This window comes from Bradyrhizobium lablabi, assembly GCF_001440475.1.
GTDB classification, from domain to species: Bacteria; Pseudomonadota; Alphaproteobacteria; order Rhizobiales; family Xanthobacteraceae; genus Bradyrhizobium; species Bradyrhizobium lablabi.
This window is the reverse complement of record NZ_LLYB01000042.1, coordinates 1-53,954: the sequence shown is the minus strand read 5'-3', so window position 1 is coordinate 53,954 and position 53,954 is coordinate 1. Positions and strand designations below refer to the sequence as shown.

58 protein-coding genes (1 of these 58 running past the window's edge) are annotated in these 53,954 nt (G+C 63.3%); 25 read left to right on the top strand and 33 right to left on the bottom strand.

Annotated elements, in window-relative coordinates; translation table 11 throughout:
* Positions 1-22 carry the 3' end of a winged helix-turn-helix transcriptional regulator gene (locus tag CQ14_RS04800; protein WP_057856794.1) on the top strand. Its footprint begins 476 nt before the window's first position, so the window shows 22 of its 498 coding nt (coding positions 477-498); the start codon falls outside the window, past its left edge; it ends in the stop codon at positions 20-22.
* 118 nt (positions 23-140) lie between these two features.
* Here the strand turns inward: CQ14_RS04800 and CQ14_RS04795 are convergent, their stop codons facing one another.
* Positions 141-389 carry a hypothetical protein gene (locus tag CQ14_RS04795; RefSeq protein WP_057856780.1) on the bottom strand — a complete coding sequence of 83 codons (249 nt, stop codon included), beginning with the start codon at positions 387-389 and terminating at the stop codon, positions 141-143.
* Between the two features lie 231 nt (positions 390-620).
* Between CQ14_RS04795 and topA the strand changes: the two genes are divergently transcribed.
* Genes topA through CQ14_RS04775 form a run of 4 tightly spaced genes read left to right on the top strand, consistent with a single transcriptional unit; the run spans position 621 to position 6,935 of the window.
* Positions 621-3,389, top strand: coding sequence for a type I DNA topoisomerase (topA, locus tag CQ14_RS04790; protein ID WP_057856779.1), 2,769 nt, complete (start codon positions 621-623; stop codon positions 3,387-3,389).
* The gene (gene rnr, locus CQ14_RS04785; RefSeq protein ID WP_057856778.1) at positions 3,390-5,732 is read left to right on the top strand and encodes a ribonuclease R; all 2,343 of its coding nucleotides are present in this window, start codon (positions 3,390-3,392) and stop codon (positions 5,730-5,732) included. It begins immediately after the preceding gene.
* Entirely contained in the window at positions 5,720-6,154 is a 435-nt protein-coding gene (locus CQ14_RS04780; protein ID WP_057856777.1) for a DUF983 domain-containing protein, read from the top strand. The genes rnr and CQ14_RS04780 overlap by 13 nt, the downstream gene beginning before the upstream one ends.
* A gap of 43 nt (positions 6,155-6,197) precedes the next feature.
* The gene (locus CQ14_RS04775) at positions 6,198-6,935 is read left to right on the top strand and encodes an NUDIX hydrolase (protein WP_057856776.1); all 738 of its coding nucleotides are present in this window, start codon (positions 6,198-6,200) and stop codon (positions 6,933-6,935) included.
* A 9-nt stretch (positions 6,936-6,944) separates the two neighbouring features.
* On the opposite strand, the gene CQ14_RS04770 is transcribed toward CQ14_RS04775, so the two are convergent.
* A complete protein-coding gene (locus tag CQ14_RS04770; RefSeq protein ID WP_057856775.1) occupies positions 6,945-7,460 on the bottom strand; it encodes an SGNH/GDSL hydrolase family protein in 516 nt (171 codons plus the stop codon).
* 215 nt (positions 7,461-7,675) lie between these two features.
* Here CQ14_RS04770 and CQ14_RS04765 point away from each other — a divergent pair, with 215 nt between their 5' ends.
* Positions 7,676-9,001, top strand: coding sequence for an LLM class flavin-dependent oxidoreductase (locus CQ14_RS04765; RefSeq protein ID WP_057856774.1), 1,326 nt, complete (start codon positions 7,676-7,678; stop codon positions 8,999-9,001).
* Between the two features lie 30 nt (positions 9,002-9,031).
* Here CQ14_RS04765 and CQ14_RS04760 read toward each other — a convergent pair whose 3' ends face one another.
* A complete protein-coding gene (locus CQ14_RS04760; protein ID WP_057856793.1) occupies positions 9,032-9,568 on the bottom strand; it encodes a hypothetical protein in 537 nt (178 codons plus the stop codon).
* A 218-nt stretch (positions 9,569-9,786) separates the two neighbouring features.
* Between CQ14_RS04760 and rpmG the strand changes: the two genes are divergently transcribed.
* Both rpmG and CQ14_RS04750 read left to right on the top strand, forming a co-directional pair.
* Positions 9,787-9,954 (top strand): 50S ribosomal protein L33, encoded by a 168-nt coding sequence (rpmG, locus tag CQ14_RS04755; protein WP_027537094.1) that lies wholly within the window; start codon positions 9,787-9,789, stop codon positions 9,952-9,954.
* Positions 9,955-10,155: 201 nt separating this feature from the next.
* Positions 10,156-10,686 carry a hypothetical protein gene (locus CQ14_RS04750; RefSeq protein WP_057856773.1) on the top strand — a complete coding sequence of 177 codons (531 nt, stop codon included), beginning with the start codon at positions 10,156-10,158 and terminating at the stop codon, positions 10,684-10,686.
* Between the two features lie 95 nt (positions 10,687-10,781).
* Here CQ14_RS04750 and CQ14_RS47510 read toward each other — a convergent pair whose 3' ends face one another.
* The 4 genes from CQ14_RS47510 to CQ14_RS04735 form a co-directional block, all read right to left on the bottom strand.
* Positions 10,782-10,910 (bottom strand): hypothetical protein, encoded by a 129-nt coding sequence (locus CQ14_RS47510; protein WP_283807190.1) that lies wholly within the window; start codon positions 10,908-10,910, stop codon positions 10,782-10,784.
* Between the two features lie 180 nt (positions 10,911-11,090).
* Positions 11,091-12,482 (bottom strand): ammonium transporter, encoded by a 1,392-nt coding sequence (locus CQ14_RS04745; RefSeq protein ID WP_057856772.1) that lies wholly within the window; start codon positions 12,480-12,482, stop codon positions 11,091-11,093.
* A gap of 37 nt (positions 12,483-12,519) precedes the next feature.
* Positions 12,520-12,765, bottom strand: a complete 246-nt coding sequence (locus CQ14_RS04740; RefSeq protein ID WP_057856771.1) for a hypothetical protein — start codon at positions 12,763-12,765, stop codon at positions 12,520-12,522.
* A 251-nt stretch (positions 12,766-13,016) separates the two neighbouring features.
* The gene (locus tag CQ14_RS04735; protein ID WP_057856770.1) at positions 13,017-14,252 is read right to left on the bottom strand and encodes an MFS transporter; all 1,236 of its coding nucleotides are present in this window, start codon (positions 14,250-14,252) and stop codon (positions 13,017-13,019) included.
* Positions 14,253-14,386: 134 nt separating this feature from the next.
* On the opposite strand from CQ14_RS04735, the gene CQ14_RS04730 reads away from it, so the two are divergent.
* The gene (locus CQ14_RS04730; protein WP_057856769.1) at positions 14,387-14,995 is read left to right on the top strand and encodes a TetR/AcrR family transcriptional regulator; all 609 of its coding nucleotides are present in this window, start codon (positions 14,387-14,389) and stop codon (positions 14,993-14,995) included.
* Between the two features lie 136 nt (positions 14,996-15,131).
* Complete coding sequence (locus tag CQ14_RS04725; RefSeq protein WP_245320191.1) at positions 15,132-16,358, top strand: serine hydrolase domain-containing protein; 1,227 nt, start codon at positions 15,132-15,134, stop codon at positions 16,356-16,358.
* Positions 16,359-16,526: 168 nt separating this feature from the next.
* On the opposite strand, the gene CQ14_RS04720 is transcribed toward CQ14_RS04725, so the two are convergent.
* On the bottom strand, positions 16,527-17,900 hold the full coding sequence (locus tag CQ14_RS04720; RefSeq protein WP_057856768.1) for a PleD family two-component system response regulator: 1,374 nt from the start codon (positions 17,898-17,900) through the stop codon (positions 16,527-16,529).
* A 13-nt stretch (positions 17,901-17,913) separates the two neighbouring features.
* The gene (locus CQ14_RS04715; protein ID WP_027538546.1) at positions 17,914-18,279 is read right to left on the bottom strand and encodes a response regulator; all 366 of its coding nucleotides are present in this window, start codon (positions 18,277-18,279) and stop codon (positions 17,914-17,916) included.
* Between the two features lie 230 nt (positions 18,280-18,509).
* Between CQ14_RS04715 and CQ14_RS04710 the strand changes: the two genes are divergently transcribed.
* The gene (locus CQ14_RS04710; protein WP_057856767.1) at positions 18,510-18,809 is read left to right on the top strand and encodes a DUF3572 domain-containing protein; all 300 of its coding nucleotides are present in this window, start codon (positions 18,510-18,512) and stop codon (positions 18,807-18,809) included.
* On the top strand, positions 18,806-20,110 hold the full coding sequence (locus CQ14_RS04705) for a DNA polymerase IV (protein ID WP_057856766.1): 1,305 nt from the start codon (positions 18,806-18,808) through the stop codon (positions 20,108-20,110). The genes CQ14_RS04710 and CQ14_RS04705 overlap by 4 nt, the downstream gene beginning before the upstream one ends.
* Positions 20,111-20,254: 144 nt before the next feature.
* On the opposite strand, the gene CQ14_RS04700 is transcribed toward CQ14_RS04705, so the two are convergent.
* The gene (locus CQ14_RS04700; RefSeq protein ID WP_057856765.1) at positions 20,255-20,656 is read right to left on the bottom strand and encodes a RidA family protein; all 402 of its coding nucleotides are present in this window, start codon (positions 20,654-20,656) and stop codon (positions 20,255-20,257) included.
* Between the two features lie 197 nt (positions 20,657-20,853).
* Between CQ14_RS04700 and CQ14_RS04695 the strand changes: the two genes are divergently transcribed.
* Complete coding sequence (locus tag CQ14_RS04695) at positions 20,854-21,204, top strand: hypothetical protein (protein ID WP_156434681.1); 351 nt, start codon at positions 20,854-20,856, stop codon at positions 21,202-21,204.
* Positions 21,205-21,214: 10 nt separating this feature from the next.
* Here CQ14_RS04695 and CQ14_RS04690 read toward each other — a convergent pair whose 3' ends face one another.
* The 6 genes from CQ14_RS04690 to pdhA all read right to left on the bottom strand — a co-directional run bounded on the left by CQ14_RS04690 (position 21,215) and on the right by pdhA (position 27,068).
* Positions 21,215-21,508: a GYD domain-containing protein gene (locus tag CQ14_RS04690; RefSeq protein ID WP_057856763.1), complete on the bottom strand. Its 294-nt coding sequence runs from the start codon at positions 21,506-21,508 to the stop codon at positions 21,215-21,217.
* 128 nt (positions 21,509-21,636) lie between these two features.
* Positions 21,637-22,401 carry a slipin family protein gene (locus tag CQ14_RS04685; RefSeq protein ID WP_057856762.1) on the bottom strand — a complete coding sequence of 255 codons (765 nt, stop codon included), beginning with the start codon at positions 22,399-22,401 and terminating at the stop codon, positions 21,637-21,639.
* Entirely contained in the window at positions 22,401-23,804 is a 1,404-nt protein-coding gene (locus CQ14_RS04680) for an NfeD family protein (protein ID WP_057856761.1), read from the bottom strand. Before CQ14_RS04680 ends, CQ14_RS04685 begins: the two co-directional genes overlap by 1 nt.
* Before the next feature lie 85 nt (positions 23,805-23,889).
* Entirely contained in the window at positions 23,890-24,990 is a 1,101-nt protein-coding gene (locus tag CQ14_RS04675; protein WP_057856760.1) for a dihydrolipoamide acetyltransferase family protein, read from the bottom strand.
* Between the two features lie 19 nt (positions 24,991-25,009).
* A complete protein-coding gene (locus CQ14_RS04670) occupies positions 25,010-25,990 on the bottom strand; it encodes an alpha-ketoacid dehydrogenase subunit beta (RefSeq protein ID WP_057856791.1) in 981 nt (326 codons plus the stop codon).
* Entirely contained in the window at positions 25,983-27,068 is a 1,086-nt protein-coding gene (pdhA, locus tag CQ14_RS04665; protein ID WP_057856790.1) for a pyruvate dehydrogenase (acetyl-transferring) E1 component subunit alpha, read from the bottom strand. Before pdhA ends, CQ14_RS04670 begins: the two co-directional genes overlap by 8 nt.
* Positions 27,069-27,150: 82 nt before the next feature.
* Here pdhA and CQ14_RS04660 point away from each other — a divergent pair, with 82 nt between their 5' ends.
* Positions 27,151-27,471 carry a hypothetical protein gene (locus CQ14_RS04660; protein WP_245320189.1) on the top strand — a complete coding sequence of 107 codons (321 nt, stop codon included), beginning with the start codon at positions 27,151-27,153 and terminating at the stop codon, positions 27,469-27,471.
* Between the two features lie 75 nt (positions 27,472-27,546).
* On the opposite strand, the gene CQ14_RS04655 is transcribed toward CQ14_RS04660, so the two are convergent.
* Positions 27,547-28,413 carry a cell envelope integrity EipB family protein gene (locus CQ14_RS04655; RefSeq protein WP_057856759.1) on the bottom strand — a complete coding sequence of 289 codons (867 nt, stop codon included), beginning with the start codon at positions 28,411-28,413 and terminating at the stop codon, positions 27,547-27,549.
* A gap of 254 nt (positions 28,414-28,667) precedes the next feature.
* Between CQ14_RS04655 and CQ14_RS04650 the strand changes: the two genes are divergently transcribed.
* The 4 genes from CQ14_RS04650 to CQ14_RS04635 all read left to right on the top strand — a co-directional run bounded on the left by CQ14_RS04650 (position 28,668) and on the right by CQ14_RS04635 (position 31,805).
* Complete coding sequence (locus tag CQ14_RS04650) at positions 28,668-29,135, top strand: RidA family protein (protein WP_057856758.1); 468 nt, start codon at positions 28,668-28,670, stop codon at positions 29,133-29,135.
* 15 nt (positions 29,136-29,150) lie between these two features.
* Positions 29,151-29,903 (top strand): glycerophosphodiester phosphodiesterase family protein, encoded by a 753-nt coding sequence (locus tag CQ14_RS04645; RefSeq protein WP_057856757.1) that lies wholly within the window; start codon positions 29,151-29,153, stop codon positions 29,901-29,903.
* 103 nt (positions 29,904-30,006) lie between these two features.
* Positions 30,007-31,245: a GNAT family N-acetyltransferase gene (locus CQ14_RS04640; protein ID WP_057856756.1), complete on the top strand. Its 1,239-nt coding sequence runs from the start codon at positions 30,007-30,009 to the stop codon at positions 31,243-31,245.
* Between the two features lie 137 nt (positions 31,246-31,382).
* Entirely contained in the window at positions 31,383-31,805 is a 423-nt protein-coding gene (locus CQ14_RS04635) for an HIT domain-containing protein (RefSeq protein ID WP_057856755.1), read from the top strand.
* Between the two features lie 120 nt (positions 31,806-31,925).
* Here the strand turns inward: CQ14_RS04635 and CQ14_RS04630 are convergent, their stop codons facing one another.
* The 7 genes from CQ14_RS04630 to CQ14_RS04600 form a co-directional block, all read right to left on the bottom strand.
* The gene (locus CQ14_RS04630) at positions 31,926-32,399 is read right to left on the bottom strand and encodes a hypothetical protein (protein ID WP_057856754.1); all 474 of its coding nucleotides are present in this window, start codon (positions 32,397-32,399) and stop codon (positions 31,926-31,928) included.
* A 30-nt stretch (positions 32,400-32,429) separates the two neighbouring features.
* Positions 32,430-32,921, bottom strand: a complete 492-nt coding sequence (tsaA, locus tag CQ14_RS04625) for a tRNA (N6-threonylcarbamoyladenosine(37)-N6)-methyltransferase TrmO (protein ID WP_057856753.1) — start codon at positions 32,919-32,921, stop codon at positions 32,430-32,432.
* A 3-nt stretch (positions 32,922-32,924) separates the two neighbouring features.
* On the bottom strand, positions 32,925-33,896 hold the full coding sequence (locus CQ14_RS04620) for a Bug family tripartite tricarboxylate transporter substrate binding protein (protein WP_063800298.1): 972 nt from the start codon (positions 33,894-33,896) through the stop codon (positions 32,925-32,927).
* 59 nt (positions 33,897-33,955) lie between these two features.
* The gene (locus tag CQ14_RS04615; protein ID WP_057856787.1) at positions 33,956-34,300 is read right to left on the bottom strand and encodes an AzlD domain-containing protein; all 345 of its coding nucleotides are present in this window, start codon (positions 34,298-34,300) and stop codon (positions 33,956-33,958) included.
* Positions 34,297-35,040 carry an AzlC family ABC transporter permease gene (locus tag CQ14_RS04610; RefSeq protein WP_057856752.1) on the bottom strand — a complete coding sequence of 248 codons (744 nt, stop codon included), beginning with the start codon at positions 35,038-35,040 and terminating at the stop codon, positions 34,297-34,299. Before CQ14_RS04610 ends, CQ14_RS04615 begins: the two co-directional genes overlap by 4 nt.
* Positions 35,041-35,121: 81 nt before the next feature.
* The gene (locus CQ14_RS04605; protein WP_057856751.1) at positions 35,122-35,625 is read right to left on the bottom strand and encodes a protein-tyrosine phosphatase family protein; all 504 of its coding nucleotides are present in this window, start codon (positions 35,623-35,625) and stop codon (positions 35,122-35,124) included.
* Between the two features lie 148 nt (positions 35,626-35,773).
* Positions 35,774-36,739, bottom strand: a complete 966-nt coding sequence (locus CQ14_RS04600; protein ID WP_057856750.1) for a lytic transglycosylase domain-containing protein — start codon at positions 36,737-36,739, stop codon at positions 35,774-35,776.
* A gap of 235 nt (positions 36,740-36,974) precedes the next feature.
* Here CQ14_RS04600 and CQ14_RS04595 point away from each other — a divergent pair, with 235 nt between their 5' ends.
* Positions 36,975-37,331 (top strand): PilZ domain-containing protein, encoded by a 357-nt coding sequence (locus tag CQ14_RS04595; RefSeq protein ID WP_057840941.1) that lies wholly within the window; start codon positions 36,975-36,977, stop codon positions 37,329-37,331.
* Positions 37,332-37,408: 77 nt separating this feature from the next.
* Positions 37,409-37,594 (top strand): DUF1737 domain-containing protein, encoded by a 186-nt coding sequence (locus tag CQ14_RS04590; protein WP_057856749.1) that lies wholly within the window; start codon positions 37,409-37,411, stop codon positions 37,592-37,594.
* A gap of 59 nt (positions 37,595-37,653) precedes the next feature.
* Here the strand turns inward: CQ14_RS04590 and clpA are convergent, their stop codons facing one another.
* Positions 37,654-40,059 (bottom strand): ATP-dependent Clp protease ATP-binding subunit ClpA, encoded by a 2,406-nt coding sequence (gene clpA, locus CQ14_RS04585; RefSeq protein ID WP_057856748.1) that lies wholly within the window; start codon positions 40,057-40,059, stop codon positions 37,654-37,656.
* A gap of 269 nt (positions 40,060-40,328) precedes the next feature.
* Positions 40,329-40,661 carry an ATP-dependent Clp protease adapter ClpS gene (gene clpS, locus CQ14_RS04580; protein WP_057856747.1) on the bottom strand — a complete coding sequence of 111 codons (333 nt, stop codon included), beginning with the start codon at positions 40,659-40,661 and terminating at the stop codon, positions 40,329-40,331.
* 507 nt (positions 40,662-41,168) lie between these two features.
* Here clpS and CQ14_RS04575 point away from each other — a divergent pair.
* Entirely contained in the window at positions 41,169-42,530 is a 1,362-nt protein-coding gene (locus tag CQ14_RS04575) for a TadE/TadG family type IV pilus assembly protein (protein WP_057856746.1), read from the top strand.
* A gap of 95 nt (positions 42,531-42,625) precedes the next feature.
* Here the strand turns inward: CQ14_RS04575 and CQ14_RS04570 are convergent, their stop codons facing one another.
* Positions 42,626-42,964, bottom strand: coding sequence for a phasin family protein (locus tag CQ14_RS04570; RefSeq protein ID WP_057856786.1), 339 nt, complete (start codon positions 42,962-42,964; stop codon positions 42,626-42,628).
* A gap of 399 nt (positions 42,965-43,363) precedes the next feature.
* On the opposite strand from CQ14_RS04570, the gene CQ14_RS04565 reads away from it, so the two are divergent.
* Positions 43,364-45,208, top strand: coding sequence for a D-alanyl-D-alanine carboxypeptidase (locus tag CQ14_RS04565; protein WP_057856745.1), 1,845 nt, complete (start codon positions 43,364-43,366; stop codon positions 45,206-45,208).
* 259 nt (positions 45,209-45,467) lie between these two features.
* Here the strand turns inward: CQ14_RS04565 and CQ14_RS04560 are convergent, their stop codons facing one another.
* The 4 genes from CQ14_RS04560 to CQ14_RS04545 form a co-directional block, all read right to left on the bottom strand.
* Positions 45,468-46,193 carry a DnaJ domain-containing protein gene (locus tag CQ14_RS04560; RefSeq protein WP_057856744.1) on the bottom strand — a complete coding sequence of 242 codons (726 nt, stop codon included), beginning with the start codon at positions 46,191-46,193 and terminating at the stop codon, positions 45,468-45,470.
* Between the two features lie 66 nt (positions 46,194-46,259).
* Positions 46,260-47,021: a hypothetical protein gene (locus CQ14_RS04555; protein WP_057856743.1), complete on the bottom strand. Its 762-nt coding sequence runs from the start codon at positions 47,019-47,021 to the stop codon at positions 46,260-46,262.
* Positions 47,022-47,125: 104 nt separating this feature from the next.
* Positions 47,126-48,025, bottom strand: coding sequence for an alpha/beta fold hydrolase (locus CQ14_RS04550; RefSeq protein WP_057856742.1), 900 nt, complete (start codon positions 48,023-48,025; stop codon positions 47,126-47,128).
* Between the two features lie 316 nt (positions 48,026-48,341).
* The gene (locus CQ14_RS04545; protein WP_057856741.1) at positions 48,342-49,127 is read right to left on the bottom strand and encodes a helix-turn-helix transcriptional regulator; all 786 of its coding nucleotides are present in this window, start codon (positions 49,125-49,127) and stop codon (positions 48,342-48,344) included.
* Positions 49,128-49,229: 102 nt separating this feature from the next.
* Here CQ14_RS04545 and CQ14_RS04540 point away from each other — a divergent pair, with 102 nt between their 5' ends.
* Positions 49,230-50,303: a zinc-binding dehydrogenase gene (locus tag CQ14_RS04540; protein WP_057856740.1), complete on the top strand. Its 1,074-nt coding sequence runs from the start codon at positions 49,230-49,232 to the stop codon at positions 50,301-50,303.
* 23 nt (positions 50,304-50,326) lie between these two features.
* Here CQ14_RS04540 and CQ14_RS04535 read toward each other — a convergent pair whose 3' ends face one another.
* Positions 50,327-51,262 carry a division plane positioning ATPase MipZ gene (locus CQ14_RS04535; protein ID WP_057856739.1) on the bottom strand — a complete coding sequence of 312 codons (936 nt, stop codon included), beginning with the start codon at positions 51,260-51,262 and terminating at the stop codon, positions 50,327-50,329.
* 321 nt (positions 51,263-51,583) lie between these two features.
* Between CQ14_RS04535 and panC the strand changes: the two genes are divergently transcribed.
* Positions 51,584-52,435 (top strand): pantoate--beta-alanine ligase, encoded by an 852-nt coding sequence (gene panC / locus CQ14_RS04530; RefSeq protein ID WP_057856738.1) that lies wholly within the window; start codon positions 51,584-51,586, stop codon positions 52,433-52,435.
* A gap of 83 nt (positions 52,436-52,518) precedes the next feature.
* A complete protein-coding gene (locus CQ14_RS04525) occupies positions 52,519-53,277 on the top strand; it encodes a hypothetical protein (protein ID WP_199805438.1) in 759 nt (252 codons plus the stop codon).
* 39 nt (positions 53,278-53,316) lie between these two features.
* Here the strand turns inward: CQ14_RS04525 and CQ14_RS04520 are convergent, their stop codons facing one another.
* Positions 53,317-53,757 carry a DUF1489 family protein gene (locus CQ14_RS04520; RefSeq protein ID WP_057856784.1) on the bottom strand — a complete coding sequence of 147 codons (441 nt, stop codon included), beginning with the start codon at positions 53,755-53,757 and terminating at the stop codon, positions 53,317-53,319.
* Positions 53,758-53,954 lie beyond the last annotated feature (197 nt).

The window sequence follows — 53,954 nt, the reverse complement described above, 5'->3', positions numbered from 1 at the left end:
CCGTCATCCTGAGAGCTTGTGAAGCTATATCCACCTGTCATTGCGAGCGCAGCGAAGCAATCCATCCCCGCGCCGAAACGTGAATTGCTTCGCTTCGCTTGCAATGACGGGAGGAGCCGTCTTTCGCTCTGCCTTCAACCTCACGACAGCTTGTGTTTGCTCCGGGTGCGCAACCGCTCTTCTGCCTCGAGCTGCGCCATGCCGAGCAGATGACTGAGCACCTCAAGCCGGTGACGCTCGGCGAGCTTGACCAGTTCGGCAACGGTTTCCGCAATGAAGGCTACGGCCTCGTCGGGCCCGCCCTCTTCGCCTCGTTCGGGTACTTCGGTTGGCGAATCCGGTTTCTTGCCTGAAGCTTTCCGCTTCCGGCCGCCAGCAGCTTTGCTCAAAAAACTTGCATCCTAAATGACACAAAGTATTGCCCAGAAATAACCCCTTTGATGGCGCAACTCTAGGGCGCATTTCGCAACTCCTCAGATATAAGTGGACATCAAAAGGTTCCCTGGCGGCATTTGCCGATTTGACAGGGACCGCCTCACCACCCATGTTCGGGTCCAATCGGTGGGCCGCGAGTCTCGCGGAACCCGCCTTTACCTTTTCCCGTAAGCCATTGGAATGACATGAATATCGTCATCGTGGAGTCGCCGGCGAAAGCCAAGACGATCAATAAGTATTTGGGCGCCTCCTACGAGGTTCTGGCCTCGTTCGGCCATGTCCGCGACCTCCCCGCCAAAAACGGTTCCGTCGATCCGGAAGCCAACTTTCAGATGATCTGGGAGGTGGATCCGAAGGCGGCCAGCCGACTCAACGACATCGCCAAGGCGCTGAAGGGCGCCGACCGACTGATTCTCGCAACCGACCCTGATCGCGAGGGCGAAGCGATCTCCTGGCACGTGCTGGAGGTCATGAAAGAGAAGCGCGCGCTGAAAGATCAGAAGATCGAGCGCGTGGTGTTCAACGCCATCACCAAGCAGGCCGTGACCGACGCCATGAAGGCGCCGCGTCAGATCGACGGCGCGCTGGTCGACGCCTACATGGCGCGCCGCGCACTGGATTATCTGGTCGGCTTCACCCTCTCGCCGGTGCTGTGGCGCAAGCTGCCGGGCGCGCGCTCGGCCGGCCGCGTGCAGTCGGTGGCGTTGCGGCTGGTCTGCGACCGCGAACTCGAAATCGAAAAATTCGTCCCCCGCGAATACTGGTCGCTGGTGGCGACGTTGACCACGCCGCGCGGCGAAAGTTTTGAAGCCCGCCTCGTTGGTGCCGATGGCAAGAAGATCCAGCGCCTGGACATCGGCTCCGGCGCGGAAGCCGAAGACCTCAAGAAGGCGATTGAAGCGGCGAACTTCACGGTTTCGACCGTGGAGGCAAAGCCCGCGCGCCGCAATCCGCAGGCGCCCTTCACCACCTCGACGCTGCAGCAGGAAGCCAGCCGCAAGCTCGGCTTTGCGCCGGCGCACACCATGCGGATCGCGCAGCGGCTTTATGAAGGCATCGACATCGGCGGCGAGACCACCGGCCTCATCACCTATATGCGAACCGACGGCGTGCAGATCGACGGCTCCGCGATCACGCAGGCCCGCAAGGTGATCGGCGAGGATTACGGCAACGCCTATGTGCCGGACGCACCGCGCCAGTACCAGACCAAGGCGAAGAACGCGCAGGAAGCGCACGAAGCGATTCGCCCGACCGATCTGGCGCGCCGTCCCGCCGAGATGCGCCGCCGGCTCGATCCCGATCAGGCCAAGCTCTATGAGCTGATCTGGATCCGCACCATTGCGAGCCAGATGGAATCAGCCGAACTCGAACGCACCACCGTTGATATCGCGGCGAAAGCCGGCTCCCGCGTGCTGGAGCTGCGCGCTTCCGGCCAGGTCATCAAGTTCGACGGCTTCCTCGCGCTCTACCAGGAAGGCCGCGACGACGAGGAGGATGAGGATTCACGTCGCCTCCCCGCCATGAGCGAAGGCGAAGCCTTGAATCGGCAGGCCCTCGCCGTCACCCAGCATTTCACCGAACCGCCGCCGCGCTTCTCGGAAGCGTCGCTGGTCAAGCGGATGGAAGAGCTCGGCATCGGCCGCCCCTCGACCTACGCCTCGATCCTGCAGGTCCTCAAAGACCGCGGCTACGTCAAGATCGAAAAGAAGCGGCTGCATGGCGAGGACAAGGGCCGCGTCGTGGTCGCGTTCCTCGAAAATTTCTTCTCGCGTTATGTGGAGTACGATTTCACCGCGGCGCTGGAAGAACAGCTCGACCGCATCTCCAACAACGAGATCTCCTGGCAGCAGGTGCTGCAGGATTTCTGGGCCGGCTTCATCGGCGCGGTCAACGACATCAAGGATCTGCGCGTCGCCGAGGTGCTGGATGTGCTCGACGACATGCTGGGCCCGCACATCTACCCGCCGCGCGCGGATGGCGGCGATGTCCGGCAGTGCCCGACCTGCGGCACCGGCAAGCTCAACCTGAAAGCCGGCAAGTTCGGTGCCTTTGTCGGCTGCTCGAACTATCCGGAATGCCGCTACACCCGTCCGCTCGCCGCCGATAGCGAAGCCAGCGCCGACCGCGTGCTCGGCAAGGACCCCGACACCGATCTCGACGTGACGGTGAAGGCCGGACGCTTCGGCCCCTATATCCAGCTCGGCGAGCCGAAGGACTACGAAGAGGGCGAAAAGCCCAAGCGCGCCGGCATCCCGAAGAACATGTCGCCCGGCGACATGGAGCTCGAACTGGCGTTGAAGCTCTTATCGCTCCCGCGCGAAGTTGGAAAACACCCGGAAACCGGCGAGCCGATCACGGCCGGCATCGGCCGCTTCGGGCCGTTCGTGCGTCACGAAAAGACCTACGCAAGCCTGGAAGCCGGCGATGAGGTGTTCGACATCGGCCTCAACCGCGCGGTGACGCTGATCGCGGAGAAGATCGCCAAAGGCCCGAGCGGCCGACGCTTCGGCGCCGATCCCGGAAAGCCGCTCGGCGAGCATCCGAGCCTCGGCGGCGTTGCCGTGAAGAACGGTCGCTACGGCGCCTACGTCACGGCCGGCGGCGTCAACGCCACGATCCCGAGCGACAAGACGCCCGACACGATCACGCTGGCCGAAGCCATCGCGCTGATCGACGAGCGCGCCGCCAAGGGTGGCGGCAAGGCCAAGCGTCCTGCGAAAAAAGCCGCGCCGAAGAAGGCAGCCGCCAAGAAGGTCGCAGATAAAGCGGCCGATCCTGACGCGCCCAAGCCCGCCAAGAAGGCCGCAGCGAAAAAGGCGGCAGCAAAGCCGAAATCGGACGCTGCCAGCAAGGCACGCGCGCCGGTCGCGACCGCTGCCAAGACATCGGCGGCCAAGCCCGCCACTGCACCTAAAACGCCCGCGAAGAAAAGTGCGGGCAAGGCCCGGGGATAAGTGAATAGAAAACACGACCATGGCTTTCCGAGCCGGGACGCCATCGTTGCCTTTATCCGGGCCCATCCGGGCAAGATCGGCACGCGGGAAATCGCCCGCGAGTTCGGCCTGAAGAATGCCGAACGCGCCGAGCTGAAACGCATCCTGCGCGAACTCGCCGACGACGGCACCATTGCCAAGCGTGGCCGGAAAATCCACGAGCCCGCCGCCCTGCCCCCGACCGTGATCGCCGATATCACGGGACGCGATACCGACGGCGAACTGCTCGCCGTTCCCACCGAATGGGACACTGAGGAAAGCGGCGAAGCACCCAGGATCCGCATTGAGGTGCCGCGGCGGGCGAAACCCGGCACTGCCGCAGGTGTCGGCGACCGCGCCTTGTTGCGGATCGAAAAGGCCGAGGACGGCGACGGCGCGCCCTATCGCGGCCGCGTCATCAAGGTCATCGACCACGCCCGCACGCGCGTGCTCGGCATCTTCCGGACAGCGCCCGGCGGCGGCGGCCGGCTGGTGCCCGTCGACAAGAAGCAGGCCGGACGTGAATTGAGCATCGCGCCATCGGATACCGGCGGCGCTGATGACGGCGACCTCGTCAGCGTCGATCTGGTGCGCTCGCGCGGCTATGGCCTCGCCGCCGGCAAGGTGAAGGAGCGGCTGGGCTCATTGTCGAGCGAAAAGGCGATCAGCCTGATCGCGATTCACGCCCACGAAATTCCGCAAGCATTTTCGCCGTCCGCCGTGCGCGAGGCCGAGGCGGCCGAGCCCGCGACCTTGAAGGGCCGCGAGGACTGGCGCGATTTGCCGCTCGTCACCATCGATCCGCCCGACGCGAAAGACCATGACGACGCGGTGCACGCCGCGCCCGATCCCGATCCGAACAACAAGGGCGGCTATATCGTTCATGTCGCTATCGCCGACGTCGCCTTCTATGTGCGGCCGGGCTCGGCGCTGGATCGCGATGCGCTGACGCGCGGCAACTCGGTCTACTTCCCGGACCGCGTGGTGCCGATGCTACCCGAGCGCATCTCCAACAATCTCTGCTCGCTGGTGCCGGGCGAGCCGCGCGGCGCGCTGGCGGTTCGGCTGGTGATCGGTCCCGACGGCCGCAAGCGCTCGCACAGCTTTCATCGCGTGCTGATGCGCTCGGCCGCCAAGCTGCATTATGTGCAGGCGCAGGCCGCGATCGACGGCCGGCCCGACGATACCACCGGCCCGCTGCTGGAGCCGATCCTGAAGCCGCTCTACGCGGCCTACGCGCTGGTGAAACTCGCACGCGACGAGCGCGATCCTCTTGATCTAGATTTGCCCGAGCGAAAAATCCTGCTCAAGGGTGACGGCACGGTCGATCGCGTCATCGTGCCGGAACGGCTCGACGCGCACCGGCTGATCGAGGAATTCATGATCCTCGCCAATGTCGCCGCGGCCGAAATGCTTGAAAAAAAGGGGTTGCCGCTTATCTATCGGGTGCACGACGAGCCGACCCAGGAGAAGGTTTATAACCTCCAGGAATTCCTGAAGACGCTCGATTTGCCCTTTGCCAAGAGCGGCGCCTTGCGCCCTGCTTTGTTCAATCGCGTGCTGGGACAGGTCCGCGGCGAGGACTACGAACCGCTCGTCAACGAGGTGGTGCTGCGCTCGCAGGCGCAGGCGGAATATTCGGCGGAGAATTACGGCCATTTCGGCCTCAATCTTCGACGCTACGCGCATTTCACTTCGCCGATCAGGCGATATGCGGATCTGATCGTGCATCGCGCGCTGATCCGCGCGCTCGGCCTCGGCGAAGGTGCGTTGCCGGAGAGCGAGACGCTGGAGACACTGAGCGAGGTCGCGGCGCAGATCTCGCTGACCGAACGCCGCGCGATGAAGGCGGAGCGCGAGACCGCTGACCGGCTGATCGCGCATTTCCTCGCCGATCGCATCGGCGCGACGTTTCAGGGCCGTATTTCCGGTGTTACCCGCGCCGGGCTGTTCGTGAAGTTATCGGATACCGGCGCCGACGGGCTGATCCCGATCCGCACGCTCGGCACCGAATACTACAATTACGACGAGACGCGTCATGCGCTCGTCGGCTCACGCAGCGGTGCCATGCATCGGTTGGGTGACGTTGTCGACGTGCGTCTGGTAGAAGCTGCACCAGTAGCCGGCGCGTTGCGGTTCGAGCTGTTGTCGGAAGGTCAGGTCATTCCGCGCGGCAGAAAACGCGACGGATCGAAAGGTCAGACAAAGCCGTCGAAATCACGTCCGGGCCGCAGCCCGCGCGACAAGGTTCGAAAGCCCCACAAGGGCAAGTCCGGAAAATCCAAGGCCGGCAAATCGAAGAAAGGCAAGTCATGGAAACGGTGAGTCCCACGACATGGACCCGGGAATCCGCACACGCCGAGAAGCGCGACCTCTGGAGCGCGATGAAGCGCGGCTTTCGCTGCCGCTGCCCGCGCTGCGGCGAAGGCAAGATGTTCCGCGCCTTCCTGAAGACCGCCAATAATTGCTCGAAGTGCGGGCTCGACTTCACGCCGCACCGCGCCGACGATCTGCCGGCCTATCTCGTGATCGTCATCGTCGGCCACATCGTGGTGCCGGCGGCGCTGTGGATCGAAACCAATTATTCGCCTGCGGTGTGGCTGCAACTCGCGATCTATTTGCCGATCACCTTCATTTCGTCGCTGCTGCTGTTGCAGCCGGTCAAGGGCGCCGTGGTCGGCTTGCAGTGGGCGCTGCGCATGCACGGCTTTGACGAGGATGCGCCCAGCGACATTCCGCCGGTCTAGCCAACCCGGAAGCAACAACAAGAAGCATCATAATGGGGATGGGATGAGCGACGCTGCGACTGCCGTACACGAAGGAAAAGAAGCCGATCACCATCCCTATTTCCGGCCCAAGGATGCAGCGACGCTGATCCTGATCGACCGCTCCGGCGACAAGCCGAAAGTGCTGGTCGGCAGGCGCCACGACAAAGTGGTGTTCATGCCGGGCAAGTACGTCTTCCCCGGCGGCCGCGTCGATAAAGCCGACAACCGCATTCCCGTCGCGGCTCCCATTTCCGCGGAGCTTGAAGCCAATCTCCTGAAGGGCAGCCCGAAGATCGCGCCGTCCCGCGCCCGCGCACTCGCGGTTGCCGCGATCCGCGAAGCCTGCGAGGAAACTGGCCTCTGCCTCGGATGCAAGGTCGACAAGCCCGTGAAGCTCGACGGCGCCTGGAAGCCGTTCGCGGAAGCGGGCCTCCTGCCCGATCCGTCCGGCCTGTTCCTGATTGCGCGCGCGATCACCCCGCCCGGCCGCGTTCGCCGCTTCGACACGCGCTTCTTCACCGCGGATGCGTCAGCCATCGCGCACCGGGTCGAAGGCGTCATCCACGCCGATGCCGAGCTGGTCGAACTGGTATGGGTCGAGATCGGCTCGCAGCCGCTCGCCGACGCGCATGCCATGACCAAGAACGTGCTCGCCGAACTCGACCGCCGCCTCGCCACCGGCCCGCTGCGCCACGACGCGCCGGTGCCGTTCTTCCATTTCTACGGCGGCAAGATGCAGAAGGACGTGCTGGGGGCTTAAGCGCCGAGATCAGCGAACGGCGCCCATGACCGGGGGCAACATCTTGGTTGCGACCAGCCGGTGCCCCTCCGGCGTGAAGTGAATACCGTCCGGCTGCAGATATTGACGCAAGGCGGGGTTCCACCACATCGGAATAATTCTGATGCCTCGGCTGCGAAGCCGGGCTTCGATTGAGGCCAATTCCGCGCTCTGGTCCCCCATACCCCGCCGCCGCGCGTTCCAGCCGCCGCCGTAGCGATCGAGCAGTACGATCTTCGTCCCTTGCGGGACCGCGGAGTCCAGCCGGGCCAGCATTCCCGCATTGGTATCGCCGTTAATTCCGGCGTTCGTCACATGAACATGGCGGCCTTTCGCCACGAGCATGCCCTCCAGTTGCGCCGGCCAGGCATCCGAACTGCTGACGCCCCTTCCTGCTACATTGCTGGCGCCGATGGCGACGATCTGGGCTTGCGCCTGATGCGCCGAACCGAGCATCGGCACGACGAGGAATCCAACGAGCAGAAATAGCCTTGCTGCAAAAGTCATGTGCCCCTCGATGCGGCGGGAATACGGATCGTTCGGGTTGTGGGTAGCCACGCAGCCAAGTGAATATCCGATATTCGAGCCCGCGGCGAGAAGTGACGTGGAAATGTCCTCCGAACGTCGCCTAATTCGCAATATTCTTCTGGAGGCCACCTGATGGCGTCGCCTTCAACGGCTCCCTATCTCTTCCCCAACAATAACAGCTACGGAACGGGGCAATGGCACAGCGGCAACTCAAGCTCGGCGCGTTCATGCGGCCGGTCTCCATCCACACCGGCGCGTGGCGCTATCCCGGTGCCTGGCCCGACGCGAACTTCAATTTCCCGCACATCAAGCGGCTGATCCAGAAGCTGGAGGCCGGCAAGTTCGACGCCTTCTTCATGGCCGACCATCTGGCCGTCTTGAACATGCCGATCAATGCGCTCAAGCGCAGCCACACGGTGACCTCGTTCGAGCCGTTCACGCTGCTGTCGGCGCTGGCCGGCGCCACCGAACATATCGGCCTGATCGCGACGGGATCGACGACGTTCGACGAGCCCTATCACGTTGCCCGGCGTTTTGCCTCGCTCGATCATATCTCGGGCGGGCGCGCGGGATGGAATATCGTCACCACCTCCAACCCGGACGCCGCGCTCAATTTCGGGCTCGACGACCACATGGAGCATGCCGAGCGCTACAAGCGGGCGCGTGAATTCTATGACGTGGTCACCGGTCTCTGGGATTCCTTTGCCGACGACGCCTTCGTGCGCGATGTCGAGAGCGGGCTCTATTTCGATCCCGAGAAAATGCACGTGCTCAATCACAAGGGAAAATATCTCTCCGTGCGCGGGCCGCTCAATATTGCCCGCCCCGTGCAGGGCTGGCCGCTGATCGTGCAGGCCGGCGCGTCCGAAGACGGCAGGCAACTCGCGGCCGAAACGGCCGAGGCCGTGTTCACCGGCGGCGGCAGCCTCGCCGACGGGCAGAAGCTTTATGCCGACATCAAGGGCCGCATGGAGAAGATCGGCCGCGACCCCGAGCACCTGAAGATCCTGCCCGGCGCCTTCGTCGTGGTCGGTGACAGCGTCGAGGAAGCCAAGGAGAAGAGAGCAAAGCTCGACAGCATGGTGCATTACGACAGCGCCATCGCCTCGCTCTCGGTCCAGCTCGGCACGGATGCGTCCGGCTTCGATCCCGACGGGCAGTTGCCGCCAATCCCGGAAACCAACGCCAGCAAGAGCGGCCGCCAGCGCCTCGTCGATGCCGCCGCGCGCGACAAGCTCACCGTGCGCCAGCTCGCCCAGCGCGTCGGTGGCTATGGCGGTCTGTCGTTCGTCGGCACGCCCCAAACTATCGCCGACCAGATGGAAGACTGGCTGGTGAGCCGCGGCAGCGACGGTTTCAACATCATGTTCCCGTTCTTGCCCGCGGGCCTCGATGATTTCGTCGACAAGGTGGTGCCGGAACTGCAGCGGCGCGGGATTTTCCGGAAAGAGTATGAGGGCAGGACGTTGCGGGAGAATCTCGGCCTGCCGCGACCGAAGAACCGCTTCTTCGAGAGTTGATGCGGACGGCGCCCGACAGATCCGGATCGTCTACGAGGTGCCGACGTAGTCCCTGGGCGGGAGCTCGAACGCATCCCCGAGCTCGCGTGCGAAATCATTCGCTTCCCGGCGGTGGGCGAAGGAGGAGACGAGGATCGGTCTCACGCCCTTTCCGCCGCAAAGACTGACGTCGTACATGGTCAGCGCCGAATCCTTGTCGCGGCCATCCACGATGCTGATGAACTTGAAATCGGAGGGCTGGCGCTGGCTGCGAATTTTAAGCGGCCCGAACTGCCTCGTGATGACGATCCGCCGGAGCGCCATGTCCAGCTCGACGAAGTAACGCAGCGTCGCCAGGATCAGGCCGGGCGTACCGACCAGCAGCGCGAATCCGATACAGAACAGGAGACCAACCCAGTCGTCGCTCCAGCGCCCCGCTCCGCTGACGTCGGCCCTGATGATGAGAGCTGCGTACCAGAGGAAGTACAGGCTTCCGGCCAGAAACGGCAGCGAAGGCAGGCTGAGGTACCATCGCCGAAGCCATTCGACCCGGATGGTTTGGCCCTCCCGCGTCATCGCAACCGCCATTCCTGCCTCTCCTGTCCTGCTTGATCCCGGGAACAGGCGGTTGTCGGCGGCACGGCGCGCCAGGTTCGAGAAAATCGGGGTTTCAGGGCGGAAATTGCCCGAATCGGAGCCGGTTTTGACCCGGAAAACCTTGACTTTGGGCCGTTTGCGGGTAGTTTCCGCGCCAACTGCAGGCCGCTTGGCCGGCGCCAGATTTCCAGACATTTGAGGTCTTAACCATGGCCAAAGCGGTCACCATCAAGGTCAAGCTCGTTTCCACGGCGGACACCGGCTTCTATTACGTCGCCAAGAAGAATTCGCGCACCATGACCGACAAGCTGGTCAAGAAGAAGTACGACCCGGTTGCGCGCAAGCACGTCGAGTTCAAGGAATCGAAGATCAAGTAACGTCGCAAGCCATTGCTGACGGATTTGAACGGGGCCTTGCGGCCCCGTTTTCATTTTTGCAGCCCGCCACCCGCAAGGTGACACCAGGACCTGCGCACTGCTATCCTCGCTCGGGAACCAGCTTCCGAACACTGTGTTGAGTTAAGCGATTCCGCCGCGGCGACTTGTGCCACTCTGGCAGGCCTCGGGCATTGGGTTCACATGAGCGCAACCCTGGACGAGCGAAATGCCGGTGGCTACTCGGTCGCCTATGTGCGCGAAGACATCTACTTTCCCGTCTACATCAGCGCTGCGCTGGCTGCGGTATTTTGCACAGCCGCATGGATCACCGGCGCCGTCTATTGGTTGTTACCCGCGCTAGCAGCGGCCAGCTTCACCTACTACAACATCCCTCTGCTGGAGACCGGGCGGCCGACCATCGGCGCCAATCAATATGGCATCTTCATCCAGGCCTTCGGGTTGATCCGCTGGCGGGCCATCGAGCGTATCGATGTCGTTCAGATTGCCGAGCGGGCGATGACGGTTCATGAGCTGCAGATTGTGCTCAACGCACCGCTCCGCAGCGCTCTCGTCGTCGATTGGCGCAAGCAGCCGATCTATCGCCTGCTGATGCGTCTGCCGTGGCACATGGACCACAATGGCGCCGTGCGGATCGGTCTAGAGCCGTTCGATCAGCCGCCCGATGTGATCCACCGAACATTCCTCAGGATGTGGCGCTTCTATCGGAGCTAGACTAGCCGTCGCGAGGTCTCGGGACAGTTGGCACGACAAAAAACGCTCGGGCGTCCGTGGTACGGCCCGATCCGCTTTGTAACCCAGACCTACATTCAGCCGCCGAAGGCCTCATCGCGCAAATGCGCATCCGAGATCCGCGCCTCGGGATTGTTCGTGATGGTCATGAACCAAACGAGGCTGAAGAACAGCGACCACGCTGTATTCCAATAGAACCAGTTCATGTGACTCTCCTCGCCGAATGATCGCCGAGAGTAGTGAAAGTAGTTTGAACTGGCTGGACGCAACACCCCCAAAAGAGTTTTGGCCGCCTCGATCGTTTCCAGCACTGTTCCAGGACAGCTTTTTTCCCGCAACGGCCGGCGATGAACGCCGGCGCTGCGGGACGCTGCCTCGACTTTGCATTATTGCACGACTTCTCCGTGCAGCGCGAGGTCGAGCCCTTCCCGCTCGATCTCTCGCGTCACGCGGAGACCGACGAAAATCTTGACCACGAAAAGGATGATCAGGCTGACGACGGCGCCATAAACGAAAACGGTGGCCACGCCGATGCACTGGTTGAAGAATTGTCCAACGTTACCCTCCAGAACGCCTGCGGTACCACCGTATTGCTCGACCGCGAACACTCCGGTCAGAAGCGCCCCGACGATGCCGCCGATCGCATGAACGCCGAAACAATCCAGCGCGTCGTCATAGCTGAACGTGCGCTTCAAGCTGGTGCACCCCCAGTAGCAGAAGACGCCTGCCGCGATTCCGATGGCGAAGGCGCCGACCGGCCCGACGAAGCCGGAAGCCGGCGTAATCGCGACAAGGCCGGCGACCGCGCCTGAGCAGATGCCGATGACGGTGGGCTTGCCCTTCAGCGCCCACTCCACCAGCATCCAGGTAAAGGCGGCAACGGCCGTGGCAATCTGCGTCACCAGCATAGCCATGCCAGCCTGCATGCCCGCGGTCACGGCGGAGCCAGCGTTGAATCCGAACCAGCCAACCCACAGCAGGGAGGCGCCGATGAAGGTGAGCACCATGTTGTGCGCCGGCCCGGTCTCGCTGCGCTTGCCGAGCATGATCGCGCACATCAGCCCTGCAACACCGGCGTTGATATGCACGACAGTGCCGCCGGCGAAATCCAGCACTTTCACCCACGCGGCCTCGTTGCCGGCGGCGAAGATGCCGTCGGGTCCCCAGACCCAGTGCGCAATCGGCGCATAGACGAAAATCGCCCACAGGCCGATGAACCAGAGCATGGCCGAGAACTTCATCCGCTCGGCAAACGCGCCAGCAATCAGCGCCGGCGTAATGATGGCAAACGTCATCTGAAAGCAGATGTACACACTTTCTGGAATGGTCGCGGCGAGCGGATTGGGATTGCCGATGCCTCCCTTGCCGATGTCGCTCAGGATGTCCTTCAGAAACATCCGATCCAGCCCCCCGATGAACGGCGAGCCGGCGCGAAACGCCATGCTGTAGGTGAAGAGCGCGAACAGAATGGTGACGAGGCAGGTGACGGCAAAGCTGGTCATCACTGTGTCGCCCACGTTCTTCTTGCGCACCATGCCGCCATAGAACAGTCCGAGACCCGGAATGGTCATCATCAAGACGAGCGCGACCGACGTCAGCATCCATGCGGTATCGCCGGAGTTGGGTGTGCACTTCTCGAGAATCTTGCCACCGCAGGCCGGCGGTCCGGCGTCTTCCGCGAGCGCGATGTCACCGAACAGCACGCAGAGAAGCGCGATCCCCAAGAGAGCAATCACGAAAGGCACGAGTCTTTGGCGCGCGTATTTCCAGAGTCCCATCGTCTTTCTCCTCGTCGCAACAGATGTCCGTGAGGGCTTACCCAACCACTTTGTCGATCTCTCCCATGCGAATGCGAACCGCGCGCCATCGGCGCTGCACAGAATTTGCTGTGCCCTTCAGTTTGTTTCTCAGAATGTCCTGGATGGCGGGTATGAACCGTCCGATGCCTTGAGCGGCGACGGCAGGATCAACGCTGATTTTGGGCAAGGGGCTCGTGATGGTCGACGTCGCAGCAGCAACGTCGAGCCGAAATAGCTGGGGATGGGCGGCGGCCAGTCTCATGGACTACCTGCCTTCCCTGACGCTCAACAGGGGTGGGCGATGTCGATGACGTTTCCCAAAATCGAAACTTAACCTCGATCAGACAAGATTCGTGCCATCGAAGGTTTTCGGTTAACCTAATGAATTGGCATCGATTTCGGGCTTTCCGAGCACGAGCATTCTATTTTTCTGCCGACTTTAAAGGCAACGACGCCTAAAACATAGGCGGCATTTTGCAATGCCTCGTTTTGAGCTACTTCGTGATCAGGCCTTTACGCCGTCTGCATCTGCGGCGGCCGGCCCGGCCGGATCAGCGCGAACGCGACCTGGACAATGCCGCCGGCCAGGCCCAGTGCGACGCCGATCCGCCAAGCCATGGTGTAGGAGCCGAGCGCGTCGTAGAGCACCCCGCCGCCATAGGCGCCGAGGAAGCTGCCGACCTGATGGCTCATAAAGGCGAGCCCCTGGATCATCGCCTGCCATTTCAGGCCGAACATTTCCGCCACGGCGCCCGCGACCAGCGGGCCGACGCCCATCCACAGGAAGCCCATGATGGCGCCGAACAAGAGCGTGGTCGCCGGTGTCGGCGGCAGCGTGAAGTACCAGGCGAGTGCGATCGAGCGGAAAATGTAGATACCGCCGAGCAACGCCAGCTTGTTCCAGCGCTGGCCGGCCCAGCCGAAAAAGATGCTGCCGAGCACGTTGAAGCCGCCGATCATGCCGAGCGTCTGCGCGCTCAGCATCGGGTCCATGCCGCAGATCGCCAGATACGATGGCAAATGCGTGGTGAGAAAGACGAGCTGCATGCCGCAGACGAAATAGGCGCCGGTCATCACCACGAAGGAAGCGTTGGAGAACGCCATCTTCGTCGCTGCACCAGCCGACGTGTCGCCGATCTTGTCATCGGTGGGCTTGGGCAGCGGGATCCTGTCCACCCTGCCCGCATACCAGGCCGCCGGAATCATCAGGAGCGACAGCACCACGAAGCCGACAAGGCCGATCCGCCAGCCATAGCCCTCGTTGAGAATCTGTCCGATCGGCGCCGACAACAGCGCGCCGAGCGATCCAACGCCCGAGACCAGGCCAAGCACCGTCGAGCGCACCGACGCCGGCACCGCGCGGGCTGCGACCGACATCGCAATCGCCGCCGCGGTGCAGGCCAGCGAGATGCCGATCAGCACGCCGGCGCCGATCATGATGCTGAGAATGCCGTTGGCGCCCGCCATGAGCGCAAGGCCGGCGACATAGAACAGCGAACCGACAATCATGATGGGCCGAAAACCGTAGCGCACCGTCAGCGCGCCGGCGAGCGGCTGCAGGAAACCCCAGGCGAGGTTCTGCACCGCGAGCGCCAGCGTGAAATCGGACACCGAAATCCGGATATCCTGCGTCAGCGGCTGCATGAACAGGCCGAGCGATTGCCGCAGGCCCATGCTGAGCGTGAGCATAATGGACGCGCCGATCAGAATGGGCAGCGTCGGGCGCAGGATCTGCAGCAGGGCGGCCATTGTTTTTATTCTCCCAAGGGCCGCGAATTCGAACGCCGCGTCCTGCAATCGATATCTGAAATGGGTACACAGACCTGTGTAACTAGGCTATAAGGGGGCTCTGCTGTCAAGCAAACGGCGACCCACGCATTCGCATGGCACCCCTGCCCGCCAAACCGGCGATGAAGGACCGGATTCTGGAAACCGCGGATAGGCTGTTCTATCTGCAGGGAATCCGCGCGGTCGGCGTCGACACTATCGCGGCCGAAATCGGCATCAGCAAACGCACGCTCTACAATCATTTCCCGTCAAAAGACGCGCTGATCTCGGCCTATCTGGCCCGGCGTTTCGTCGCGCCGCGCGCTTCCGACAAATCGCCGGTCGAGCAGATTCTCGGCACCTTCGATTCGCTGGAGCGGCGCTTTTCGCACAAGGATTTTCGCGGCTGCCCCTTCGTCAATGCGGTCGCCGAACTCGGCGAAGACCGGTCGGTCCGAAAGGTGGCGGTCGCGTTCAAGGAGAGCCGCCGTCTCCGGTTTCGCGACCTGCTGGTGCAGCTTGGTGTCGCGAATGCAGAAGCCTTGGCGACGCAGCTCGCACTGCTCGTTGACGGCTCGATCGCGCAGGATCTCGTCCGCAACGACCCCGCGATGGCGCGCGCCGCAAAGGAGGCCGCAACGGTGCTGCTGAGGAACGCAGGCGTGAAGGTCGGTGAAAGCAGCGCTGCCGAGAAGGCTCAACGTTCAAGGAAGCGGGCCACTTGAGATCACCGCGTGCTTCCTGAAGCCATCTTTAGCTGTTAGCGTTGACGGGGAGTTCAATCCAAAAAGCAAAATATTCCGTCCGGCGAGATGCCGGCTAAGGCCGTGCAAGATTTGCCTGCGGAAAAAGGGAGCGAAAATGGAAGACCTGAAAGTGACCGCCAGCGGTTACGACTTCAAACCGGCACGCGCGGCCATGCAGCGCTATATCGACAACAACTTGCTGTCGGGGATTTCCTGGGCGGTCATGACCGGGCGCGACCTCATCGACGTGAATTGCGTCGGCTGGGCCGACAAGGAAGCGCAGACGCCGCTACGCACCGATCACATCTTTCGCGTGTTCTCCAACACCAAGCTGATCACCTCCTGCGCGGTGCTGCTGCTGTTCGAGGAAGGCAAGCTTGGGCTCGACGATCCGATCGAAAAATTTATTCCGCAACTCGGAAATCGCAGGGTATTGCGGCCCGGCGCGACCTCCCTTGACGATACCGAGCCCGCGAAGAGCTCGATCACCATCCGCCAGTTGCTCAGCCACAGCTCCGGCCTGAGCTACGGCTTTTTCGATCCCGGCACCGCGATCTACAAGGCGCTTAACGAGCGCGGCGTCCACAATCCGATGACGACGCTGGCCGACATGGTCGACGTCCTGGCCGGCCTGCCGCTGATCTATCAGCCCGGCACCTCGTGGGAATATTCGCTGGCCACCGACGTGCTGGGGCGGCTGGTCGAAGTCATCAGCGGGCAGAGTTTTGACAAGTTCATCAAGCTGCGGATTCTCGATCCGCTCGGCATGGCCGATACCGGCTTCGTCGTGCCGGAAAAGGATCAGGGCCGGCTCGTTGCCTATTACGCCGGTGCGGACCTGATGGAGCCGATGAAGCCGGGACTGACCCGAACCGACAACTCGCCCTTCCCCGGCGCCTATCTGCGTCCGATCGCGCGGCTCAGCGGCGGCGGTGGCCTGGTTTCGACGCTGCATGACATGGTGGCGCTGGTCCGAAGCCTGCTGCCCGGCGGGCCGACCCTGCTCAAGCCGGAAACGATTGCGCAGATGCTGACCAACCAGTTGCCCGAGGGCCAGTGGATCCGCTTTGCCACGATGGGAGAGCAGCCCGGCAAGGCCTTTACCCTGGCCGGCGGCCTGATCGTGAAGCCGACGCCGTTCGATCATCCCGACGCGGCGGGCGAACTCTACTGGGGCGGCGTCGCCGGCACCCAATGGTGGATCTCGCCGAAGCACAACCTGGCCGGCGTCATGATGGCGCAGCGCCAGATGGCGTTCGTGCATCCGTTCTCGTTCGAGTTCAAGCGGCTGGCGTATGACGCGGTGAAGCAGCGCGCCGAAGGGATGCGCGCGTCGGCATAGCGTCAACTGTCGTCACCCGCCTTGTGCGCAATTGCGCACTGGAGCGGTGATCCAGTATTCCAGAGACGTTGGTGATTGAATCGAGAGGCCGCGGCGTACTGGATACCCCGCCTTCGCGGGGTATGACAGCAAACTATGTGACGCGCGTCCTGCGATAGCGACGACCGTTTAGGCCGCCGTCGAAACCACCCTGTTCCGCCCGTCGTTTTTCGCCCGATACAGCGCCACGTCGGCGCGCTTGAGCACGTCGGCGACCGGCTCGTCCTTGTGGTCCAGCGTGGCCAGGCCGATCGAGATCGTGACGTCGATCCGCTTGGTGCCCTTGTTGACCGCAAAGGTCTCGCCGGCGATCGAGCGGCGCAGGCGCTCGGCGACCATGCCGGCGACATTGAGGTCGGTTTCCGGCATCACGATCACAAACTCCTCGCCGCCGTAACGGCAGGCGAGATCGATGCCGCGGATCGACTTGCGGATACGCACGGCGAATTCGCGCAGCACGTCGTCGCCCGCATCGTGGCCGTAGGTATCGTTGATCGACTTGAAGTAATCGATGTCGAGGATCATCAGCGCCAGCGGCTTGCCGCGGCTGGAGGCCTGCTCGACGAGCGTCGAGAGATGGCTTTCCATGTAGCGGCGGTTGTTCAGGCCGGTCAGCGCGTCGGTGACCGCCATTTCGATCGAGTTCTGCACGTTGTCGCGCAGGTGGTCGGTGTAGCGCCGCTTGCGGATCTGGGTGCGCGCCCGCGCCAGCAGTTCGTTCTTGTCGACGGGGCGGAGCAGATAATCGTTGACCCCGATTTCGAGCCCGCGCAGCAGCCGCGCATTGTTGTCGGCGTCGGAGATGGCGAGGATCGGCAACTGGCGGGTGCGCTCCAGCGAGCGCGCCTGGCTGCACAGCCGCAGGCCGTCGTAATTTTCCAGGCTGAGCGAAACGATCAGCAGATCGTAATTGCCTTCGGCGGCGTGGAACAGCGCCTCCGCTGGATTGATTTCGACGTCGACGGTATGCTCGGCGGAAAGGATCGGGGCCAACCGCTCGTAGGATGACGGCCGATCGTCAACAAGCAGAATCCGTCCGCCGACGCCCTTGTCGGCGATGGCACTGCGCTCCGGCGCTTCCATGCCGATCTCGAGCGAGGTGATGGCGCGCATGCGCAGCTCGTCGGTCATCATCTTCAGCCGCGTCAGCGAGCGGACGCGCGCGATCAGAACGACGTCGGACACCGGCTTGGTGAGAAAATCGTCGGCGCCGGCTTCCAGCCCGCGCACGCGATCCGACGGGCTGTCCAGCGCGGTGACGATCACGACGGGAATGAAGTGGGTGGCCGGATTGGACTTCAGCCGGCGGCAGACCTCGAAACCGTCCATGTCGGGCATCATGACGTCGAGCAGGATGATGTCGCATTCGGAGCGGGAGCAGATGTCGAGCGCCTCGGCGCCGTTCGACGCGGTCAGCACGTCGAAATATTCGGCCGACAGGCGGGCTTCCAGGAGCTTGACGTTTGCCGGAACGTCATCGACGACAAGGATACGCGCAGACATCGAAAACTCACTCCTACCCGATAAAACGCCGCACGGTTTCGATAAACTTGCCGACGGAAATAGGTTTGGACAGATACGCCTCGCAGCCGCCCTCGCGGATGCGCTCTTCGTCGCCCTTCATCGCAAAGGCGGTGACCGCAACCACCGGAATAGCGCGCAGCTCCGGATCGTCCTTGATCCAGCGCGTCACTTCGAGCCCGGATACTTGCGGCAACTGGATGTCCATCAGGATCAGATCAGGACGCAACTTGCGAACGAGATCGAGCGCCTCGAAACCGTTGCTGGTCCCGGACGTCTGATAGCCATGCGCTTCCAACAGATCGCGAAAGAGCTTCATGTTGAGCTCGTTGTCCTCCACGATCAGGACGGTTTTTGCCATCCCGTCCCTCCCTCATCCCAGAACACACGTCCGGCTTTTCGACACGCCCCGCACCGCAGCCGCCCCTTGCCGAAAAGTGAATTCAAACTAGCGCCAGATTTCGCTCTAAGCCGTTAAATCGATGCGCCAAGTTTTACGAAGCGGTTTGCAAATGTTGAACGCACTCCGCAGACTCGGGCATGATGGTTCCAAAGTAGAGCCTATAAGTTAACGGAAAGGCAAATCACCTGTTGAAAAAGCCTGTTCACAACCCCCGCGAAGTGGCTGAAATCGTTGCAGTTCAGGCGCTGAGTTTCATTGCCGGCGATCCGGAGCGGCTGGGCCTGTTCCTGGCCGAAACCGGTATCGGTCCGGAGACGCTGCGCACGGCCGCCGCCGACCCGCAATTTCTGGCATCCGTGCTGGATTTTGTGCTGCGAGACGACGCCACCGTGCAGGCATTTGCGAGCGCCTCGCAACTGCATCCGACCAATATCGCCGCCGCCCGTCAGGTGCTGGGTGACCCGCACTGGGAGCGCGACGTGCCGTGAGCTCGCCGGCGCCAGCCCTTGATGGTCCGCGCGCTTTCTGCCGGGATTGCCTCGGCGACCTCGATATCAAGGTAAGGCGTTGCGGCGAGTGCGGTTCCCCGCGCCTGGTCCGCCACCATGCCCTGCCCTCGCTGACGCTGGCGCACATCGATTGCGACGCGTTCTACGCAACCGTCGAGAAGCGCGACAATCCGGAGCTTGCCGACAGACCGGTGATCATCGGCGGCGGCAAGCGCGGCGTGGTGTCGGCCGCCTGCTATGTCTCGCGAACCTATGGCGTGCGCTCGGCCATGCCGATGTTCAAGGCGCTGGAGCTGTGCCCGCAGGCGGCCGTAATCCCGCCCGACATGGCAAAATATGTCCGCGTCGGCCGCGAGGTGCGCCATGCCATGCAAACGCTGACGCCGCTGGTGGAACCGCTGTCTATCGACGAGGCGTTCCTGGACCTTGCCGGCACCCAACGCGTCCACGGCATGATTCCGGCAAAAGTGCTGGCGCGCTTTGCTCGCGACGTCGAGCGCGACATCGGCATCACGGTGTCGGTCGGCCTGTCCTGCAACAAGTTCTTGGCCAAGATCGCCTCCGATCTCGACAAGCCGCGCGGCTTCGCCGCCCTCGACCAGGTCGAGGCCCGCGAGATGCTGACGGACAAGCCGGTCGGCTTCATCTACGGTGTCGGCCCCGCGACCCAGGAAAAGCTGCTGCAGCGGGGCTTTCGCACCATTGCGGATCTGCAGCGCGCCGACGAGGTGGAGCTGATGAAGCAGTTCGGCGGCGAAGGCCGCCGGCTGTGGCGGCTGGCGCGCGGCATCGACGACCGCAGCGTGGTGCCGGACCGCGGCGCCAAGACGATATCGAGCGAAACCACGTTCGAAAACGACATCAGGGATTTCGCCACGCTGGAGCGGCTGTTGTGGCGGCTGTCCGAGAAAGTGTCGTCGCGGCTGAAAAACAGCAATCTGGCCGGATGTACCATCACGCTGAAGCTGAAGACCGCCGATTTCCGCCAGCGCACCCGCTCGCAATCGATCCAGGCGCCGACCCAGCTCGCCGCGAAGATCTTTGCGGTGTCGCGCGAAATGCTGGCGAGGGAAATCGACGGCACCGCCTTCCGCCTGATGGGCACCGGCGTCAGTGCGCTGCGCGAGGGATCGCAAGGCGACGACAGCGACATGCTCGACCGCCGCTCCGCCCATGCCGAGCGCGCAATAGATGATTTGCGCAAGAAGTTCGGCAATGCCGCGGTCATCAGGGGCATTGCGTATAAGGGACCGGCGAAGGAAGAGGACGAGGAGGAGTAGACGACTCCATCCCCGTCATTGCGAGCGCAGCAAAGCAATCCATTGCGCGGCATAACAGATGGGTGGATTGCTTCGTCGCTTCGCTCCTTGCGCAAACGCTTCGCGTTTGTCGCAGGCAATGACGGAGAGAGAAACGCAGAGCCATCAATCGACGACGGCCACGGCCTCAATCTCGATCAGCCATTCCGGGGCCGCCAGCGCCGTGACACCGACGAGCGTGCTTGCCGGCGGCTCCATGCCTTCAAAGAAGACCGAGCGCGCCTTGCCGATGATCGGACGGAGTTCCGGCTTATAGCCCACGACGAAGGTGGTGATCTTCACGATATCGGAATAACTCGCACCGGCGGATTTCAGTGCCAGGCCGATATTGTGCATCACCTGTGTCGTTTGCGCGGCGATATCCCCCTCGCCGACCACCCGCCCCTCCTCGTCGGTGGAGACCTGTCCCGCGATATAGATCGTGCGCGCGCCTGACGCGACGACGACGTGGGAATAGGCCGGATTGTGATGAAGACCGCTTGGCCGAAGTTTTTCGAGCTTGCTCATCTCTGTGCCTCCCTGACGTGCATGATTGGGCCAAAGCGTATCCGGGTCCGGCGCGCTCGACCATCCCTCAGGGCAAATACTCGCCCTGTGCGGTCTTGAACCGGCAAGGAATGATCAGATTTCTATCAGGTCTCCAACTTGGATGGGGCGCATAGGTCGGGATGCCTTCCACCGACCTTACGCAAAAGGAGCGAAAGATGGCCTTTTTGAAACGGGAGCTGCATCGACAGGTCAAGGGACCGGAAGTCACGGAACTGGATTTCTGGAACCTGGTCTTCGACACCGACACCAAGCGCTTGTACGTCGAACACGAGTGGACCTTCCTGGATTCGCGGATCCGCGGAGCTGCGGATTATCGAACCGACGTCATGGATATCGCGGCGTATCTGACGCAAGGCGGTCAAACGGCCGGCCACCGCGAACTCTGGCGGTTGCTGCGAGGGATTTTCAAGGAACAGTTCGAGCCCGAGGCGTATGATCACGAGGTACCATTCTCGGGACAGGCCCCGGCTCGGGACTTCGAGCAGCAGGCGCCAAACCGTCCTTGACGAGTAGCTGTCAGAGCATCTTCTCGACAACCTTGGTCATGTCCGCCGCCGAGAAGGCTCGCAACGACTCGGTGCGCACATTGCCCAATGCGCCAAGGCTCAGGCTAAGCGTCATGGCGGAAAATTCGTCCGGCGCATCGAGGATTGTCACGACATCATACCGTCCCTGCGTCCAGAACAGCTCCTTGACGGTCACGCCGAAGGTCTCGGCCGTCTTTTTGAAAGCCTCGGCCCGCTTCGGCGACTCCTTGGCATTGCGGATTCCCTGGTCGGTGAAGTTACCAAGCACGACATACGTTACCATCGTCGCTCTCCCTGGTTGTCGGGTGCAGCCGAACCGTACAGCCGAATGTTCGGCGGCATCGATTGATCAGCACTTCCAAGCCTTCCGTCGCAGGCATGCGAACGGCCTGTTGCCGGCAACGACCACAATCACGTCGCCTCCCTCCGCCCTCCCGTCACATGGCCGAGTAGATCCATCGGCAGCGGAAACACCACGGTCGAGGATCGCTCGCCGGCGATGTCGTGCAGCGCCGCGAAATAGCGCAACTGCATCGCCTGCGGCTCGCGCGCCAGCGTTCGGCCGGCCTCGACGAGCTTCTCGGCGGCTTGCTGCTCGCCCATTGCATTGATCACCTTGGCGCGCCGCAGCCGCTCCGCCTCGGCCTGCTTGGCAATCGCGCGCACCATGGTTTCATTGAGATCGATATCCTTGATCTCGACGGTGGTGACCTTGATGCCCCAGACGTCGGTCTGCTGGTCGAGAATTTCCTGGACGTCGGCATTGAGCCGATCCCGCTCGGCGAGCATCTCGTCCAGCTCGTGCTTGCCGAGCACCGAGCGCAGCGTGGTCTGCGCGAGCTGGCTGGTCGCGGACATGTAATCGCCGACCTTGATGATGGCGCGCTCGGGATCGATGATACGGAAGTAGAGAACGGCGTTGACCTTGACCGAGACGTTGTCGCGCGAGATTACGTCCTGGGGCGGCACGACCTGGACCATCACCCGCAGATCGACCTTCACCATCTGCTGCACCACCGGAATCAGGATAATGAATCCCGGACCTTTCACACCGGTGAAGCGCCCGAGCGTGAACACGACGCCGCGCTCGTATTCTCGCAGGATGCGAATGGCCGAGGACAGAAACAGCACCACCAGCACCGCGAGCGTCGCATAAGTCAAATAATCAAGCATCATCACGTACCTCCTTCGCCGGCGGTCAGCACCGGCCGGCGCCGTACCACGAGCGTCAAATCTTGGATGTTGGCCACCTCGACCACCTCACCGGGCTTGAAGGCTTCGGTGCCACGCGCCTGCCAGCGCTCGCCATGGGTGAAGACGTGGCCTTCGCGCTCGGACCAGTCGAGGATTTCGGCTGACAGCCCGCGCATGGCTTGCGCGCCGAGCCGCACGGGGCCTTTTTGGGCACGTCGAAGCGAGCCGAGCACAACCAGGATCATGCCGACGAAGATCGCCGCCGCGATGCCGATCACCGGCCATGACAGCCGCAATCCGGGCTCCTCGAGCTCGAACAGCATCACCGCGCCGAGCACGAATGCGATGATCCCGCCGATACCGATCACCACGGTCGGGTTGAAGACTTCGATGACCAGGAGCGTGATCCCCAACAGGATCAGGGCGAGGCCCGCATAGTTGATGGGCAGCATATTGAGCGCATAGAGGCCGAGCAGCAGGCAGATCGTGCCGATCACCCCGGGCGCGACCGCGCCGGGCGAGGAAAGTTCGAAGATCAGGCCGTAGATGCCGACCAGCATGAGAATGAAGGCGATGTTGGGATCGGTGATCACCCTTAAGAATTGCGCGATCCATCCGGGGTCGAGCGCTTCACGCGCGGCTTCGCTGGTTGCCAGACGCCGCGTATCGCCGCCCGCAACCTCGACCGCACGACCATCGATTTGCCTGAGCAGTTCGGCCTGGTCGCGTGCGACGAGATCGATGACTTTCGCCTGCAAGGCGGCATTGGCGGAAAGGCTTTCGGCTTCCCGCACCGCCTTCTCCGCCCAATCGGCGTTGCGGCCGCGCAACTCGGCGAGACTGCGGATCAAGGCGACGGCGTCGTTGGTCGCCTTCGCCGTCATGGCATCCTTTGTCTTCGGCTTCTGGTCGCTGCCTTCCTTCTTGCCCTTGTCGTCCTTGTCGGGGTTGGCGTCCGGCAGGCCCGGCAGCGGTCCGCCGATCTGCACCGGCGTCGCCGCGCCGAGATTGGTGCCCGGCGCCATGGCCGCGATATGCGTGGCGTAGAGGATATAGGTTCCGGCGCTGGCCGCATGGGCTCCGGAGGGCGCAACGTAACCGACGACGGGCACGCGCGAGGCCAGCACGTCGGCGATGATCTCGCGCATGCTGGTTGAGAGACCGCCCGGCGTATTCATGCGCAGAACAACCACCTCGGCACGGCGTTCGCTCGCTTTGGCGAGCGCGTCCTTCACGTACCGGGCCGTCGCCGGGCCGATCGCTCCGTCGACCGAGATGGTCAGCGCAAGCTTGCTGCCGTTCTCCCCCGCCCTGGCGGCAAGGGGAGAGACCAGGAGGGCAACGGCTGCAACGGCCGCAACAAGAGTCGCCTGTACGTTCTGCACAGCAAGGACTCCCTTATCGAAATGATATGGAGATATCCTCGTCGAATCTCAATATGCCCATAAGGGGCCCCGCGCACGGCAGTCTTCACGAAATCTGCTCAAGATCCGCTTTTAGTGCCACCAGGAAGCGAGCGGCTTCACCGCCCGTCACCACACGATGGTCAAAAGTAAGCGACAATGGCAGCACGCGCCGCACCGCCGGCTGGCCCCGATACGCGACCACCCCCTGGGTGATCCGGCCGGCGCCGATGATCGCCACCTGTGGCGGTACGACGATCAGGCTGGCGAAACGGCCTCCAATCATTCCGAAATTCGACAGCGTAATCGTCGCTCCTCTCAGTTCTCCTGGAGGTATCGCGCGCGCGACGGCGTCAGCGCGCATCCGGTCAAGCCCGGTTCGCAGGTCCGATACGTCCCGCTCTGCGACATTGCGCAACACGGGGACGATAAGGCCGCCCCCGGTATCGACGGCGATGCCGAGATCGATGCGATCGAACAGACGCCGTTCACCCGCGCCGGAATTGTACCAGCAATTGAGCGCAGGCTCGGCCTTGCAGGCGACAGCGATCGCGCGCACCAGCCGGATTGTTACGTCCTCACCGGTTGGCCAATCGTCGATATCGGCCTCATCGGTCACACCCGCAGGGACGATTTCAGCATGAGCCGCCGTCATGCGTTGAGCCATCGCGCGCCGTAAGCCGCGCAGGAGTTCGGCAGGTCCGCTTTGGGGCAAACTCTTGGCCGCCCGTTCCACATCCGCACGCGTGATGGTGCCGTCGGGTCCCGTGGCTTCGACGAGATCGAGATCGACGTCGAGCTTGCGGGCAAGTGCGCGCACGGCCGGAAAAACCTGCCCCTTCTCTCCGGCCGCTCGCCTGGAAAGTGTTGCTGCTGCAGCCGCTGGCTCGCCGGGGCCAAGTTCGCCGACAATCGTTCCGGTGTCCTGCTCGGGGCCTTCGGCGAACTCGACAAGCGGCGCGCCGACTTTCACCACATCGCCCTTGGCGCCGAACAAATGCAGGATGCGTCCGCTCGACGGCGACGGCACCTCGACGACGGCCTTGTCAGTCTCGACCGATACCAGCGGCTGATCGGTGACGACATGATCGCCTTCATTGACATACCAGTTCACGATCTCCGCCTCTTCGAGGCCCTCTCCCAGATCCGGCAATACGAACTGGCGCATGGGATAAGTCCGCTGGCAATCAACTGAACTGGCACGCCCGGCGCGCGGCCGTCACGATACGATCGACCGACGGCATCATATGCTGCTCGAGCCGCGCCATCGGAATGACCGTGTCGTAGCCGGTGACGCGGGCCACGGGCGCGAGCAGCGAAGTCAGGCCGCGCTCGGCGATGAGCGCGGCGATCTCGGCTCCGAATCCGCCGGTGCGCGTCGCCTCGTGCACGATGACGCAACGCCCGGTTTTTGCGACCGAGCCGAGCACCGTCGCTTCGTCGTAGGGTTTGAGCGTGGCGAGATCGATCACCTCGGCGGCGACACCCTCGGCAGCCAGCGCTTCGGCCGCCGCCATGGTTTCCTTCAGCATCGCCCCCCAGCTGATCAGCGTGACGTCGCGGCCCTGGCGCAGGACAAAGGCGACATCCAGCGGCAAGGCTTCACCGTTGTCTTCCACCTCGCCTTTCGCCGCGCGGTAGATACGCGTCGGCTCCAGAAACACCACCGGATCGGGATCACGGATCGCGGCAAGCAGCAGCCCGTACGCGCGTTCCGGCGACGAGGGAATGACAACGCGCAGGCCGGGGATATGGGCGAGCATTGCCTCGGTGCTTTCGGAATGATGCTCGGGCGCGCGAATGCCGGCGCCATGCGGCGTGCGCAGAACCATTGGACAGGTGAGCCGCCCCCGGGTGCGGTTGCGGATTCGGGAGGCATGGTTCACCAGTTGGTCGATGCAGGGATACAGAAATCCCATGAACTGGATCTCGCCGACGGGCTTCAACCCCTGCACAGCCATCCCGACGCAGAGTCCGCTGATCAGGAGTTCGGCAAGCGGCGTATCGAGCACGCGCTCGGGGCCGAAACGCGCTTGCAGCCCGACGGTCGCGCGGAAGACGCCGCCATTGATACCGACATCTTCGCCAAGCACGACGACATCAGGATCATCCTCCATCGCGCGGGCGAGCGCCAGATTGACGGCTTCGACCAACGTCATTTCAGGCATCGCCCTCTCCCGCGAGTTCGCGGCGCTGCGCGGCATAGACGCCGGGCAGATCGGCATAGAGATGTTCGAACATGGATTCAGGCCGGCGCGGCTCCGTTGCCAAATAGCGCTCGACCGCCGCCTCGACGCGCTCATGGCATTCCGCGGCAAGCTGTTCTTCTTCCGCCTTGCTCCACATCTTTTGACCGACGAGATAGCTCCTCAGGCGCGCAATCGGCTCTTCCTTCCAGCGGGCCTGGACCTCCTCGGCCGAACGATAGCGTAACGCGTCATCAGAGGTCGTATGATCGCCGAGCCGGTAGGTCACCGCCTCGATGAAGCGCGGGCCCTGACCGTCACGGGCGGCGGCGATGGCGTCTTCGGCCGCGGCGCGCATCGCCACGACATCGCTGCCGTCCACCTGCTCGCCGATGAAGCCGGCGGCGATGGCTTTCTGCGCCAATGTTTCGCAACCGGTCTGCAGCCGTAACGGGACGGAAATAGCCCATTGATTGTTGGTGGCGACGAACACGACCGGCAGCTTGTGCACCCCGGCAAAATTCATCGCCTCGTAGACGTCCCCCTTCGAGGTGGCGCCATCGCCGAACATGCAGACGGCGACGCGCGGCTGCTTGCGCAGCTTGAAGGCATAGGCAACGCCGGCGGCATGCGGCGCCTGCGATCCCACGGGAACGCAAAACGGAAAATCCTCGACCGGTCCGGAGAAGTGATTGCCCCGCTCGTCCCCTCCCCAGAACAGCAGAATTTCCTCCAGCCTGACGCCACGCCAGATCAGCGCGCCATTGTCGCGATAGGAGGGCAACAGGACATCCTCGGCACGCATCGCACTGGCTATTCCGACCGACACCGCCTCCTGGCCGAGCGAAACGGCGTAGGTCCCAAGCCGGCCCGTGCGCTGCAATGCGACAGCCTTTCGGTCAAAGTTGCGCAGCAGCATCATCGCCCGATAGAGCGCGGTGAGGAGGTCGGCATCGGAAGCGAACGCAGGGAGCGGCCGGTTGATCGAGCCGTCTGGCGCGAGGTAATTGCGGTGGCGCACCTCAAAGCGCGCGACGACCGGAAGGCCTCCGTCTGCCATTTTCTTGCTGGCCACGTCCTCGCTCCCAGAGCGATTCTGCATCCCACAATTCGTAATTGGTGCTGCGCCGGAACAATACAAGATGGATACGCCCATCCCGCATGGCCGTTGCTGCACCGCGGGCTCGCAGGGGCGCGGCCATCACCTTCATGGAAACGGCACCGCGTCAGTGCTATATCAAGGCATGGCAAATGGTCAGGTTGTCCTCGTAACAACTGAACCGTTGGGAGGCGGCGCGCCCGTTCGCTCGGTCTACTATGTGGCTGAGCAGGATCCGGCAAAGGCCGAAGCGATTATCGCAACAATGATGGCTCCGAACGAAAGGGTCGAAGCCTTGGGCCCGCTTCCGGAGCCAGCCGTCAAAGCGCTCGGGTTGAGGCCCGGCGACTTCACGCACGGATGAAATCAAGCGAGGGTTTGAGACACCCGCGCGCAGTCTCCCGACGCGGACCAGTACGACGGTGACGTCACTTGGACGTCACTTGCACGGCTTTGAATCCCTGACGTCAAACTTGCCCATCGCTCCCGCAATCACGAAATCATTGTAGTCGAGCACCAGCGCGCGGGAGACGCCGTTCTCGAACAGCTCAAACGACATCGCATAAACCGGCGTCTGCTCGCCTTCCTTGGCCTTGGCGTCGCGGTCGTAATAGCTGACGGTCACCGGCCAGCGGGTTAGTGCCTTCATCTGGTCGTTGGCGGTCGCGGGATCGGGCGTCGCGATGCTGCGGGTGCCCGGGATCGGCTGCCCGATCACCGACAGCGTATTGTAGACCTTCTCGCCATTGTCGGAGCCGTCATAGACCATCAGCTCCAGCACCGACTTGCCCTCGCGGGCGGCCGCGATGATGTGCTGGATCTGCTCGGTCGGAAACACCACCTTGCCGTCGAGCTCGAATGTCTTCGCAACCGGCTGTTTCAGCTTGACCTTGATGCGATCGCCGACCCGCTCCGCCATGCCGTCGATCGGCGCGGAGTCGGCATCGTTCATCCGGGTATCGATCTTGAAGCGATAGCTCTTGCCGCCGGCGTCCTCCCAGGAATGCGAGCGCAGATCGCTCAGCGTCAGCTTGCCCTCGCCGCTGTCGAGTTCCGACACCTGGCGGAATTCGGAAGTATAGCCCTCGCAGGCGCTGCCCGAGAAATTGTACAGAATGCGTCCGCGCGCGCCCGAGATCGCATTGGTCCCGCGCGACTTGACCAGCTTCAGTTCATACAGCGCCTGATGGGAGAGAAATGGCCCGCTTGCGCCTGCCTGCGCCGGTCCGTTTGAAAAGCCGGATACCAGGGTCGCGGCAACCGAGAACACCAACGCACGAACCGGAATCGGGAACGAGCTAGCCATGTCCACTTTTTCCTCGAGGGGAGATTCGGTTACATTAGTGATGGGTCCATTGCGTCGCAACTAGGGCGGCGTCACGAAAACGCAAGAATTGGCGGCCGAACCGCCCCGTTTTTCGATGTTTTCGGGCAGGATCCGCGCTCGGTCACGCCAGAGGACGCCGAGCTGCGGTCGCTTGCAACTAGAAGCGCGATGCGCGAAACAATGCGCGCCTGATAGAAGTCAGGCACAGTCACATCAAGCGGGGACACAAAAACATGGCGGGTACGGTCGAACAGAAGCTGGCGGCACAAGGTATCGTCCTGAACGAACCCCGCACCCCCATGGCGAACTATGTCGGCTTCGTGCGCTCAGGCAACCTGCTGTTCGTCTCCGGCCAGGTCTGCGCCGATGCGGAAGGCAAGCTGATCGCCAAGGGCAAGCTCGGCGCCGGTGTCACCATCGAGCAGGGATATGCCGCCGCCCAAGGCTGTGGCGTCAACCTGCTGGCCCAGGTCAAGGCCGCGCTCGGCGATCTCGACAAGGTGGTCCGCGTCGTCAGGCTCGGCGGCTTCATCAATTCCACGCCCGATTTCCTCGACGGGCCCAAGGTGCTCAACGGCGCCTCCGACCTGATGGTCACCGCCTTCGGCGATAAGGGCCGCCACGCCCGCACCACCGTCGGCGTCGCTTCGCTGCCCTCGGACGCCGCCGTCGAGGTCGACGCCATCTTCGAAGTGTCCTGAGCGGAGCGCTCTCTCGTGCGTGCCCCGGACTGGCTGACGGCGCGGCCGGTCGCTCATCGCGGCCTGCATGATATCGCGCGCGGCATCGTCGAGAACATGCCGGCGGCCGCGCAGGCCGCCGTCGACGGTAATTTCGCCATCGAATGCGACATCCAGCTTTCGTCCGACGGCGAAGCGATGGTGCATCATGATAACGCGCTCGGCCGCCTCACCGAGGGTTCCGGCGCGCTGCTGGGCAAGACCGCGGCCGAACTCAAGGCGGTGAAGTTCAAGGATACGCCAGAGCGGATGATGACGCTCGGCGATCTCTGCGCGCTCGTCGCCGGGCGCGTGCCGCTGGTGATCGAGGTGAAAAGCCATTTCGACGGCGACCGCCGGCTGGTGAAGCGGATGGCCGAGGTGCTCGCCGCCTATGACGGCCCCGCGGTCGGCATGTCCTTCGACCCGGACCAGGTGCTGGCGCTGCGCGAACTGATCCCTACCCGCGCCCGCGGCATCGTGGCCGAACGCGAATATACCGCCGAGGAGTGGCCGGAAGCATCAGTGGAACAGCGTCGCGGCATGACGCATCTGCGCCACGCCTTTTGGAGCCGGCCGGATTTCGTCGCCTACTGGGTCAACGAGCTGCCTGCGGCGGCGCCGTGGATCGCCCGCAACATTTTTGGGCTGCCGCTGCTCTCCTGGACGGTGCGCACGCCCGAACAGCGCCAACGGGCCGCGCGTTACGCCGATCAGATGATTTTTGAAGGGTTTCACCCGGGAACCTGATCCGCGCCATGCGGCCTTGAAGTCGTCGTTGCAATGCACGATCTTTGGGGTGGTCACCATGGGCGATGGCTGATCGCATCATGGGACCGGTCCGATTTTCTAGATGGCATCATCCGAAATCACCCTCGAAGCCGTCCCCTCCGTCAGCGACATCAAGGCTGCGGAATGGGACGCCTGCGCCAATCCGGCGGGCGATCCGAACAGCCTCGAAAATCTCGACACGCTGGCGTCGCGGGACGGCTCCTGCGCTATTTCAAAGCCGACCTATAACCCCTTCGTTTCCCATGCGTTTTTCGCCGCCGCCGAAGCCTCGGGCTCGGCCTGCGCCCGCACCGGCTGGGGCCCGCGCCATCTTTTGGCGCGGCTCGACGGCGAGATCGTCGGCGTTGTGCCCTGCTATCTGAAAAATCACTCGCAAGGCGAATATGTCTTCGACCGCGGCTGGGCCGATGCTTATGAGCGTGCGGGCGGACGCTATTACCCGAAACTGCAGGTCTCGGTGCCGTTCACGCCCGCAACCGGCCCGCGGCTATTGATCCGCGACGGTGTCGATCGTGAGCTGATCGGCTCAGCGCTGGCGCGCGGGCTGATGGCGCTGTGCAACGCGACCGGCGCCTCCTCCGTGCATGTGACCTTTGCCCGCGAGGCGGAAGCGAAATTGCTCGGCGCGCACGGTTTCCTGCAGCGAAACGACCAGCAGTTTCACTGGCACAATGAAGGCTATGGCACCTTCGATGATTTCCTGAATTCGCTGAACTCACGCCACCGCAAGTCGATCAAGCGCGAGCGCCGCGAAGCGGTGGCCGCCGGGATCACCATCCACCGGCTGACTGGAGCCGATATCACCGAAGAAGCCTGGGACGCGTTCTTCGCGTTCTACATGGAGACCGGCTCGCGCAAATGGGGCCGGCCTTACCTGACCCGCAAATTCTTCTCGCTGATCGGCGAGAGCATGAGCCGCGACGTGATGCTGGTGATGGCCAAGCGCAACGGCCGCTGGATTGCAGGCGCGATCAACTTTGTCGGCTCCGACACGCTGTTCGGCCGCAACTGGGGCGCGATCGAGCATCACCCGTTCCTGCATTTCGAAGTCTGCTACTATCAGGCGATCGATTTTGCGATCGAGCGCGGCCTGAAAATCGTCGAAGCCGGCGCGCAGGGTGAGCACAAGCTGGCGCGCGGCTACCTGCCGCAAACCACCTATTCCGCACATTTCATCGCCGACCCCGATTTACGCCGCGCGATCGCCGATTATTTGAAGCGCGAGCGCGCCTATGTGGCCGAGGTCGGGCGCGAGCTGACGGAAGCCGGCCCGTTCCGCAAGGCCGCTGACGAGGCTTGACCTGTTCGGCGAGAGCCCGGTTCTACCGGGCTCTCGTTTATTTGTTTTGACGCGTTTTCTTTACGCGAACCGGTATCCACTTCGCTCGAAAACGCTGTAGAGACGTGAAATTGAAATCAAACCTCGAGGGAAAAACCATGCCCGCCTATGACACCAACAACCCCTTTGCAAAAATCCTGCGCGGCGAGTTTCCCTGCCACAAGGTCTATGAGGACGACCACGTGCTGGCGTTCCTCGACATCATGCCGAGGTCGCCGGGCCATACGCTTGTCATCCCGAAGTCCCCTGCCCGCAACATCCTCGACATCACCCCCGACGACTACGCCCACGTCGCGCGTGCCGCCCACAAGATCGCCGCCGCCGCGATGAAGGCCTTCAAGGCCGACGGCATCACCGTGCAGCAATTCAACGAGCCCGCCGGCGGACAGGTCGTATTCCACCTGCACATGCACGTGATGCCGCGCCATGACGGCGTCGCGCTGTTGCCGCCAGCAAGCCGCAAGGAAGATGTCAAGGTTTTGGAGGACAATGCGACGAAGCTGATGGCGGCGCTGGGGTAAAACGGACAGTCTCAGCCCGTCATTGCGGGGNGGGTCGCGCGAATGCGCGCCCGATGACAGGCTCCGCGAAGCAATCCATCTCACGGCGAAAAGAAAGGATGGATTGCTTCGTCGGTGCGCTTACGAAACCGTATGCAATGCCCACAGCTTCTCCGTCAAAACAGATGTGTACACGCGATCCGGTGACGAGATCGAGCCGGTGCAAGCAAAGTGAAATTTCGCCATTGGCAGAACCGGATTCTCCGGCTTACGGCTAAGACTCACGTCATATTCGACGACAAGCGTCGCACCCACGAGTTCTTCAATTGGAATATTCTGTTTTGTCATTTGTGAATCAAGCCAGCCCCGCGCATCCGCAGCATATGGCAACGGCTCTATGTGACAGCGATTACAGGTCGCCTTGCGCATCACGATATCCAACGCAAGTGTCCCACCGCCAAGGAGAACCAAGTTTACGAGGTCCTTGTTTGATGGCACTTCAATAAAGCGCTGGCACAAGACATGGGCGAAGTCTTGAAACACTTTTCTTGCCACGCCGAAACTCCATTCGCCCTCAACCGCGCAATCGCAGCCGAGATCTACCAACTCTTTCATGCTGGAGCTCTCACGCGCCGGGTAAGAGAATCACTCCCACTCCGCATCCCCGCTCTTCTGCGCCGCCAGTGGCGAGAACTCGCAGCGGTCGGGCTTGACGTCGAGCAGCGGCGTCTCGTCGAGGCAGTCGAGGCCGCGCACCAGGATCGTGTTACCCTCGACGCCAACGAACTTCACGATCGAGGTGCCGATCGGATTGGGCCGCACCGGCGAGCGCAGCGAGAAGGTGCCGCGGGTTTTCTGGTTGTTCTTCGGGCTCTGCAGCACCAGATCGCGGCGCGACTGGTGCAGCCAGTAGATCACCTCGAGATTTTCGTAGAACTCGACGCCCTTGATCGCGGGCACCCAGGGTTCGAAAATCTCGAGCCGGCAGACCGGGCCGTCGTGGCGGCCCTGCCGCGGCGTGTCCAGCCGAGACTTCCAGGGCGTGCGAATGCGACCGATGAACACCAGCCCGGCATCCTTGGCCTGCGGCATGTCGACGGTAACTTCGCCCTCGCGGAGGTCGGTCTTCTGAGCCATTACCTAGTCCAGTGAAATGTTGAGCGCCTTTATCACACTTGCCCATCGCGCGCGATCGGTCGCGACGAATTTATCGATCTCGGCCTGGCTTTTGGGCCGCAGCGGCGGGAAGCCGACCTTGTCGAGCGAGGCACGGAACGTGTCATCGTTCAGCGCCTTGTTCAAACTGGCAGTGAGTTTTTGCGCGACATCGTCGGGCAGTCTGGCCGGCGCGGAGACGCCATACCAGACGCTGACGCCATAATCCGGATAGCCGCTCTCGGCCATGGTCGGCACATCAGGCAATTCAGGGATGCGTTGCGCGGAACTCACCGCCAGCGGCCGCAGCAACCCGCCCTTCACGGGCGGCAACGCGGTGCCGAGCGTATCGAACATCAACTGGATGTTGCCGGACAGCAGGTCAGTCAGCGCCGGACCTGCGCCCTTGTAGGCGACATGAACCATGTCGACGCCGGCCATCTGCTTGAACATCTCGCCGGCCAGATGAATCGTACCGCCGGTTCCGGCCGAACCGAAATTGAGCTTTCCCGGGTTCTGCCTGGCATAGGCGACGAACTCCGCAACCGTCTTGGCGGGCACGGAAGGATGCACCTCCATCACCACAGGTAGATCCGTGACCAGCGTGAGCAGGCGGAAGTCCTTCACCGGGTCATAGGGCAGCTTCTTGTAGAGCAGCGGGTTGAGCACGAAAATCGACGCCGCCGTGAAGAACAGCGTGTAGCCGTCAGGCTCGGAGCGCGCAGCGGCTTCCGCGCCGATCGCGCCTTGGGCGCCGGCCTTGTTCTCGACCACCACCGCCTGCTTCAGATCGCGTGCCAGATATTCGCCGACCATGCGTCCGAGCACGTCGGTCGGGCCGCCCGCCGCATAGGGTACGATCAGCTTGATCGGGCGGACCGGATATTCCGCTGCATGGGCCAGCGGCATGGCGAAGATCAGCGCGCAGGCCAGCGCCGGCAGTTTCAGCCAGTTCATTTTTGTTTCCTCGGCGTTTCTTATACGCCGGAGAGTAACGGATTATCGGCTGCCTGCAATCAACCGAGCCACCATTTCCCGGCTACGAGGACGATCTCGCCCGCGACCACGCCGGCAAAGATCGAGCGCCACGTCAGCATGAACATCGCAAAGCCGGCGGCAACCGCGCCGTAGCGCAGCCAGTCCGGCACATCAGCCAGCACGCCCGGCGGCTGCACCAGGATCTGCGCGATGACGCCGGCGAGGATGGCGGTGGCCACCGCCCTCACCCACACCAGAACTTCCGAACCCTCGTCGACGCCGGCGCCGAACCACAGCCCCGCCATCCGCCAGATCTCGTTGGGCAGGAAGCCGGCGAGCACCAGGATCAACAGCGCGTGCGGGCTGCCGAGAAACTCGCTCATGCGCGCGCCCTCTCCCGCCACCAGTGAGCGCCGTAGGCGATGGTGCCGGCCGCGATGCCGCTGATGAGAATATCGACGCCGGTATGCAACATCGATATCAGCGGAAACAGCGCGAGCCCGAGCGCTAGCGCCAGCACGTCCGATATCTGCCGGCAATTGCGCGCCGTCGACAGCAAGAACGCCAGCGGCGTCAGCAGCAGGATCGCCGCGCCGAACAGCGGCGGCAGCCTTGCAGCCAGACCATAGCCGAGCGTGGTCGCGACCATGCAGACGGTAACGAGCCCGCAGCCGAGCCCATGCGTGAACGCAATGCGCCGCTCGCGCGGCACTTTCGGCAACAGCCGGTAGCATTCGACCCACAGCGTGACGGCGATGAAATGCGTCGCCAGCACGAGGTGACGGCGCCTGGTCTTGGGCGTCTTCATCAGCGGCAAGACCGACACCACCATCGGAAACAGCCTGATGGCGCTGACGGTGACCGCGATCGCCGCCTGCACCGCGGTCGCGCCGGAGCCGAGCGTCGATATCAGGATGATCTGCGCCGGCCCCGCCCAGACCAGCAGCGTGCTGCCGAGCACCCAAGCCAGGCTGAAACCGCTGTCATGGGCCAGCGCGCCGATGCCGAGATAGGTCGCGAACAGCACCAGCGTCAGCACGGTGGATGCGACCGAGCTCATGCCCCACGCGAACGCGCGCAGCGGGCTTTTCCATTGGAGGGAGTCGAGCGGAGGTAGTGCCACGAGTGACCGGATGGGGTTGAGTTTCGCTGGGCATAGGGCTGGCGAAAGCAGCCCGCGTCAAGCAAGCGAGGCTCAGGGCGGCTATGCAATCCGCAGCGGTGACGCGCGGCTGGCTTTGTCAAAGGCGACAACCCAGTCACGCTGCTCCTCGGTGTCCGGCACGATCACGCCGCGGGCCGCTCTGATCAACGCAAGCGCTTCCTCGGCCTCAATACCCGAACAGATCATTGCGCAAGCGGCGACAATGGACGATCGGCCAATCCCTGCCCGGCAGTGAACCGCGATCGAACGACCGCTGGCAATACTGTCCGCCATCGAACGGGCGCTATCCAACGCTTTCTGGACGTCCGGCACGCCACGATCCGGAATCGGAAAAGAGATGAACTCGATTCCGCTCGCCCGGCACAGCTCGGCTTCCCGCTGCAATCCAAGTTCAGAGACCTCCTCCTGTTCGAGAAGACTTACGACGAGGTCGACGCCCGAAGCCTTCCATCCAGTGATGTCCACCTCCAACCAATCATCCGCGCGAGGACGTGCCATGATGGCGAGCCGACCTGGCATCTCGATCCAGTGCAATCGGGACATTCGATGCCTCAACCTATCCAGCAAGGAGCTCAAGCGCTGTCATTCGCGAGTCTTGGAGAGAGTAAGCAAGTAGCTCAGTTTAACAGATGACAATCCGGGATTGCTTTTCCCGGATTTGCGCTGCGCTCCATCCGGGCTACGATCCTTTTCACCCCGGCACGCCTCTATTCCGCAGCACAAAACACGCACCGCCCGCCTTGCGGATGCTGTTGCAGAGGCCGTCGGCCTCGCCGCGTGTGTCGGCGCCGAATCGCACCTGGTAGAACGTGGCCGGGCCGCGGCTGCGCAGGCGCGAGGTGAGGATGGAGGGGTCGCGATTGCCGATCACGCTCGAAAGGCGCGAGACCGCGCGCCCATACATCGCGAGCGCCTTGTCGCGGGAAAAGCCGGCGGCGAGTTGCACGCCCCATTGCTTCGCGGCGGCGAGCTTCACGCGCTCCTCCAGCCCGGCAACGAAGGGATTGGGCGCCTGCTTCAGGAGCGCCATCAATTCGCGGCAGCTCGATGCCGGGATGCGCTCGGGCTGTTTGCCGCCCTTTCCCGCTCTTGCCCAATCCTCCACCGTGGAGCCGGTAATGGCGAGCACGTAGCTGCGTGTCTCCTGCGGCATCGGCCCGGTGCCGGCAAGCCACTCCTGCACCCGGCGCGGACCGGCATTGTAGGCGGCAGCCGCGAGCCCGAGATTGCCGAACTGCTCGCGCAGCTCGGCGAGGAACTCCGCCGACTTCGGCAGCGCCTGCACCGGATTGAAGGGATCGAGCAGACCGCGCTCGTTCGCGGTGCCCGGCATGAACTGCGCAATGCCCTGCGCGCGCTCGCCGCTGCGCGTCACCGGCCCTACCGCACCCGGCTGAAAGCGGCTCTCCTGCCAGATCACGCGTGCGAAAAATTCCAGCGGCAGGTTCGACTCCCGCGCCGCCGATTCGATCATCAGGCACATCGCCTCACGCGCCTCGCTTTCGCGCGCCGGCGCGTCCGCCTTCCGGATCGCGGTCGCGCTCGACCGGGTGGCCTCACCCGCATCCTCGGCGATGGCACTCGCAAGCGAGGCCAGGAGCAACACCGTGGGCGACACCGCGCACCATAGGGCGCGAAGAAACCGACCTCTTGGCATGGCAGTTCGCAATCCGGTGAAACGCATTGCGGGAAAACGTTAAGTCAAACGATCATGGCTTGCAGCTGGATCCGCCGTTCCAGTGCCGTCCTAGGCCTTTTTGCACTGCAATTGCTCGGAAATCCCTGCTTTCGGAACCGCCGTTAATTTACGTTAATGCCGCATTTTGCGCCGGGCGGACTTCTACGGGGAGCAAAGCGGGGTAAAACTCTCCCTGTTTGCTGGGAGATTTTCAATGCAGGATCGACGCGAGAGCGTGCGCGATAAAGTGATGTATGGCGGCGTCGCCGAGATCGGCGAACGCGGCGCGACGCGCGAATGCATCGTCCGCAACATCTCCGACCGCGGTGCGACCATCGAGTTCAGCAATGACGTCCAGTTGCCGAGGGAGCAGCTCTCGCTGCGCATCGCGCGCAAGGGCCGCTCCTTCCTCGCCAAGGTGATCTGGTGGCGCGACAATTTCGTCGGCGTCGCATTCCGCGCGGAAAGCCCGGCCGAGCCGGTTTCCGATATCGAGGAGCGGCTGCGCAAAAGCGAGATCAAGAAGCGGCAGCTCCAGCGCCAGATCGACGAACTGCTCGGCCAACGCTGAAGGCTGGCCGGGGGCCTTACGCACCACAATAGACAACCTATAGTGCCGCAACCCATCACGGTCTTGTTGGAGGTAACATGTCTCCAAAACCGCCAGACGGCCTGCCCGTCTATCGCCTCCTGACCGGCAAGGACGACGCCGCGTTCTGCCGGCGCGTTTCCGAAGCCATTGAACTCGGATACGCGCTGTACGGCTCGCCTTCCCTGACATTCAACGGCGAATATGTCGTGGCCGCCCAGGCGGTGGTTTGGCCGGGAAGCTAGGCATCAAAAAGCCGGCCGTCCTGCGACGCGCCGGCTCCTTGTTTCAGATGTGAGGCCGCTTACGCCTTTACCAGCGGGCCCTTCGAGGCCGGCCCCTTGGAGCCGCCGCCTCCGCCGTTCGGACCGCCGGGCTTCGGCTTGCGCTTGCGCGCCACCGGCAGCTTTTCCGGCTTCGGCGTGACCGGTCCCTCGACGAACTCGAAGCCGATCTTGTCCTTGTCCTCGGCGTCCTTGACTAGCACGACGCGGACATGGCCGCCGCCCTTGAGCTGACCGAACAGCACCTCGTCCGCCAGCGGCTTCTTGATGTGCTCCTGGATCACGCGGGCCATCGGCCGCGCACCCATCTGCTCGTCATAGCCATGCTCGATCAGCCAGGCCTTGGCAGGCTCCGACAGCTCGATGGTGACGTCGCGATCGGCGAGCTGCGCCTCGAGCTGCAGCACGAACTTCTCGACCACCATGCCGATGACGTCGGCATTGAGGTGGGCGAACGAGACGATCGCGTCCAGCCGGTTGCGGAACTCCGGCGCGAACTGGCGGTTGATCGCCTCGTGGTCGTCGCCTTCCCGCTTGTTGCGCGTGAAGCCGAAGGCCTGGCGCGCGAGATCAGCAGCGCCCGCATTCGTGGTCATGATCAGGATCACGTTGCGGAAGTTGACCTGCTTGCCGTTGTGGTCGGTCAAGCGGCCGTGATCCATGATCTGCAACAGCACGTTGTAGAGATCCGGATGCGCCTTCTCGATTTCGTCGAGCAGCACCACGCAATGCGGATGCTGGTCCACGCCATCGGTCAGCAGGCCGCCCTGATCGAAGCCGACATAGCCGGGAGGCGCGCCGATCAGGCGCGACACCGTGTGCCGCTCCATATATTCGGACATGTCGAAGCGCAGCAGCTCGACGCCGAGCGAGGCCGCGAGCTGTTTTGCGACTTCGGTCTTGCCAACGCCGGTGGGGCCGGAGAACAGGTAGGAGCCGATCGGCTTCTCCGGCTCGCGCAAGCCGGCACGCGCCAGCTTGATCGAGGCCGACAGCGACTCGATCGCCTTGTCCTGGCCGAACACCACGCGCTTCAAGGTCTGCTCGAGGTGCTTGAGCACCTCGGCATCGTCCTTCGACACGCTCTTGGGCGGAATCCGCGCCATGGTCGCGATCGTGGTCTCGATTTCCTTGATGCCGATGGTCTTCTTGCGCCGGTTCTCGGCGACCAGCATCTGCGCCGCGCCTGACTCGTCGATCACGTCGATCGCCTTGTCCGGCAGCTTGCGGTCGTGGATGTAGCGCGACGACAATTGCACCGCCGCCTCGATCGCCTCGTTGGTGTACTTCAGCCGGTGGTAGTCCTCGAAATAGGGCTTCAGGCCCTTGAGGATCGCAATCGCGTCTTCCACCGTCGGCTCGTTGACGTCGATCTTCTGGAAGCGCCGCACCAGCGCGCGGTCCTTCTCGAAATGCTGACGGTATTCCTTGTAGGTCGTCGAACCCATGCAGCGGATCGTGCCCGAAGCCAGCGCCGGCTTGAGCAGGTTGGACGCATCCATCGCGCCGCCGGAGGTGGCGCCGGCGCCGATCACGGTGTGGATTTCATCGATGAACAGGATGGCGTTCGGATGCGCCTCCAGTTCCTTCAGCACCTGCTTCAAGCGTTCCTCGAAATCGCCGCGGTAGCGGGTGCCGGCGAGCAGCGTGCCCATGTCGAGCGAGAACACGGTGGCGGCCGCCAGCACTTCCGGCACTTCGGAATCGACGATGCGCTTGGCCAGTCCTTCCGCGATCGCGGTCTTGCCGACGCCGGCTTCGCCGACGAACAGCGGGTTGTTCTTCTGGCGGCGGCACAGCACCTGGATCGCACGGTTGATCTCGGAATTGCGTCCGATCACCGGATCGATCTTGCCGTCGCGCGCCTTCTTGTTGAGGTTGACGCAATAGGTTTCGAGCGCCTCGCCCTTCTTCTTGGCGTCCTCGTTGCCCTTGGTCTCGGTCTCCTCGTCGACGCCGCGAACGGGGCGCGCTTCGGAGACGCCCGGCCGCTTGGCTATGCCGTGGCTGATATAGTTGACCGCGTCATACCGCGTCATGTCCTGCTCCTGCAGGAAATAGGCGGCGTGGCTTTCGCGCTCCGCGAAGATCGCGATCAGCACATTTGCGCCGGTCACTTCCTCGCGACCGGACGACTGGACGTGAATTACGGCGCGCTGGATCACGCGCTGGAAGCCCGCGGTCGGCTTGGCGTCGTCGGCGCCATCAGTCACCAGGTTTTCGAATTCGGTCTCGAGATAATTGACGAGGCTCGTGCGCAGCTTGTCGAGATCGACGCTGCAGGCACGCATCACCGCGGCCGCATCCGAGTCATCGATCAGCGACAGCAGAAGATGTTCGAGCGTCGCGTATTGATGATGACGCTCGTTCGCAATCGCCAGCGCACGATGCAGGGATTGTTCAAGGCTTTGGGAAAAAGTTGGCATTCGCGTCCTCTATGGCCCCCGGTCATCATGATCGCCATTACCCGGTCAGGCAACAACAACCTTTGTCTTCCCCTGTCATATAGTTACGCACGATCGTGGCGAAAGACCGGTTCCGGAAACGTGGTTTTCCTCTAAATTTGCGCGCCTCGGCTGCACCCCTCCCCCGAAAAGCTACCGGGAAAACGGCAAGCACAGAACCTTGGCTTCCGTCAGCACCAGACAATGCAAGACCCGTTCCTTTGTTCAACCGGGTCGGGAGCCGCGCGCGGCTATTTCTTTTCCATCACGCATTGCAGGGGATGCTGATGCTTGCGCGCAAAATCCATGACCTGCGTCACTTTGGTCTCGGCAATCTCGTAGGTGAACACGCCGCACTCACCGATCCCGTGGTGATGGACATGAAGCATGATCTTGGTGGCCGCCTCGGCGTCCTTCTGGAAGAACTTCTCCAGCACGTGAACGACGAACTCCATCGGCGTGTAGTCGTCGTTCAGAATGAGGACGCGATAGAGGTTCGGACGCTTGGTCTTCGGCTTGACCTTGGTGATGACCGACGTCGACGGCCCGTTGGTTCCGGCGTTGCGGTTCTCGTCATTGCCCATTCGGGGCGCAGAAGCGGACGACGTTGCCGGCACGGACGAACAAACTGTGAAGGTTGACTGCAACATGGCTCAGGGCGTTCGAAATTCCACAGGGGTGACCAAAAAGCGCATCCCGGCTCGCTCGCGATCGGCTCTGGCATGAGCCACCGCCTCGTACCCAGCAACGCAGTTTTCCAGATCGCCGCTCCCGGTCCGATCCGTTGACCGGATCGGCATCTGGAATATGGGTCCGCCGCCGGATCACCGCAAGCGCAGCGACGCTGCCCTGGCGCGACCCGCGACCGGCCCGATTCCCGGCTCGACTATCCGGACCAAGGTTAATCGTTTCTGCCGAATTTGACAAAGGACAGTAGTGGGCCGTTTAGCCGCCGTTGACGATACCGGGCTGTATTGGAGGCCGCTTCCACCAGTGCACGGGCTTTGACCCATTTTTTGCGGAACCGGTTTACCGGCTGTTCAGCGGCTCGGGCGGAAATGTCCGGTAGAAACCACATTTGCGGTGAGGCCATGCTCAATACAGTCGTAATCCGTCGCATTCGCACGGCTGCACGCCGGTTCGCCGGCGCCAAGGACGGCAACATCGCGATCCTGTTCGGGATCGCGGTCATCCCGATCATCAGCTTCGTCGGCGCGGCGGTCGACTACACCCGCGCCAACAGCGCCCGCTCCTCGATGCAGGCCGCGCTCGACTCGACCGCCCTGATGCTGGGTAAGGACCTGACCGAGGGCACCATTACGACCTCGCAAATCGCGACGAAGGCAGATGCATATTTCAGGGCGCTTTACACCAACAATGAAGCCAAATCGATCTCGATCAACGCGACCTATACGCAGAATACCGGCAACGGATCGACCATCCTGGTCAACGGCTCGGGCTCCATAGACACCGGTTTCATGCGGGTCGTGGGCTTTCCAACCATGGACTTCAAGACCAGTTCCACCTCGGTCTGGGGCAACGTCAGGATGCGGGTCGCGCTGGCGCTCGACGTGACCGGGTCGATGGACGACGACGGCAAGATGACTGCGATGCAGCCGGCCGCCAAGGCCCTGATCGACCAGATCGCCGCCCTCGCGAAGAACACCGGCGATGTCTACATCTCCCTCATTCCATTCGCCAAGGACGTCAATGTCGGGGCCAGCAACTACAACCAAAGCTGGATCAATTGGACCGACTGGGAGGCGGTAAACGGTACCTGCAGCAATACCAACTACACGACGAAAAGCACCTGTCTGGCCAGCAACTGGCGGACCTGGACGCCCAGGAACCACAATACCTGGAACGGTTGCGTGACGGACCGCGACGAGGACTACGACAAGACGAACACCACGCCGAACAACAACACGTCGCTTCCGTCAACCCAGTTTTACGCCGAGCAGTACAACGCATGCCCGGCGCAACTGATGGGGCTTACCTATGATTTCACCGCCCTGAAGGCCAAAGTCGACACGCTTACCCCGAACGGCGGCACCAACCAGACGATCGGCATCGCCTGGGGATGGCAATCCCTTACCCAGGGTGCGCCGCTCAATGCACCGGCGGAAGATTCCAACTACACCTACAAGAAGGTGCTGATCGTGATGTCCGACGGTCTGAACACGCAAGATCGCTGGCCCGCACACGGCAACGGCCAGCAACAGTTCAACGGCGCCATCGACGCCCGTCAGAAGATCCAGTGCGACAACATCAAGGCCCAGGGCATCACCATCTACACGATGCACGTCAACACCAGAAACGATCCGACCTCCGCCATTCTCAAGTATTGCGCCAGCGGCGACGACAAGTTCTCTACCGTGACGTCCTCGAGCCAGATCGCACAGGCTTTCACCGCGATCGGGACCTCGCTGTCGAAGCTGCGCGTCTATCGATAGGCCGCGACGGCTCTGCCAAGAAAAGCCCAGCCAAGAAAAAGCCCGGCCGAAACGGCCGGGCTTTTTTGTTGTCGAAGCGCGAAGTCGCGAACGGATTAGTGCGAAGCCGGGTTGAACTTGGCGACCAGGCCTTCGTAGGGCTTGAAGGTCTGCTTGGCGAGATCGGTGTAGAGGCCCGCGATCTTCTGCGTTTCCGCGACGAAGGTCTCGTAGGACGAGCGCGCGTACTCGGTCTGCGCTTCGAGCGCCTTGTCCAGCGACTTCACGCCGGAAAGCTTTTCGACGAACGACTTGGTGTCTTCGAACGACTTCTTGGCGTAGTCGCCATAGGCAGTCGCGATCGCCTGAACGCCGCTCTGCAGGTTGCTCGCGGAAGCGGCAACCGATTCGAGATGCTCTTTGCCGTAGTTCTGAATGTCTTCAACCTTGACCATCATGGAGTCCTTTCCCAGACTGCAGGTGCAAACCGATTGCCGGGAGGCCCGGCTCCCTGACACTTTCCATATATGTGCACTGCACAATAAAGTCAAGGACTATTGTGCGTCGCACAAATACGGCAGATTGGAGGAAAATCCCGGGGTCACACGCAACGCTTAATTAATCTTTTGGAAACCCGCCCGGCCTAACCTGATTCCTGGACTTGTTCGTCTTCCGACAAACAGCCTGAAAGCTGTTTGCGAACAGCATCTTAGCTAGAACAGCGACCTGATCGACCGCGCCAGCCGCACGTAACGGCCGGATCGGTACTTCGAACGGGGGAGCGTCAGCGGTTGTTGGGCACAATTTCGCCTCACGAGCCGGTGATCAAGACAGAAATTGGGACGGGGAAGTAAATGCTTCGTACAACCTTGGCTTCCTCGCGCGCTTTGCGCGTGTGCGCCCTCGGGCTCATTACCTTCACGACAGCAATACTGATCTCGAGCGAGAGCGCCGAAGCGCGCCGCTACAAGCACCGCCGTCACCACCACGTCGTGCGGGAAAGCTACAGCCCGCAATTCTCCTCGATCATCGTCGACGGCAATTCCGGTGCGGTGCTCTCCTCCAACAATCCCGACGGTATCCGGCGCCCGGCCTCGCTGACCAAGATCATGACGCTCTATCTGCTGTTCGAGCGCCTGGAATCCGGCAAGATGAAGCTCGACACCGAAATGGACGTGTCCGAGCACGCCTCCGACCAGGCTCCTACCAAGCTCGGCCTGAAACCCGGCCAGACGCTGAAGGTCGAAGACGCCATCAAGGGCCTCGTGACGCGTTCCGCCAACGACGCTGCGGTCGTGATCGCGGAGGCCATTGCCGGCGATGAGGACGAATTCGCCAAGCTGATGACGCGCAAGGCGCGCGCGCTCGGCATGAGCAAGACCACCTATCGCAACGCCTCAGGCCTGCCCAACGACGAGCAATTGACCACCGCGCGCGATCAGGCCACCCTCGGCCGCGCCATCCAGGATCGCTTCCCGCGCTACTACCGCTACTTCGCGACCACCGTGTTCAATTATCGCGGTCAGTCGATCCGCAACCACAATCGCCTGCTCGGCAATGTCGAGGGCGTCGACGGCATCAAGACCGGCTACACCCGCGCCTCCGGCTTCAACCTCGTCAGCTCGATGCGCCGTGGCAACCGCCACCTGATCGGCGTGGTGCTGGGCGGCCGCAGCGGCGGCTCGCGCGACGCCACGATGCGCAATCTGCTGGCCGAGAACCTGGAGAAAGGCGCGACAAAGCGTACCGTCGCCGCGATCAGCGAGCGCAATCCCGCCGACGGCACCGTCGACGTAGCCGAGGCAGATATCACCTCGCGTCCGGCCGAAGCGGCTCAGCCCGCCGGCGCCGAGCTCGCAGCCATGCCGGTGACCCGCTCGATCGCGCCGGCCAAGCCGTCGCTGATGGCGGCCGCCGCCGCGGCCCTGCCTCCGCCGGCCGCCAAGGCCGAAGCGAACAAATTCGAGCAGCAAGCCAGGCCCGAGCCCGCACCGTTGACCAGCGGCGTGATCCAGACCCAGCAGATATCGGCGATCCCCGGTTCGGCCGAACCGATGAAGCCGGTCAAGGTCAAGACCGTTCAGGTCAAGGCCGGACCGATGAAGCTGGCATCCGCCGGCCCCTCGCAGCCTGCGACGTCTCCGGTCACCAACGCCATCCCGGCCCGCCCCGAAGTCGCCGAGACCTCCAGCGCCGTTGTCGCAAACGCCGCCGAGGCCAAAGCCGAAGCCGCCAGGGAAGCCCTCAGGGCAGCCATGCCGCAGCAGCCGGCCGGGCACGGCACCGGTAACGGCGTGCTCGGCGTGCTGCCCGCTTCCAGCCTGACGCAAGCCCCCTCGTCAGCCCCGCACGCGCAGACGATGGCCTATGCCGATCCGGCGCCGGGTGCGAAGCCGCAGCAGGCCGTGCAACAGAACGACGCCGTCAAGCCGGCCGCGCCCGCAGTGGTCCGCACCGGCTGGATCGTCCAGGTCGGCGCACTCGACAGCGAAAGCGAAGCCAAGCAGCGGATCGATCTCGCCCGCACCAAGGCGAGCGCCCTGCTCAGCAAGGCTGACCCCTTTACCGAAACGACCGTCTCCAAGGACAACCGCACGCTCTACCGCGCCCGCTTCGCTGGTCTCGACCGTGATCAGGCCGAGGCCGTGTGCAAGGCCCTCAAGCGCGCCGACATTTCCTGCATGACCGTTCGCAACTGAACGGGGCGCTTCATTGAAGTTGGCAAAGCCGGCGCCGCAAGCGCCGGCTTTGTTGTTTTCGCAGCACAGTCACGCGGGCTCTCACACGATTAGGCCCGACACCTTCCGCGAAAACTTCTCGTCAAGAATTTACGGTTAAGTTTCCCTGCAAGGAACGATCGACCACGCCGGACAACGGCGGGCGATGTGGGGCGTCAGTCAGAGAATGGCAGGCAGGCAACTCTCGGTTTGTAGCGTCGGTGGCGTGAGCCGGAGTTAGCTAGAGATGCGTGCGAAGAAGAGTATCCTTGGCCTCGTTTACGCGGGCAGCGAGGTACGTCGAGCCCCCCTGATCGGGATGCAGTTTCTTCATAAGGGTGCGGTGCGCCCGGCTGATGTCGTCACGCCCCGCCCCCGGCTGCAGGCCAAGGATCTGATAGGCTTCCTCGTCCGTCATTTTTCCGCTCGCCGGCGCGCGGCGCTGCCCCCCTGCCGTATCGCCCTGCGCGTTCTGACGCCAAGCGGGAAACCGGCGGTCAAGATAGCTTTCAAGTAAGGCGACGCTCTCGGCGTCGAACGCCGCCATCATTGCGATCAACTGCGGCAAGTCGAACTCGCCGAGCGAGCGGCCGGCATTCGGTCCGTCCACGATCTGCCCCGACAACTCACCGCTGTCGTGATCGAGAGTCATCTCGATGAACTGCGAGCGGACGCGCGAGGCCTGTCCCGACGAACGTTGCCCGCCGCCGCCGAAGATCCCGCCGATATTGCTGAAACCACCGGGGCCGAACGGCGACCAGCCGAGCAGCCCGGCGCCGAAGATGCCGAGCGGAATGGCAACCGCCAGTTCGCCACGCAGACCGGTGTAGGCTGCAACCGCCAGCGCTACCACGCCGCCCGCGATCTTGATGACGCGCGCGAGCACGACCGGGTTCGCCGCACGAAACATCTGCAGCAGCAAATACAGAACGACAACGGCGACAACGCCGGCAATCAGGGTTGGCATGGCTCTAATATAGCGGCACCGGCGCTGAAAAGCATGCGCCCGGCGCCGTGGCAACCAAAGTCGTAATCACTTGATCTGGCCGATCAGCGCGGCGGCGCCGCCGGTGGTTTTCGACAGCCGCAGCAGCGCTTCGCGGCCGCCGGCGGCATAGGCCGCGGCGGCGCGCAGGAGCTCGCGCAATTGCGCCGCTGCGCCGGGATCGAACTTGCACCATGCCCCGCCGGTGAGCCGCGCGATCTCGCGGAACGCCTGTTCGGCGGTCGCGTCGTGGCCTTCCTGGAACATGAACACGGGCACCTTGAGCAGGCCGAGCTCGCCCGCCTTGGCGCAGAGATCGTCGACCGACTCCTCCATGGCGTCACCTACGAACACCACCGCGCGCACGGCGGACGCCACCGCCTCGCGCCGCGCCTCCGAGAGCACCTTGCCGATCTGGGTATTGCCGCCCTGGCAATCGATCTTGCTCATCAGCTTCGCCAATTGCGCGGAGTCGGAGATCCATCCCGTGGCGCGGCATTCGTTGAAGCCGCGGTAATAGACCAGCCTGATATCGAGGCTGCCGAGCGAAGCCGCCTCGCGAAACATGTCGGCCTGCAGCGCGCAGGCCATGTCCCATGTTGGCTGCCGGCTCATGGTGGCGTCGAGCGCAAATACCAGCCTTCCCCTGGCGCCCGCACGGTGTGGCGACATCGCGCGCGCCTTGGCCACGAAGGCTGCGATATCTTCCGATGCCGATGGCTTCTCCGGTAACGGGCCGCCCTTGCGCGCCTCGGCCTTTGCCGAGGCAACCTCGCCCGCCGATTTCGGTTTGATCGGTTCGCCGGCCATGAGCGCTCGCGAGTAAGCAGCAAGCTCTATGTGGGACGGCGCCTGAGGCCGGTCAATGCACAGGGCGGTGACGCAGCCGGAATCGCAGGACGGCTTGCGGCGGCCTAGTTCGCAATCGGCTTGTTCGTGGGCGGCGGGTTGCTGGCCAGCGGGGTTGAGAGCGGCACCGGTCCGGGGCTGCTGCTGAGGATGTCCGGCACCTTGGTCGGCACGGGCTTCAACGCGGCACTCTTGTCGGACTCGTCCAGGAACTTGTCGAGCATCTTCTCGATCGAAGACTTGGCGGCTTCGGGCCCGGTGTCGCGCATGTCGTTATGCTGGAAGCCGGTGTTCACCACCGTGATACCGGCCTGCTCGCACTGTTCGTCATCAGGCACGACGCCGGGGTCCGCCTTGAAATGCGTATCCTGGGAGCGGAACGACAGGATCTTGAACTTGCCGTCGGTCAGGAACGGCACGCGCAGATTGTCCAGCGTCACGACCTTCTTGATCTCGTCGGGAAACTCCTTGGCGAAATACATCGAGATGTCGCCGCCCATGGAGTGGCCGACCATCGTCACCTTTTCATAGTCGGCGTTGGGCTGGACCTTCTTCATTTCGTGAATGGCGAAATGAATGTTGGCCACGCCGCGCTGAATCTGCGGAAGGCGGCCGACATAGGGTTCGCCGACCTTGGTCACCATCGGCGGATCGGTCGGTAGATCGTGCTGCGGGCTGACCGCAAGATAGCCGCGCCAGGCGAACACGTTCGACAGGAACGAATACTCGGTGTGCTTGACGGTATTGCCGTGATTGAGGATCGCCACCGGCAGTTTGATCAAGCCGGCATTGGCCTGCAGTTCCTTGTCGCGGCGAATGGCGATGTTGACCGCCACCAGGCGGTTGTCGCGGTCGGGATCGTGGAATGCGATCGTCTCATGCCGGATCGCCCACTTGCTCGCGGTGAAATACGCGACAGCGAACAGCACGGAGAGTGAAAGCAGAACGAGAATTCCACGTTTCATATTCGTCCTCGCGCCCTGCTAAGGGCCAACCCTGTTTGAGACTCTTTCGGTCCCTTGTTGATGATATATGTCACGATGGCGTGACATAAAGGCCAAATGTTGTGTACCGAGCGCCTGATCGTTGTGCGATGCACCTATCCATTGTGCAGCCGCTCAATTCCCACAAATTTGACCCCGCTTTTCCTTACGTTGCCTCCCATCAAGCTTTGGTTCGAGGGTTGGGTAAAAGTCTAGTGAAAACGTGGAAAGGCAGGTTTGGTTCCTCGGACGGAACCCGTTACCTCCGCGGTGCGTAGCTACCGGCAAGAGCGAGGGGTTAGGCCGTCGTGTAGATAACGAGCTTGAGGGCCGGATCGTCGTTGGCCTGGAAGCTTGCATACTCCAGCTTGAGCCGGCCCTTCTTGGGATGGATCAAGGATTTCTGTCCTGCCGCGACGCCGCTGACGTCATGGGCTTCCCACCAGCCGGCAAATTCCGGACAGCCTTCCCGCAGGCGCGACAACAGGTCGCGAAAGGCGGGATCGCCGGCCCACAGATCATGCGTCGCCCGGAACTGAGCGACCATGCGTTGGGCCTCGTCCGCCCATGACGCGCCGAACAATCCCCGCGTTGCGGGGTTGGTCAGCACCGATAGCAGGCTGTTGCGGTCGGACTCTGCGAGCCGGCTGAACGCGAAGATTTCGTCCGCCGCGGCATTCCAGAAGAGAACGTCCCAGCGCCTGCCGGTGACATAGGCCGGCAGGTTGAGCTGCTCGACCGTGCGGCGGATCGCCGGGGGCACGGTCTCGCGGACGAAGGCACGCCGGTCGGCATTTTGCGTGAGCTCCTTCAGATGCCGGTACTCAGCCTTGGTCAGCCGCAACGCGCGCGCCAGCGCGTCGATCGTCGCAACCGAAGGGCTGACGGATCTTCCCTGCTCGAGACGGATGTACCAGTCGACGCCGATGCCGGCGAGTTCGGCCACCTCCTCGCGCCGCAGGCCGGGCGTGCGCCGCCGCCGACCGCCGGCCAGGCCCACTGCCTTTGGCGTCAACTTCTGCCGCCGCGAGCGCAGGAAGTCACCGAGTTCGCTCTGCCTGGAATTTGTACCTGTTTCCGCCATGCGCCGCCTTTGAGGAGGGTTCCACAATCCTAGGATAATACCAGGTCTTGTTGGGACTTGGAGGCCTGCGAGAATGCGCCTTCAACGAAAAGAGGACATCTCATGAAGGCTGCCGTCCTGAATGCGTTCGGATCGCCGCTTGCGATCGAAACTCTCCCCGACCCGCTGCTCGGCACCGGCGAGGTCATCGTCGACGTCGTGGCAAGCCGCGTGCTGGCCTATGCCAACGAGGTCCTCAGCGGCGAACGAAAGTACCTGATGGAATTGCCCATGGTGCCCGGCCCCGGCGCGATCGGCCGTGTCCGTACCATCGGCCCCGATGCGACCCGTCTTCGTCCCGGCGATTGGGTCTATTGCGATCCGACCGTCCGTTCGCGCGACGATGCGCTGTCGCCCGACATTGCCCTGCAGGGGCTCACTGCCGGCAGCGAGGGCGGGCTGCACCTGCAACGGTACTTCCACGACGGCGCCTGGGCCGAACAGATGCGGGTGCCGACGGAAAACGCGATTCCGATCGGCGACATCGATGAAAAGGATGCCGCGCGCTGGTGCGCGCTCGGCACCCTGCTCGTACCCCACGGTGGCTTCCTTGCCGCGCAATTCCAGGCCGGAGAGATCGCGCTGGTCAACGGCGCCACCGGCAGCTTTGGCAGTGCCGCCGTCGCCGTGGCGTTGGGGATGGGCGCAAGTTGCGTGGTGGCGACCGGGCGCAACGAGCAGGCGCTGGCCGATCTGACGCGGCGGTTCGGCGCCAGGGTCCGGACCGTGCCAATGCGCGGCCAGGAGGCTGACGATCGTGCGCGCATCCTGCAGGCGGCGCCCGGACCGATCGACTGCGTCCTCGACATCCTCCCGCCCGCGGCCAATGCCGTGCAGGTGCGGACCGCGATCATGGCGGTGCGGCCTTACGGGCGGGTGGTGCTGATGGGCGGCGTCGGCGGCGCCGGCCTCGACCTGCCCTACTCCTGGATGATGCGAAATTGCATCACCCTGCGCGGGCAATGGATGTACCCGCCGCATGCGGCGATCCTGATGACCGGCCTGATCCGTTCAGGCCTGATCAATCTGGATCATTTCGAGGTCTCCGCGTTCGGCCTCGACCGCGCCAACGAGGCGGTCGCGCATGCCGCCGCGAACAGCGGTCCGTTCAAAATGACGGTGATCCAGCCGCGATAGCCCAGGCTGGCCGCCGATGGCGGTCAGGCGCTCAGGATGTCGCCAATGATGTCGTGGACTTCGAGCGGCTTGTCGACCTGGGTGAACCATTCGGCGCGGTTGGCGGCGCGGCGGCGGCCGCGTTCGTCGAGCGGCAGCTTGAGCTGGCGCAACAGGCTGGTCACTTCCTCGCGCGCCGTGACATGGCCCATGCTGGGCCGGGTGCCGAGCGTGGCCTCGTCGATGTCGTCGAGAGCCGTCAGTCCGCGCGGGAAGAATTCGCGGTAGACCACCCGCTCGGCAAACCCGTCGATGGAACGGAAGCCGAGCCGCATCGAGAGGTCCTTCAGGCTGTCGGCGACGAGCTGCTTGTTGCGGGAGCCGATCATCGACAGGCGGTTGCGCACCACGATCCAGTCGGTGCTGGCGCCGTCGAGTTGCCGGCGCTTGCGCCTGACGTCGCGGACCATCTCGGCGTAGTGGCTTTCGCCGGTCACCGAATAGGTCGCGGGATCGACGGTGCCGAGCACGTCGAAATCGAGGAAGCTGTCGTTGATCGGGGTCACCAGCGTGTCGGCCATCGAATGCGCCAGCCGCATCAGATAGGAGTCCGAACCCGGCGTATCGATGACGATGAAATCGAAGGCACGTTCGACCGTGCCGACGGCCTCGGCGAACTGCTGGAACTCGGAGTTTTCATTGTCGGCGATCTGCATCGTCTCGCCGAGCTTGATGCAATAATGCACCGGGATTTCGAGATCGAGACCGGTGCGGCGCGCCCACGCGCTCCGGTTGGCGATGTAGCGGGTGAAACTCTTCTGGCGGCAGTCGAGGTCGATGGTGGCGACGCGTTGCCCGGCCTTCATCAGGGCGACAGCGATGTGCAGGGCGGTGGTGGATTTTCCGGAACCGCCCTTCTCGTTGCCGAGCACGACAACATGCGCCGACCCGAACTGACCTTGGCTCGCCTGAAGCAACATGACTCAACCCCCGCACGATATCTTCAAATCACGCGCGACTGCCCGTCAAGTGAAATGCGTGACGACGCATTTAATTCGCTCGCGGTGTGTCTTAATCATGAATCCCGATGGTGCGGATTTCGTTCCGGCGCCGCGATCAGCCCATGAAATTTTCAACCGACGGGCGCGCGTCGGACGTTGGCGTTGAACTGCCGCAGCCGTGCCACGCCCGAGTAACCTTGGCGGCAAAGCTCTGGCCTTATAAGGTCGGCGCGCCCGCCAAACGGCGTGGAGCCGCCAGCCCCCCGCACCCCGTCACAAGCAGCAAGAGATCGAGGCCCGATGTCGCGAAGTCCCATCGTCGTCCGTACCGTTCCCGCATTGCGCCGCGCCGTCGAGGCGTTGCGCGCCCGCAAGGCCGCCGTCGCGCTGGTGCCGACCATGGGTGCGCTCCATGACGGGCATGTGTCGCTGGTGCGGGCTGCCAGGCAACGCGCCCAGAAAGTCGTGGTCTCGATCTTCGTCAACCCGACGCAGTTCGCACCTTCCGAGGATTTCGGCTCATACCCGCGTACCTGGAAGGCCGACCTCGCCAAGCTTACCGCCGAGAAGGTCGACCTGATCTGGAATCCGGACGTCAAGGCGATGTACCCGGAGGGCTTCGCCACCAGGATCGTGCCGGAAGGACCGGCTACCGCGGGCCTCGAGGATCGTTTCCGGCCGCATTTCTTCGGCGGCGTCGCCACCGTGGTCGGCAAGCTGTTTACCCAATGCCGGCCGGACGTCGCGATCTTCGGCGAGAAGGATTTTCAGCAATTACGGGTGGTGACCCAGATGGCCGCCGATCTCGACCTCGGCGTCAAGGTGATCGGCTCGCGCACCGTGCGCGAGCGCGACGGGCTCGCGATGTCCTCGCGCAACGTCTACCTGTCGGCGGAGGAACGGCAGACCGCGCCGACGCTCTATCGCGCCATGAAGGAAAGCGCCAAGCGGCTGAAGGCCGGCGAGGATTTCGAGGCTGCGATGGCGGCCGGGCGCGACCTGATCACCGCCGCCGGCTTCGCGCTGGACTATTTCGAGGCCCGGCACGCCGCAACGCTGGCGCCGATTGTCTCCGTCAAGGAAGGACCGGTGCGGATTCTCGTCGCCGCGAAACTCGGCACGACACGCCTGATCGATAACATCGGCGTGTAAGCCGCCGGGGCCGCCTTGCGCGAGGCCATCACCGGCTTGAATATCCCGCAGCAAGGGATTTGCCGGCCCTGCGAGGTGTGCCCATGTCGCTGCGCGCTGCGATCTTCGGAGGCCTGATCGGTGTGATCGTGGCCGGACCTGCGCAGGCGCAGGACCCGCGGCGCCCGGCGGTCGGCGGAATCGGCTCACCCCTCGATGCCATGATCTTCTATGTCGCGCGCGGTGCCGACGGCGCCTGCGGACCAGGCTGCTCGGAATGGATCGCCGCCGAAGGCACCGTTCAATGGGACACCCACAAGCGGCTGATTGCGATCCTCGACCGCCAGGCCGACCGCAAGCTCCCCGTCATCATCCATGCCTGGGGCGAATCCAACCTCAACGTCGCGACAAGTCTCGGCCGCATCCTGCGCGACCGCGGCATCGACACGACGGCGGGAACAACGGAGGTCGAGGCCTGCAAGGAAAAGAGCGAAGCCGATTGCTTCGCGCTCAAGCGTCCGGGCGGACCGCTCGACGCCAGGGTGAGGTTGACGGACACGCTCTGCGATCTCGCCTGTGTGCTGACGCTGGCCGGTGGCGTGCACCGGACCTTGCCGGCAGGTACCCGCATGGTCCTGAGCGGCATGTCGATCCACAATCGCCTCGCGCCCAATGTCTCGGAAGAACGGCGTCAGGGGCTGACCGTCCTGTTTGGCGATCAGTTCCGGCATTACCTCAAGGATATGGGCGTCGATCCCGAGTTGCTCGACATCGTCGACCGGAATTCGCAAACCCGGCGCCCGACCGAAATGCCGCCGTCCGAATGGATCAGGCTGCACATCGTCACGTCGGCGGCACTGTAGACCCTGCGCGCTTTCGCAAGCGGCCCGAGCAAGCCGCCTCTAGAGCAGCCCCAGATCGCGCAATTCGCGCCGCATCGGTTCCGGCATCGCGGCCACGCTGGCGGCGGAGGACTTGGTGAGGTCCGGGGGTGCGGCATCCTCGGTCAGATAGCGCCAGCCCTGGAACGGGCGCATCGGCCGCGGCGAGACCGCAAACACCTTGGGCTGCATCACCAGGCGGCACCGCCCGATGCCGTCCTTGTCGCGGAACGGCTCGATGGCGATGATCTTTTCGCGTGCGGCGATTTCGCCCTTGATGACCCAGTACAGCGAGCCGCCGGCGAGGATCTCGCCATCGCGCTTCGGCGTCATCCGCGTGACGTGGACGTGACGGAGCGGCAGGCCCTTTTTCTTGGCGGTCGCCATGCGTTCGGCAACCCACCCTTTGAGTTCTTTGACCGACTCGCAGCCAACGGCGAGCTTGATGAGATGAAGCGGCATGATCCCGCCGATGTAGCGGCCCGTGTGCGCTTTGAAAAGATCACTCCCTGTGGAGATCACTGCTCATTGTCGGCAGTCCCCGAACCCGACGGCGCGAGCTGGACCGGCGCCGCGGTGGACGGCCGTTTCGGCGGCGCCGGCGGCTTCTTGGCGGCGGCCAGCGCTGGTGAGGGTGATGCTGACGGTGCCGGCGATGG

What these genes read in the sequence shown, in the direction of transcription:
- CQ14_RS04605 (WP_057856751.1), bottom strand. Translation starts at nt 35,625, where the DNA reads ATGTCCCGATTGCACTGGATCGAGATGCCAGGTCGGCTCGCCATCATG.
- CQ14_RS04675 (WP_057856760.1), bottom strand. Translation starts at nt 24,990, where the DNA reads ATGCGCCAGTTCGTATTGCCGGATCTGGGAGAGGGCCTCGAAGAGGCG.
- CQ14_RS04660 (WP_245320189.1), top strand. Translation starts at nt 27,151, where the DNA reads ATGGATACGCCCATCCCGCATGGCCGTTGCTGCACCGCGGGCTCGCAG.
- CQ14_RS04535 (WP_057856739.1), bottom strand. Translation starts at nt 51,262, where the DNA reads ATGTTGCTTCAGGCGAGCCAAGGTCAGTTCGGGTCGGCGCATGTTGTC.
- CQ14_RS04770 (WP_057856775.1), bottom strand. Translation starts at nt 7,460, where the DNA reads ATGACTTTTGCAGCAAGGCTATTTCTGCTCGTTGGATTCCTCGTCGTG.
- CQ14_RS47510 (WP_283807190.1), bottom strand. Translation starts at nt 10,910, where the DNA reads ATGAACTGGTTCTATTGGAATACAGCGTGGTCGCTGTTCTTCAGCCTC.
- CQ14_RS04750 (WP_057856773.1), top strand. Translation starts at nt 10,156, where the DNA reads ATGAGCGCAACCCTGGACGAGCGAAATGCCGGTGGCTACTCGGTCGCC.
- CQ14_RS04740 (WP_057856771.1), bottom strand. Translation starts at nt 12,765, where the DNA reads ATGAGACTGGCCGCCGCCCATCCCCAGCTATTTCGGCTCGACGTTGCT.
- CQ14_RS04520 (WP_057856784.1), bottom strand. Translation starts at nt 53,757, where the DNA reads ATGCCGCTTCATCTCATCAAGCTCGCCGTTGGCTGCGAGTCGGTCAAA.
- CQ14_RS04560 (WP_057856744.1), bottom strand. Translation starts at nt 46,193, where the DNA reads ATGCCAACCCTGATTGCCGGCGTTGTCGCCGTTGTCGTTCTGTATTTG.
- rpmG (WP_027537094.1), top strand. Translation starts at nt 9,787, where the DNA reads ATGGCCAAAGCGGTCACCATCAAGGTCAAGCTCGTTTCCACGGCGGAC.
- CQ14_RS04670 (WP_057856791.1), bottom strand. Translation starts at nt 25,990, where the DNA reads ATGCCTGAAATGACGTTGGTCGAAGCCGTCAATCTGGCGCTCGCCCGC.
- CQ14_RS04685 (WP_057856762.1), bottom strand. Translation starts at nt 22,401, where the DNA reads ATGATGCTTGATTATTTGACTTATGCGACGCTCGCGGTGCTGGTGGTG.
- CQ14_RS04545 (WP_057856741.1), bottom strand. Translation starts at nt 49,127, where the DNA reads ATGGCGGAAACAGGTACAAATTCCAGGCAGAGCGAACTCGGTGACTTC.
- CQ14_RS04525 (WP_199805438.1), top strand. Translation starts at nt 52,519, where the DNA reads ATGTCGCTGCGCGCTGCGATCTTCGGAGGCCTGATCGGTGTGATCGTG.
- CQ14_RS04565 (WP_057856745.1), top strand. Translation starts at nt 43,364, where the DNA reads ATGCTTCGTACAACCTTGGCTTCCTCGCGCGCTTTGCGCGTGTGCGCC.
- CQ14_RS04540 (WP_057856740.1), top strand. Translation starts at nt 49,230, where the DNA reads ATGAAGGCTGCCGTCCTGAATGCGTTCGGATCGCCGCTTGCGATCGAA.
- CQ14_RS04775 (WP_057856776.1), top strand. Translation starts at nt 6,198, where the DNA reads ATGAGCGACGCTGCGACTGCCGTACACGAAGGAAAAGAAGCCGATCAC.
- CQ14_RS04780 (WP_057856777.1), top strand. Translation starts at nt 5,720, where the DNA reads ATGGAAACGGTGAGTCCCACGACATGGACCCGGGAATCCGCACACGCC.
- CQ14_RS04735 (WP_057856770.1), bottom strand. Translation starts at nt 14,252, where the DNA reads ATGGCCGCCCTGCTGCAGATCCTGCGCCCGACGCTGCCCATTCTGATC.
- panC (WP_057856738.1), top strand. Translation starts at nt 51,584, where the DNA reads ATGTCGCGAAGTCCCATCGTCGTCCGTACCGTTCCCGCATTGCGCCGC.
- CQ14_RS04600 (WP_057856750.1), bottom strand. Translation starts at nt 36,739, where the DNA reads ATGCCAAGAGGTCGGTTTCTTCGCGCCCTATGGTGCGCGGTGTCGCCC.
- CQ14_RS04615 (WP_057856787.1), bottom strand. Translation starts at nt 34,300, where the DNA reads ATGAGCGAGTTTCTCGGCAGCCCGCACGCGCTGTTGATCCTGGTGCTC.
- clpS (WP_057856747.1), bottom strand. Translation starts at nt 40,661, where the DNA reads ATGGGCAATGACGAGAACCGCAACGCCGGAACCAACGGGCCGTCGACG.
- tsaA (WP_057856753.1), bottom strand. Translation starts at nt 32,921, where the DNA reads ATGGCTCAGAAGACCGACCTCCGCGAGGGCGAAGTTACCGTCGACATG.
- CQ14_RS04715 (WP_027538546.1), bottom strand. Translation starts at nt 18,279, where the DNA reads ATGGCAAAAACCGTCCTGATCGTGGAGGACAACGAGCTCAACATGAAG.
- CQ14_RS04620 (WP_063800298.1), bottom strand. Translation starts at nt 33,896, where the DNA reads ATGAACTGGCTGAAACTGCCGGCGCTGGCCTGCGCGCTGATCTTCGCC.
- CQ14_RS04575 (WP_057856746.1), top strand. Translation starts at nt 41,169, where the DNA reads ATGCTCAATACAGTCGTAATCCGTCGCATTCGCACGGCTGCACGCCGG.
- CQ14_RS04720 (WP_057856768.1), bottom strand. Translation starts at nt 17,900, where the DNA reads ATGTCTGCGCGTATCCTTGTCGTCGATGACGTTCCGGCAAACGTCAAG.
- CQ14_RS04650 (WP_057856758.1), top strand. Translation starts at nt 28,668, where the DNA reads ATGGCGGGTACGGTCGAACAGAAGCTGGCGGCACAAGGTATCGTCCTG.
- CQ14_RS04765 (WP_057856774.1), top strand. Translation starts at nt 7,676, where the DNA reads ATGGCACAGCGGCAACTCAAGCTCGGCGCGTTCATGCGGCCGGTCTCC.
- CQ14_RS04760 (WP_057856793.1), bottom strand. Translation starts at nt 9,568, where the DNA reads ATGGCGGTTGCGATGACGCGGGAGGGCCAAACCATCCGGGTCGAATGG.
- CQ14_RS04745 (WP_057856772.1), bottom strand. Translation starts at nt 12,482, where the DNA reads ATGGGACTCTGGAAATACGCGCGCCAAAGACTCGTGCCTTTCGTGATT.
- clpA (WP_057856748.1), bottom strand. Translation starts at nt 40,059, where the DNA reads ATGCCAACTTTTTCCCAAAGCCTTGAACAATCCCTGCATCGTGCGCTG.
- CQ14_RS04555 (WP_057856743.1), bottom strand. Translation starts at nt 47,021, where the DNA reads ATGGCCGGCGAACCGATCAAACCGAAATCGGCGGGCGAGGTTGCCTCG.
- CQ14_RS04590 (WP_057856749.1), top strand. Translation starts at nt 37,409, where the DNA reads ATGTCTCCAAAACCGCCAGACGGCCTGCCCGTCTATCGCCTCCTGACC.
- CQ14_RS04550 (WP_057856742.1), bottom strand. Translation starts at nt 48,025, where the DNA reads ATGAAACGTGGAATTCTCGTTCTGCTTTCACTCTCCGTGCTGTTCGCT.
- CQ14_RS04640 (WP_057856756.1), top strand. Translation starts at nt 30,007, where the DNA reads ATGGCATCATCCGAAATCACCCTCGAAGCCGTCCCCTCCGTCAGCGAC.
- topA (WP_057856779.1), top strand. Translation starts at nt 621, where the DNA reads ATGAATATCGTCATCGTGGAGTCGCCGGCGAAAGCCAAGACGATCAAT.
- CQ14_RS04630 (WP_057856754.1), bottom strand. Translation starts at nt 32,399, where the DNA reads ATGAAAGAGTTGGTAGATCTCGGCTGCGATTGCGCGGTTGAGGGCGAA.
- CQ14_RS04690 (WP_057856763.1), bottom strand. Translation starts at nt 21,508, where the DNA reads ATGGTAACGTATGTCGTGCTTGGTAACTTCACCGACCAGGGAATCCGC.
- CQ14_RS04655 (WP_057856759.1), bottom strand. Translation starts at nt 28,413, where the DNA reads ATGGCTAGCTCGTTCCCGATTCCGGTTCGTGCGTTGGTGTTCTCGGTT.
- pdhA (WP_057856790.1), bottom strand. Translation starts at nt 27,068, where the DNA reads ATGGCAGACGGAGGCCTTCCGGTCGTCGCGCGCTTTGAGGTGCGCCAC.
- CQ14_RS04570 (WP_057856786.1), bottom strand. Translation starts at nt 42,964, where the DNA reads ATGGTCAAGGTTGAAGACATTCAGAACTACGGCAAAGAGCATCTCGAA.
- CQ14_RS04700 (WP_057856765.1), bottom strand. Translation starts at nt 20,656, where the DNA reads ATGAGCAAGCTCGAAAAACTTCGGCCAAGCGGTCTTCATCACAATCCG.
- CQ14_RS04595 (WP_057840941.1), top strand. Translation starts at nt 36,975, where the DNA reads ATGCAGGATCGACGCGAGAGCGTGCGCGATAAAGTGATGTATGGCGGC.
- CQ14_RS04730 (WP_057856769.1), top strand. Translation starts at nt 14,387, where the DNA reads ATGGCACCCCTGCCCGCCAAACCGGCGATGAAGGACCGGATTCTGGAA.
- CQ14_RS04695 (WP_156434681.1), top strand. Translation starts at nt 20,854, where the DNA reads ATGGCCTTTTTGAAACGGGAGCTGCATCGACAGGTCAAGGGACCGGAA.
- CQ14_RS04725 (WP_245320191.1), top strand. Translation starts at nt 15,132, where the DNA reads ATGGAAGACCTGAAAGTGACCGCCAGCGGTTACGACTTCAAACCGGCA.
- CQ14_RS04635 (WP_057856755.1), top strand. Translation starts at nt 31,383, where the DNA reads ATGCCCGCCTATGACACCAACAACCCCTTTGCAAAAATCCTGCGCGGC.